Raw genomic sequence first — 41,815 nt, 5'->3', positions numbered from 1 at the left:
TTCCGTTCGATTGAAGAAATGGTTGAAGTAATTACAAGTATTGCGGATCAAACAAATTTACTAGCTTTAAATGCTGCAATTGAAGCTGCAAGAGCTGGTGAATCGGGTAAAGGTTTTGCAGTTGTAGCGGATGAAGTACGCAAACTTGCTGAAATGTCTCGCAATTCTGCAGAAGATATTCGTGAACATCTACAAAACTTTAGTAGTACTGCAGAAAGTGTAGTAAAAGAGATGAATGAAAGTTCACTTGAAGTGAAAGAAGGAAGCCTAGCGGTCAGCTCAATTGGCACAAATTTAAAAGCTATTTTACAATCCGTACGGCATGTGAATGAAGAAATTCAAGAAGATTCTGCTGTCGTAGAACAAATGTCTGCAAGTTCAGAGGAGATTCTTGCTTCTACTGAGCAGATGAATGACATCGTAGTAAACAATGCAAACCGTGCTACAAGAGTCGCAAGTGCATCAGATCAACAAGTCCAAATTGTTAATGAGTTAAGCAATATTAGCCAATATTTGGCTGACAATGCGGATAAAATGATGGCAGTTATTAAACAGTTTAAAGTGAAGTGAAAATGAGGAAAAGGGTCGCTATTGCGGCTCTTTTTTTATTGTTTAAATATGTGCTGTCAAAATCCATTGTATATTTAAAGGCTTCAAAGCGTAGATTAAAAGGAATGAAGATTTATATATTTATCATATTTTTATTATTAATAATCTATTTTGATAAAAAAATGTTAATTTATTCGGTAAAATACATTGTCCGAAAAATTAGATTTTTAAATAGTTAACAAAGGGGAATGATTTTAGTAAGAGTATGTTGGCGTTATTTTCATAAGAAAGAGAGGTGATTACAATGATGAAAAGAGTATGCATAATTGCATCGAGTCTATTTTTACTTTTCGCCATACTTATAGGCTTTAAACTAGCAGGGGCACAAACGGTACTTGCAGCTAAAGCAACTACGGTGATATCTGCCAATTTTTTAGAATACTTTAAAGTCAGAAATAGTGAAGCAACACAGACAAAATATAAGGATGGTATTATTTTACTAACACCGGATGAGAAAAATAAAGATGGAGCAATTACGTTGAATGATAAGATTGATTTTACAAAAGATTTTCAGCTAACAGGCGCTGTCAATATAGGTGGAAAATCCGAAAAAGGTGGCGGGGCGGATGGCATTGGATTTGCTTTTCATCAAGGAGGGTCACATGCAATAGGGCAAGGTGGTGCAAATCTAGGTATCGGCGGTTTGAAAAATGCGATCGGTTTCAAAATTGATACATTCAGAAATGGTACAAAAGCGAGTTCAAGCAGAATGCTGGGATGGGAAGCGGATCCAACAGATAAAAGTTTTAATAAAGCTATCTATGGAAATAGTCCGTTCGGAGCGTTTGTCACAACAGATCATCAAGGCTGGGCGGCAATGGTACGGGGTACAAATCAAAATATCGAATTTGCTACTATTAAAATAACTAGCTGCGAGACAATCGACTGTTTAAATCCCGGAATAATGACAAATCTAAGTGATCAAGTTGGCGGTGAATTTAAGGATTTCACGATTATGTATGACGCTAATACTAAAACGATGACCGTAAAATATGGCATGTACATATGGCAGCACTCTTTTGAGAATGAAGTGCGTGAGGATGCCCCTTATTACGCCTTCTCGATTACAGCCTCAACAAGTGAGCAACACAATCAGCATGAATTTAAAATTGAACGCTTCACTTATACAGCGGAACAGTAAAAGAGCCGAGAGTTGGCTCTTTTTTATTTATATGCATAAAGCTAAATCTCTTAGAAATGATAGAAATAAAAAAACGCATCCATTTCTAGATGCATTTTTTGTTATTATTTATTCAATTTTTTAATGAACACAACTTTTAAATAGTTGAATTCTGGGAAGTCGCGGTTTGTGCGGAAATCCTTTGGTAATGAAGACTGTTCAACGATTTTGTAGCGAGTGTCTAAATCTTTAAACGCTTTATCAATAAATGTTTTGAATTTTTTCATACTGAAGCTTGCATTGTTTGTTGAAGCGACAATAATACCATTCTTTTCTGTAATAGCAATTGCGTCCATTAGCAATTTCGGATAGTCTTTTGCAGTACTGAACGTCATTTTTTTTGAGCGTGCAAAGCTAGGCGGGTCAAGAACAACTAGATCAAATTTCATGGCATGACGAGCTGCATATTTGAAGTAATCAAAAACATCCATTACTTTAATATTTTGCGCTTCATAGTCGATTCCATTGACACTGAATTGTTCAATCGTTTTCGCTAAGCTACGTTTTGCAAGGTCAACACTCGTTGTTTCCTTCGCGCCACCAAGTGCAGCAGCTACTGAAAACGCGCCAGTGTAAGAGAATGTGTTCAGCATATTCACATCTTCTGAATAATATTCACGAATTGTACGACGCGCATCACGTTGGTCAAGGAAAATTCCAGTCATAGCACCATCATTCAAATTCACTGCAAAGTTCATACCATTTTCTTTCACGATAATTGGGAAATCGCCAGGCTCGCCCATGACAAAATCATCTTGCTCGATATATTGGCCTTTCGTATCAAAGCGTTTCTTTTCATAGATAGCTTTGAATTCAACCAATTCAGCAAGCGCATCATAAACGTATTTTTTGAAGCTATACATGCCTTCGCTATACCAGCTCACCATATAGTAACCGTTAAAATAATCAATTGAGAGACCGCCAATGCCATCACCTTCACCGTTAAATACACGGAATGCAGTTGTTTGGCTATCCTCGAAAAAGTCAGTGCGATGATCTAAAGCTGTTTTCAATTTAGTTTTGAAAAATGCATCATCAATTTGCTCATGCTCTTTCGTTGTAAGCACCCATCCAATTCCTTTATTTTGAATTCCATAATAGCCTGTTGCTACATAGCGATTTGCACGGTCCACAAGGCGGATTAATTCGCCCTCTTCACTCAGCATATCTGTATTTACTACGGCATCTTTTAAAATTAATGGATAGCCTCTCTTTAAATCCCCGAGAAAGCTTTGGTCCACTCTTAGTGTTATCATTTTCTTCATCATGTCATCCTTACTATTCGTTTTCCTCATTATCGCATTTTTCGCCATGAATTGCGAAGCTAACCAAAAATTTCATCAAAAAGCCATCGTATTGCCATAATAAATTCAATAATAAAATATCTATTTTTTGGTAAAATAATTATACAGCATAAATAGCCAGACTGTTATTTAAATGGAGGGAGGGATTTCAAATGAGCGAACCGACTAAAGGGGAGGTTTTCGCCTTTTGGAGACCGTGGTTAGAAAATCATATTAATAATTTAGGTGAACCGTGCTGCTGGGCTTGTGGCAAGCAGTGGGGTCAAAAATATAACATTACAAACAAGGCACCCATAACATTAGAGAAATTATGGACCGACGTTGAACCACTACAACTCTTTCCGATAAAGACGACAAGATTAGGCGGTCCGATAGACGTGGATAATTTATTTTTGTTATGTCAAGAATGTGTAGATTTATCACCGCACACGACATCCGTCCGCGGCTTCTTGCAATGGGTTGCAAATCAAGACAATCAAATGCGCCGTATTGCAGAAGTCAAACGAGAATTGAAAAATTTTAATTTAGAAGACGATCTCGATTGGGTTAGTAAAGCATCTCAAAATCCAGTATTCAAAAAATGGCTAGCTACTAATATCGCTTATTTACTAAATGAAGATGAAAACGGCAATAAAGTATCACCGTCGACATACTTCGCAGCAATTTATGAATTTAAACATAAGGACAACTAATAAACCACCAGCTTAGGAGGCTGGTGGTTTGTTAGTGTGCCAAACTAAAAAGTACATGCCAACTTAAAAAGTGAAATTCTATTTAATAAGATCATTTTAGGACGTGAAAATTCAGATAAATAACAAATGGAAGGAGTTACGCAACAATCAATGCATTTTGAGCAACAAACAAGCTCATTTCAGCAACAAATCCCTCCATTTCAGCAACAATCAAAATATTCCACCATTAAAATTCTGAAATTCATAGTAAAATAATAAAAATGAGTATCAAGGAGGCAATAAAAATGCATTATGATGTGATTGTTGTTGGAGCAGGTTCAATGGGGATGGCTGCGGGCTATTTCCTTGCAAAGAGTGGCAAGAAAACACTTCTATTAGACGCGTTCAATCCGCCACATGATCAAGGAAGTCACCATGGTGAGACACGCATTATTCGTTATGCATACGGTGAAGGAGCAGAATATGTACCATTTGCTTTACGCGCGCGCGATTTATGGCAAGATCTTGCGCAGCAAACGGGTAAGGAAATTTTTCTCCAAACAGGTGTTATGAATGTTGGGGATGAAAATATTCCTTTTATTAAAAATGTAATCGCGAGTGCAGAGAAATTTGATCTACCATTAGAAGTGATGACGGCAACTGAAGTAAACGAAAAATGGCCGGGTATGCAGTTACCAGCAAATTTTGTCGGTTGTTTCGAGCCCACTTCAGGCGTATTAAGAGTAGAAGCATGTGTAGAAGGATATAGAGAATTAGCAAGCAGTGCAGGAGCAATCATTCGTACAAATAGTCGCGTCACCAAAGTCGATGTACAGCCTCAAAAAGTTACAATTGAAACTGTAGACGGTGCAACATTTACTGCGAATGCAGCAATCATTTCTGCGGGTGCATGGGCGGGGGAGTTATTAACCCAACTCGATCTAGAACTTCCTCTGAATCCAATTCGTAAAACATTTGCTTGGTATGATGTAGATGAAAAATACTACAATCAACATGACTTCCCGGCCTTTGCATTTGAGCTAGAGGAAAGCATCTACTATGGCTTCCCAAGTATTGACGGAGCGGGATTAAAAGTTGGTCGTCATGATGGTGGGGATACTGTTAATCCCGATGAGAGCAATCTTCCATTCGGCGAAATCGCAGGAGATGCAGAAGATCTGACAGGTTTCTTAGATGAATTTATGCCACGTGAGCATGAGTTGAAATTCGGTAAAACATGTATGTATACAATGACGCCAGATGAGGATTTCATCATAGATGTCCATCCAAATCACAAGAACATCGCCATTGCAGCCGGTTTCTCAGGGCACGGCTTTAAATTTGCTAGCGCTGTTGGTGAAGTACTCTGTGACCTTATCACAAAAGGGTCTACAGATTTAGATATTGCGCCTTTTTCTATGAAGCGATTTAAATCAGTAGGAAACCGGTAGATGGTGAAGAAGAAATTGCTTTACTATTTCAATGTGGTACATACGATTTTACAGGGAGAACTTTGTTTTACTTAGATTTTGTTAGACAATTCTCAACGGAAGATAATGATGAAATGGAACAGCTATTGCGAATTTACTTTTAACCCAGCTGCCGAACTCCAACATCTGCAGTATGATGATTTCTACTTTGATTATGAGGGTGATGCAGAAGATTTTTACCAAAATATTGAATTTATTAAAGAATTTTAAATTCCGATGGCTATGACACCTATTAATCTAGATATTTATCAAGAAGAAACATAACTAGTTTTTTCACTATATACGTAAACTCCCTTAGCTTTTACAGCGAAGGGAGTTTTTTTGTATCCCAGCTTAAAATTAATGGGAAATTAATACATTTATATTTCTTTTTTATTAAAAATTTGATAATTCAAATTCGATTTGCATTATTTGTAATGAAGTGTAATGGCATTGTAAATGAAATGCTGTTGTTTCTCCGATGATTATTCAATAGAATTAATGGTGGAATTAATAAAAAACGTAACTAAACATTAAAAGATATCAAAAAAATATCATTAATAATAAAAAGAAAATCGGAGGAACATTATTAATATGAACAATAAAACAGTATTTAAAGCCATAACAGCAAGTGCATTAACGCTTGCACTTGGACTAGGAACACTATTAAATAATCAACCTCAAGAACAAATACAAACAAATGCAACGACCGTCGTACAGGACTCTGCGAAGAAAATTACAATGGTAGCAAGTTCAAAAGCAGTAAAAACTACAGGCAAATATAAGACAACAGATGCATTAAATATGAGAACGGGAGCATCTACAAGCCATAAGAAAATTATGACGCTGAAAAAGGGAGCTGTCGTAACAACAACATATAAAAAGAAAGTAAGCGGAACAACGTGGTACAAAGTTAAATACAATGGCAAAACAGGCTGGGTAACAGGCACATACTTAAAAACATATAAAAAATCATCAGCTACTGCTGTAAAGGCAACAAAAATTAGTGGTAAATACAAGACAACAGCAATATTAAATATGAGAACAGGAGCTTCTACAAGCAGTAAAAAAGTTACAACTTTGAAAAAAGGAGCTGTCGTAACAGCTACATATAAAAAGAAAGTAAGCGGAACAACATGGTACAAAGTTAAATACAGTGGTAAAACAGGTTGGGTATCTAGTTCTTACTTAAAAAAATATAAAAAAACAACAACCGTTTCTAATTCAAACTTAGCTAGTCGCAATAAAATTATCAGCGCTGGTAGTCAATATCTAGGCGTACCTTATGTATGGGGTGGCATGTCTCCGTCAGGTTTTGACTGCTCTGGTTTCACAGCCTATGCTTATAAAAAAGCGGGTTATGGAACACTGCCACATAATAGCCGTTCTCAACGTGCCGTTACTAAAGAGGTAAATAGCCCACAAGTAGGCGATTTAATCTTCTTTACTGCATCACCTGGAGGTAGCACGATTACACATGTTGGCTTATATGCAGGAAACAATAAAGTATTACACGCAGCGGGAACTAGCGTACAATACCAAAGTGTTGAAAAAGGAAGCTACTGGGAACCACGTATCGTTGGCTACGGAGCATTAAAATAGATTAGTTTTTAAAAATAACAAAAGGCTCTAGCTGTTGAAGTTTAACTACAGCTAGAGCCTTTTCTATATAGAGGAATATTAAGCCTGTGAAGCTTCAATGCGTGAAACGATCTCAGCAATAACGATTTGACTACCAAGCATTGGAGATTCTTTTGGAGCCTCGCCTGGTTTTGCTTCAGGGCGTTTGTGAGATGCTTTAAATGCATCACTTTCTCGCCATTCTTTGAAGCCATCAAGTGTTTCCCAGTACATATTAACGCTCATTTCATCGTATTCTTCAAACTCTTTGCATACCGCTACTTCCACTTTGATAAAGCCGTTAAATGATTGGAGTGCACCTGGACGTGTAAAGTTAGGAGCCATTTTTTCAGCAAAGCCTTTTTTTGTTTTAATACGGTTAGTTACTACGAACATAAACAATCTCTCCTTTTTTTAAAGCATGGGCATGCCAAAAACATATGCCTTTTAAGAAATCGTATACCATTTCTAAACCCCAATGCAAATAAGAGCCTATATTTTTTAAGAAAAAATTCCATTGAATTTAATATTGATCTACATCAAATCCAGAACTTTGATAGGATATGTTGAAAAACGCTGCTTGATTGAATATTCATATCCTAAGAAGGGGCTTTGAATAATGGAAATTGAGGTTTTATTCTATTCGCATAATAGTCACTATGCCAACGTTATTATTGGTAACGAATGGTATAATGTAGTATATAAGGGCTTATGATAGGCCAATACTTTACAAATTGAGGTGAATAAAATGCCGAGAGAGAGAAAGTTTTCAACTGATGAAATATTTAATACTACTCAGTTACTTTTAATGAAGTATGGATATGAAGGCTTTACATTTAGCTTATTGGCAAGGGCATTGGACGTTTCAAGGGCAGCAATTTATAAATATTATATGAATAAAGAAGAACTTATTTTGGATTATATGAATTCAACTATGCAGGAAGTGTATGATGATTTGCAGTCGATTGATCAACAAGCAACTTTTCAAGTGCAGTTGGATGAATTACTTACAAAAATCTATCAATATAAGGATTTACATCAAATTTTTGAGATGACATATTATATTCAGGAGAATGCTTCTGAAATAGTTATGCAAAAAAAGACATCACTGAAGCAAATTACAGTAAATATGTATGACGTATTGCAAAAGTTGATTGAACAAGGCAAGAAAGAGCGTTTTCTGAATAAAAAAATGCCAAGAGATTTAATACTCGTATTTATGCTTCGGAGTATTTCAACGCCAAATCGTCTAGGATTTGCCCAGGAAGAGTGGATTCGCTCAATTAAAGAACTAATCTGTTATGGAATCGCTGAGCAAAAGATAAGTGATACTAATATGACCTTTGATTTACGATAATGGCTAGGCTTAATTTTAACCTTCGAATATTATTTAGAGCATAAGATAACAATAAGAAAGGAAGATTTAAAGGGGAAATACCCTTGTTGAATTTATACATATATATATTAAAAGGTGTGTTGATTAGGGGAATATTAGGTTGTTATTTACTGCTAAAATAGTTTTTTTTATGTTCAATACTAACGTATATTATTACATGTTTTAGCTGATTGTAGCGGAGGGTGCTTGCCCGCGGAAAGCGAGCATCCCGTAGCGGAAATCAACCTACCACTTTAATAGTTATGATTAAAATTGGTTAATCAACACGCCTGATATATTAATAATTTTAAAGCAAGTAATCGAGTTTTAGCAGGCGCTTCATTGGAAATTTTGTCGATTTTAATGTATAATATTGTTTGAATGTTAAAAAAATTATCGAAACAAGGATAGGGATTTCAAAGATGTCAGTACGAAAAGATAAGGGGTTGATCGTATGTTGGACAAGCTGTTGAGGTTTTTAGGTATTAAAATAGATGAAGTCGATGACGATTTTGATGATACTGTAAAACGTTTTGATGATGCAGATTCTATTTTTAACCGTTCTGAAGATAAAGAGATTGGAAATAATGGAAAAGTTGTATAATAGAGATATTAAACATGTTGTAGTCAATAATTTATTAATTTGGATAAATCGTTTTTAGGCTGAATGGCTTAATTACGATTTTTTATTTTTCGGGAAATATGAACAAAATAGCATAGAAGACTATAAAACAATATACTTATTATAAGAATGCTATGTTAATATTTTACTTATTACATAAAATAAAGATTTATTTTAGAGAAATAGGTAGGGCATATGAAAAAATTTAATCTAAAATTACATCATTTGATCACTAGTGTAGCCGTTTTGGCATTCATATTAACGATTGCCAGTAGCTTATGGAGTAGTTATCGTACGAATACGCAATCCTTGCAGGAAAATACACTAGAGACAAATCGTGTATATGCGGAAAAATTAGCAATGACCGCAAATGATTATATAGAAGAGACATTACAAACACTTAGTATTAGTTCCGAAGAAGTTGCAACCTTTATAGATGATGAAGGAAAACTTTTACATGAAGCAGATCGGATGAAAAATCAGACAAATACTTTTAACTCTGTATTGATTGTGGATGCAAAGGGGAAGGTACTAGCAACGTCACCTCAATCACTAGATTTGAAAGGCAAAAAACTGACATCTGAAGCAATGAAAGAAGCAATTTTACAAAAGAAGCCAATGATCTCCAAGCCGTATGAGGGAATTACAAATCGTCTACTGATCTTCATCTCAGTGCCAGTTTTCGCGAAGGATGGTAGTTATTTAGGACTTGTAGGTGGGACCATTTATTTGAAAGAGAAAAATATATTAAACGAAGTACTCGGTGAGCATTTTTACAAGGACGGATCTTACGTTTATGTTATAGATGGCGATGGACGCATTATCTATCATCAGGATAAGTCATGTATTAATGACTTGGCGCCTGAAAATATGGTTGTACACGAAATAATTACAAAGCTGAGTAGCGGTGCAAGCCGCCTAACGAATTCAGAAGGTGATGATATGCTTGCAGGTTATTCATATATATCTATTGCTGATTGGGGTGTAGTAGCTCAGCGTCCAACTCGAATGGCTTTAATGCCTGCAAAGAATATGGTGAAGCAAATGCTTTACGTTTCACTACCATTACTAATTATTTCTTTAGCTATTATTCTATGGGCTTCGCTAAAAATTGCGAGACCACTTCAACAGCTAGCAGCGTTAACAGAAAGTAGTATGAAAACGAATGAGGAAAAGAATCTTGCACAAGTGCCAGGCTGGTATTATGAAGTCATCCAGCTGAAAAAGGCATTAATACAAAGCTTATCTTTCTTACATGGACAAGTAAGCTTCTTTATGGACCAATCTACAACCGATCCATTAACAGGCCTCACAAACCGTCGTACACTGGATGAACGTATGCAGAAGTGGACACAAGAGAAAACACCTTATGCTGTTATTTTGCTAGATATTGATCGTTTCAAATTAGTGAACGATTCATATGGTCATGGTGTTGGCGACGAAGTTTTAAAGTTTCTAGCATTGAAGATGAAAAATAATACTCGGGTAAATGATATATGCTGCCGCTATGGAGGAGAAGAATTCATCATCCTGCTCCCTGATACATCAGCAGTTGAGGCATATAATATAGCAGAGAAATTACGTTCAGATATAGAAAAAACAATTAGTCCAACAGGGAAAAACATCACCATTTCAGCCGGTATTGCAGAATATCCATTAATGGCAACTAAGCAAACTTCTATAATTGAAAAAGCGGACCAATACTTATATGAAGCAAAAGAACAAGGTAGAAATCGTGTAGTAATGACAGATGAAACTCCAGTCTTTTAATAATAGGATTTTTCCTTTATATTTTCAGTTGAAATTTCACTTTTCTATTTTTGTGATGTAAAATTACACTAATAGAAACGAACGAGGGTGATGAAAATGGATAGAGAACAAATCATTAGTATCTCTACTGATAAATTGAAGTTAGTACGAACAGAGAATGGTTATACACAGGATAAAATGGCCGAAGTACTTGGTATTTCGAAAAAAACGCTCGTGCAAATTGAAAAACAGCGAATGCAATGTGGTTGGACAACAGCGGTTGCGCTTTGTGCGTTGTTCCGAGAAAGTTCTATTTTGCAAAATGCAATGGGCGGCGATCCAATGGAAGTAGTGGAGCTAACAGCACATGATGTCATTGCACGTCCAAAAGAAAAAACAATGGGCGGTCACGTATGGTGGCGTACGGTACAAGAGGATAAGGGATATCGTCTACAGAAAAATATTTTGAGCAACCATTATCGCGTTTTAGATGACGAAGCATATCGTTGGTTTAGTACGATGGATAGGGAAGCAGCTACTGAGGAATTTGCACGCATTATATTAGAAAACTAATTAGTATACTTGATAGGAAAGATGAATAAGTATTAGGCATCCACTTAGAAAAGGCGGATGTTTTTTGCGTTTGGTGGTAGCTTGATGCTAATGAGTTTTGAAAGTGTCGTGGCCTAGCGCTATTAATTGCAAGCTCATTTTTGATATCTCGCAATAGTTCAACTTTAGCTTTAGAATATTATGTTGTGTCTGAAATAGCTGCTCAAACTGTTTTAGTGACGACAATTGTAAGCTGTATTACAGTGACGATTGTTATTTATGTATCGAAGATTTTATATGTTTAGCGAATGCGGAGAAATGTAAGGTAGAAATTTATTATAATATAGAGAAAAGCATCTTTTCTGCTTAGAGAGATGCTTTTTTTTGTGGATAACTATTTGATATAAGAAAAATACTATCCACACCATACACAGAGTTATACACTTATTTTGTTAGTATGTGGATAGAAAACAGTTTATTTACGTATTTTTGATAGAAAATTCAAAATAATTAGGTGAATTGTGGATAAGTGGTCAGAAAGTAAAAAAGCCTCGATTAGCATGAATAGCTAATCGAGGCTTCGTTATATTAACGGTATTGGATTTCTTTATTGACATTGATGTCGTTAATGTCGATACCCATTGCTTTGGCAACACCTGTACCATAAGCAGTATCTGCTTTGTAGCAGTGGATGATGTGACGTTCTTTAATGAAGAACTCAACACCATCCATGTTACGAGCAGTGTTTTCGAATAAACGTTGCTTCTCTTCTGGGCTCATGATGTTGAACAATTTACCTGGTTGTTCGAAGTAATTATCATCATCTTCGCGGAAGTCATAAATATCAACTGGACCATCAATTGCTAATGCAGGGTCTTTGTATGATGGTTGTTCTTGCCATTGACCGTAGCTGTTTGGTTCGTAGTGCATTGTGCTACCTAAATTGCCATCTGTACGCATAGCGCCGTCACGGTGGAAGTTGTGTACTGGACATTTTGGTGCGTTAACAGGAATTAATGTGTTGTTAACACCTAAGCGGTAACGTGCAGCGTCTGCATAAGAGAATAAACGAGCTTGTAACATACGGTCTGGTGAGAAGCTAATACCAGGTACAACGTTCGATGGTGCAAATGAAGCTTGTTCTACTTCTGCAAAGTAGTTAGCTGGGTTACGGTTTAACTCAAATTCACCAACTGGAATAAGCGGGAAATCAGATTTATACCAAACTTTGGTTAAGTCGAATGGATTGTAGCGTAGGCTCTCTGCTTGTTCATCCGTCATAACTTGGATAGACACTGACCATTTAGGGAATTCGCCTTTTTCGATTGCTTCGTAAAGATCACGTTGTGAAGATTCACGGTCGTTTGCTACTACATCGGCAGCCTGTTGGTCAGTAAAGTTTTTTATACCTTGCTTTGAAGTGAAGTGGAATTTCACATATACACGTTGGTTAGTAGCGTTAATCATTGAGTATGTGTGAGAACCGAATCCGTGCATATGACGGTAGTCAGTTGGAATACCCCGGTCACCCATAACATAAGTTACTTGGTGTAATGCTTCAGGTAAGTTTGTCCAGAAGTCCCAGTTGTTATTAGCTGAGCGCATGTTAGTACGTGGATCACGTTTAACAGCGTGGTTTAGATCAGGGAAATGCATTGCATCACGGAAGAAGAATACAGGTGTGTTGTTACCGACTAAATCCCAGTTACCTTCTTCAGTGTAGAACTTTAATGCGAAACCGCGAATATCACGTTCAGCATCAGCAGCACCACGTTCACCAGCTACAGTTGAGAAGCGTGCGAACATATCTGTTTTTTTACCTTTTTCAGAGAAAATTCTTGCTTTTGTATATTGAGTAATATCGTGAGTTACAGTGAAAGTACCAAATGCACCTGAACCTTTAGCATGCATACGACGTTCTGGAATAACTTCACGGTTAAAGTTAGCTAATTTTTCGAGCAACCATACATCCTGCAGTAAAAGGGGTCCACGTTTACCTGCAGACATTGAGTTTGTATTACTTACGACTGGCGCACCAGCAGCAGTTGTTAACTTTTTGTTGTTAGCATTTGTCATTGTATTGTGCCTCCTATTTGAAAATGGGTTTGAACTCTTCATAAATCAATATAACAGATTACTAGATGAATTGAAAGTAAATTATAATTATTCTTTTTAAGTAATTTATATCTTAAAGTAAACTTTATTGAAAGTGGTCTGTAAAAAGTGATTTTAGTAACTGTTGAAAAATCTTATTCCTTATACCAAATTCAAAAAAGTGAGTGCTAAACGCATTTAGATCATAAAATATAAAGACTATTGGGATATTGCTAATTATGTAAATATTTATTTAGAAGAGTATTTAAACTATTTGAGCATTTATTTACTGAGAGGATTTTATTGAATGGGAATTCCTGTTTTAGATTCTTCTCATTAAAGACGTTATTATGTGTATAATCGCAAATTATAGTTATTATTATTATCATCTTATAACAATATATGATACTAATTGAAAATATAGTTTTAGCAAAGTAGGCCGTACTCCAAAACATTTGCTTGTGTTAGAGATTCACCTTGCGAATAGGTAAATGAAGTATATATAGTTCTAATCAAAATGTTCAGGAAAAAGTCATCTATGAATAGGCAAGGAATTGTTTGTCGGTTTACAATAAAGTTAAACTTATACAAAATATTTTCAGATAATTGAAAATTTCAACATCATTATGATTGGAGACCTATTGGTTATCGAGGATTAAGTATTACTAAACAATTAAATGAATGAACGGAGTACACAAATAGGTTTTTCAAATCCAATATGAAAAGCTGGAATTTATTAAAAAAGCATCATTTTTATTAGAAAACGAAGAAAAAGAAGGGAAAAAAATTACAATAATGATAACAGGGGGTGAAATTGATGAGAGTTTTATTAATCGATGATGAAGAAATTGCTTTAGAAGTACTAGAGATTATGATTAGTAAAATAGAAGGAATAGAAATTGTTGGAAAATATACAAATCCGCTTCTTGCTTTGCAAGAACTACTTAAAGTACAAGTGGATGTTGTTTTTCTCGATATGGAGATGCCTGAGATACATGGAATTGAATTTGCTGAGAAAGTAATGGAAAGGTATAACGGTGTAGAGGTACTTTTTGTAACGGCACATCCCCAATTTGCATTAGAGGCATTTGAAGTGAATGCGACTGATTATTTATTAAAACCCGTAAGTATGACACGATTAACAAAGGCAGTTAATAAAGTTGAAGAAAGAATTGCTTTATATAAATCTAGAAATGGCCCTTTTGAGCAAACACAACAAGTTTTATATGCTCGCTTTATGAGTAACTTTACGCTACTAGATTATCAACAAAAAGAAGTGAAATGGCGTACAAGAAAAGTAAAGGAATTATTCATTTTCTTATGGCACAATAGAGAAAATCTGATTCATAAGGCGAATGTCGTTGAGGCATTATGGCCAGAAATGGAAGCTACAAAAGCTGTGACGTTATTACATACAACTGTTTACCAATTGAGAAAAGCTTTAAAAGATATTGGTGTGGAAAATTCTATTACATTAGTAAACGATCATTATAAATTGTCCGTCCCCCTCACAAGTGATGTTCTTGAACTAAAAGAAATAGTACAAACAAAGGACACGCATCCTTTAAAGGTAGAAAGAGCACTCGAACTTTATAGTGGAGATTATTTAGAAGGGGACGTTTACCCATGGTCGATTCAATACCAACAATGGGTAAAACAGGCCGTTCTTCTATTTCTCGAAAAGTTTATAACGATTTCAGAAAATAAGGTAGGTCAAAACGCATTAGTGGAAAAGTGTCTAGAAAAAATGCTGATTTTAGATATGTATAATGAAACGATTATGCATCAGCTGATGAAACATTATCAACAATCAAATAATACGCAAAAGATAAAAGCGCTTTACGGAACAATTACGAATAATCTCGTAGATGAATTAGGCGTTAAAATACCTAGAGAAATTGTAGATTTATATAATGAATGTTTTTCTCATTAAGAGGGGCTGTCTCACAAGTCATTTTTTGATTTAGAGGCAGCTGTTTTAATGTTACCGGTACCTAATATTGTGACCGTCAGATCGGCGCCTGTACGTTACCTTGTTTTAGCGAGTCTGATGTAGAAACAGTGATCAAATATGCTGATAAAGCATTATATAAAGTGAAAAATAGCGGTCGTAATAATTATGCCATTGTATGATAAATTGTTATTAAAAAAATAAATTGCGCATACTTACTGAGAAAAGGAGTATCTTCTGTAAAGTGGTTTTTTTCTTTTTGTATGAAATTGGGTATGTTTTTATAACCAACATCCACTAGAAAGTGCTTTATTTTAATTTAAACTTAAAGTTGGATTTTCGGCAGATATTGTTTTGGTGTTATATGTGAAAAAGGAAATACAAAATTGCTCATTTCATAACAATATCGACAAAAGCCACAAAATCACCACAAATTTCAAGTTTTTTACCTTGTTTGTTGGAAAACGTTTCTTCTATTATGGTAGGTAGGGAAGTCGAGTGTTGACAGGAGGAACTATGCCGATGTTGAATGAGGCAGTTGATTTTTTAAAGATGTACTATGTGGAAACGGAGCGACCTGAAGAGGAGCTAATGAGCCGTTTAGCAGAAGTAGAGCGCGGGATTGAAGAACACGGTTTTTATGAACATACAATAGATGAACTGCAATTTGGGGCGCAAGTAGGTTGGCGCAACAGTAATAAATGTATTGGTCGCTTATTTTGGCAAACGATGCAATTACTTGATCAGCGTGAACTAAGAGATGAGCAGGATATTTTCCATGCACTTTTAGAACATATTGAATTTGCGACAAATGGTGGTCGTATTCGTCCAACGATTACAGTTTTCTCTCAACGTGATGTACGAGTTTGGAATCATCAATTAATCCGATATGCTGGTTATGAAACGGCAGATGGTATTGTAGGTGATCCAGATTCAGTGGCGTTTACGCAGAAATGTGAGCAACTTGGCTGGCAAGGGCAAGGTGGTCGTTTTGATGTGCTACCACTTGTTATTCAAGTAGAGGATAGAGCTCCGCAAATATTCGATATTCCAGCTGAGTATATATTAGAAGTACCGATTCGCCATCCCGAATTTGAATGGTTTGATGAGCTTGGGTTGAAATGGTATGCCGTACCTATGATCTCGAGTATGAAACTTGAAATAGGTGGCATTACGTATGCAGCAGCTCCTTTTAACGGTTGGTATATGGGAACAGAAATTGGTGCGCGTAATTTAGCGGATGACTATCGTTATAATATGCTACCTATCATTGCAGAGAAAATGGGTTTAAATACATCATCAAATTCGTCTTTATGGAAAGATCGCGCATTAGTCGAATTGAATACAGCTGTTCTTTATTCGTATAAAGAAGATGAGGTGAGCATTGTCGACCATCATACTGCTGCACAACAATTTAAGCGCTTTGAGGCAAATGAACAAACTGCAGGGCGTGATGTAACAGGGAACTGGACATGGCTTATTCCCCCATTATCACCAGCTACAACGCATGTTTTTCATAAGCCATATAATAACGAACGTAAAACGCCGAACTATTTCTATCAAAAAGCTCCTTACTAATTTGGAGAATTTTCAAAAAGATATTGCAATTTAAATTGGATTAACGTAACATAATTTCCATAAACATTTTAATCACTACTAATTTGATAGGTTTTCTTATTAAGAGAGATGGAGGGACTGGCCCGGAGACATCTCAGCAACCGCTATTTGATAGCAAGGTGCTAATTCCAGCAAGTTGATAAAAAAACTTGGTAGATGAGGAAAGGCTTATATACAGAGTCGATTTCTTCATGTGCAGCATGGAAATCGGCTTTTTTTTATCATACTTTTAATTCATAAAGCATAGGATAAAAAAGTTGTCTAAAAAAATTTACCGCTAATTCATAGTAAACTAATTTGAATTAAAGGGATAAGTGGAATGGAGGAATATTGTATGAGCACTGTAACGCAAAAAGAGCTTTTAACTTCAATTTATGAAGAAATAGATCAGGATTTTGAAGAAATAGTTGGATGGAGAAGGTATTTGCATGAGCATCCAGAATTATCATTTGAAGAATATGAGACCGCAGAATTTATTGCTGATAAGCTTGAGGATTTTGGTTTAGAAGTGAAAAAGGGTATTGGTGGAAACGGCCTAATTGGCATTTTAAAAGGCGATCAACCCGGCCCAACAATTGCATTAAGAGCGGATTTTGATGCCTTACCAATTACCGATTTAAAGGAAGTCGCTTATAAATCTCAAAAAGATGGTGTCATGCATGCTTGTGGTCATGATGGACATACGACAGCATTACTAGCTACGGCAAAAACGCTAAGTAATTACCGTGAACATCTTCATGGTAGCATCGTTTTTATCTTCCAACATGCGGAGGAAAAACCACCTGGTGGCGCAAAGTTCATGATCGCTGAAGACGTATTGAAAGATGTAGATTATATATTTGGTGCACATTTAGATTCAAGTGTACCGGTTGGGCAAGTATCTGTTGGTGATGGTTTTAAAATGGCAGCAGTTGATAAATTTGCAATCAAAATTCAAGGGCTTGGTGGGCACGGTGCGAAACCACAACAATCAATAGATTCAATCGTCATTGGTAGTGAAATTGTTGGTGCGTTACAGAAAATTGTCAGTCGCCGATTAAATCCCTTTGATCCAGCTGTTGTGACAGTTGGTATCTTCCATGCAGGAAGTGCCTTTAATATAATTGCAGATTCGGCGATGATTGAAGGAACAGTGCGCACGATGACAGAGGACGTTCGTAACAAGGTGAAAGAAGAAATCTACTCAATCGTCAAAGGGACAACGGAATCAGCACATGCTACTTACGAAATCGATTATTTACACGGCTACCCAGCTCTATACAATCATCCAGTCGAAACAGCGCTTGTGAAGGAATTATTTGAAGCGGAATTTGGTGCAGAGTCCGTTATTGAAATTGAACCATCAATGGGTGCAGAGGATTTTGCATATTTTTTAAATGAAAAGCCAGGCACTTATTTTAAAGCAGGTTCACGCAATGATGATGAACGCACGCAATTCCCACATCATCATCCAAAATTCGATTTTGATGAAAGAGCTTTATTAACGATCGAAAAATCATTTGTGAAAATCGTTTCACATTATTTATTTAAATAGGGGGACTTTAACATGGCATTTGTATTTGACCATTTAGTACAATTTGTAGAAGAACCGAAAGATGTAGTAGAGCCGTTAAAACAACAAGGAATCCACGCTGTAGAAGGAGGAGTTCATGAAGGACGCGGTACTTACAATGCACTTAGTTACTTTGATCTAAGTTATATTGAATATCTCGGTACATACGACAGAACATTAGTAGCTAAAACAAAGCATTTACCTCATAGTCTCATTGAAACTGTTGTAAATGATAATTTCAACGAAGGTTTTGTACGCTTTGCAGTTCGAACAAAAGATATTAAAGGTGTTGCAAAAAAATTAAAAGAGCAAGGTTTATCAGTACGTGGCCCGGTTCCTTTATATAGAAAACGCCCCGATGGTAGTATTATTAGCTGGCAACTACTCTATGCAGGTGAAGAAAATGATTCGCTGCAGTTGCCATTCATTATTCAATGGGATGACAATGACGACGAACGAAGACAAGAGCAAGTTGAGAAAGGTGTTATTGGCAATCAGTCAGAAAAAATTGATTTTGCTGGTGTTACTTTTGCGGTAAATGATGCTGAACAAACAGCGAGAAAGTGGTCACAGTATTTAGGATTAGAATTGGCAGAAGCATATGTAGATAAGGAATTGAATGCAAATGTACAAGTGGTGTCTTTAAATGGCGGCGATTTATACTTCGCTAGCCCTAGAGGTAAAGGTGTTGTTGCTCAAGTATTAGAAGAACGAGGAGAACGCCCATTCCAAGTGAATTTCTCAGGTGCAAAAGAAACACATACATTTGAATTATTAAATGGTCGCTATCATTTTGAAAAATAACTAAATATTTTTGCTAAAGAATATGATAGTAAAGTTAGGTTGAACGAGCGTAAATCATCGGAAGTTAAGCGTAAAGTCGAGCCGAACGCGCGTAAACTAAACTACTATTCAAAAAATCCCCGAGCCAACTTAAGCTCGGGGATTTCTTTATCTTTCTGGTGAAACATAGCTGTCTTTTGCAGCATGCATAGCTGTTGCAATTAATAAGATAGCTGTGATGAGGAACAACAGGCTCGCGGTTGTCCAACTACCCGAAGCATCATGGATAAAGCCAAATAATACAGGTCCAATAGCTGCTAATAAATAACCAAATGATTGAGCAGTACCCGATAGTTCTGCCGCTTCATAAGCTGTACGCGTTCGGAGTGAAAAGAACATCATAGCTAAACCGAATGATGCACCACCTGCAAGACCGAGTAAAATCATCCATAATACTGTCAATGAAGTCCATCCAGCTAAAATACCACCGAAGCCGACTAAATAAAGAACGCCGTATACAGCAACAAATGGTCGTTGATCCTTTTTACGGCCTGCAATTATCGGGATGATAAACGTTGCTGGTAATTGTGAGAACTGCATGAAAGAGAACATCCATCCAGCTTTACTAGGACTCATTCCTTGTGATTGCAACATTTCTGGAATCCATGCGGCGGTTGTATAGAAAATAAGTGATTGTAAGCCCATAGATAGTGTAACCGTCCAAGTTAAAGGAGATTTCCATATTGAGAAATGCTCTTGCTTAGCAGGAGCGGCAGTTTTCACTTCTAATTTAGGTTTTCTTATTTGTGGTAGCCAAACAATAATGGCAATGATCGCTAAAATGAACCAAATACCAAGTGCACCTTGCCATCCAAAACCTTTGCCAGCAAGTGGATAACTAATACCAGCTGCTAAACTCGCTGATAAGTTCATGGAAACTGTGAAAATGCCTGTCAAAATCCCAACTTGTAATGGAAATTTCAATTTAATCAAACTTGGTAACAGAACATTCCCAAAGGCAATAGCCATCCCGATTAGAGCCGTACCTAATAAAAGTAAGAATGTCGTACCTAATGAACGAATGACAATCCCAACTGCGAGTAGTACTGTTGAGAATAATAATGTGCGCTCAATGCCAAACCGCCTTGAAATTTTCGGAGCAATTGGCGAAATAATTGCAAAGGCAAGTAGGGGAATAGTAGTGATAAACCCAGCCAATACATTGGAAATATGTAAGCCATCGCGAATATATGAGATGATAGGACCGACAGATGTTAAAGGTGAACGTAATGTAGAAGAAATGAAAATAATCCCAATTACAAGTAACCAAACATTGCGATTCCATTTGAGCTTGTTATTATTGTGATTAGCTGCCAATTGAAACGCCTCCTAATGTATATAAATGCAAGTGTGTTGATTAGAGGGGAATTAGGTTGTTATTTGCCGTTAAAATGTTTTTTATGTTCAATACTAACGTATGTTACTACATTTTTTAGTTGATTGTAGCGGAGGGTGCTTGCCCGCGGAAAGCGAGCATCCCGTAGCGGAAATCAACCTACCACTTTAATAGTAATGGTTAAAATTAGTAATCAACACGCCTAATAAAAATGAGAACTTTTAAAGCTATAATAACCTATATTTTACAAGGGTTAATTATATCAAAGAAAATAGATAAAGATAATAAGGAGAGAGCCCAAATAAAAAATAAAGCTACTAATACGGAGGAAATAATAATGAGAACAACAGAGCAAATGATGGATTTAATCATAAATGTAGCGACAGCTGATGAGCGAATTCGTGCAGTTTGCATGAATGGTTCAAGAACAAATCTAAATGTAAAGAATGATCCCTTCCAAGATTTTGACATTGTTTATATAGTAACGGATATTGAATCATTCACTAGCGAGCCACATTGGATAGATGTTTTTGGAGAGAGAATCATTATGCAAACACCTGAGGATATGGTGCTATTTCCACCGGAACTTGGTGGACGTTTTACTTATTTGATGCAGTTAACAGATGGAAATCGAATTGATTTAATGCTGATTCCGATTGAGGAACAAGAGGCCTACTACAAAGAAGATAGCTTAACAACTATCTTGTTAGATAAGGATCAGACACTTCCTCAACTACCGCCACCAACAGATATCGATTATTGGGTACAGCGCCCAATTGAAACGCATTTTAATGATTGCTGTAATGAATTTTGGTGGGTTTCTACATATATTGCGAAAGGTTTATGGCGTAAAGAAATGCTCTATGCACAAGAACATTTATATAATACGCGTCAAATGCTTATTCAAATGTTGTCTTGGCAAGTTGGGGTGCAAACGGACTTCTCCCGTAGTGTTGGCAAAAATGGCAAAGACCTAGAACGCCTATTACCTGAAGGAGTATGGGAACAGTTACTAGCAACATACGGGAATGCTAGCTATGAATCCACGTGGCAAGCCCTATTTACTATGTGTGACTTATTCCAAAGCACTGCTGCAGATGTCGCTGAAATGCTGTCATTTAATAGTAATGAGGAAGGCAATCGTGTTCTTGGTTATCTAAAGCACATCCAGTCATTGCCTAGGGATTCTAAAGTTATATTTTAATAGAATTATCAAATAATTCAGTTTGAATTGCACCGATAAATGTGAATACTTACATCTTGAATATGTATCTACCTTATATTATAATTGGGGACGTATTGAAATTATATATTGCAATGCCTCATCCTATCGATGAGGTAGAGGTCGCGTTATTAAAAAGTAAAATAGATTAGACGAAAAGCGTCAGTGATTCTATTTGAAAGGAAATATCGCCGAAACGTTTATAAGCTTCTTCTTATAAATGTTGGGGCTGTTGCCGAAAGGTACAGAACTGTCACGTCTTAGCGGCGTGTTGAGCTATCTTAATCAAGGTTGATGGGCATGTTATGATACCATCACATATTCATTATGATGGTATTTTTTTATGACATCAACTTAACCTTCTTGCAATGAAATGTGAAAAGAGGAGAGTCTTCATGAGTAGCAATAATAGTGGCCAAGGCGGTCAAACGCAAGGTCTTAATAGAGGATTAAAAAGTCGTCATGTGACGATGATTTCACTTGGTGGGACAATCGGTACTGGGTTGTTCTTAGCAAGTGGTGGAGCCATCCATCAGGCTGGTCCAGGGGGAGCGCTTCTAGCGTATTCTTTAATTGGTATTATGGTATTTTTCTTAATGACAAGTTTAGGTGAGATGGCGGCATTTATGCCTGTATCGGGTTCGTTTAGTACGTACGCCTCTAAATTTGTAGATCCAGCACTAGGCTTCGCACTTGGCTGGAACTACTGGTACAACTGGGCAATTACGATTGCGGCTGAAATTGCGGCTGTATCATTAATTATGAGATTTTGGTTCCCAGATACATCTTCATTAATATGGACAGCAGGATTTTTAGTGATTATCTTCACTTTGAACGTGCTATCGATTAAAAGCTTTGGTGAAAGTGAATATTGGTTCGCTCTTATTAAAGTTGTCACAATTGTAGTCTTTATCATCGTCAGCTTCTTGATGGTATTTGGTTTAATGGGTGGACAAGATCCAGTAGGTTTTAAAAACTTCTTTATTGAAGATGGTCCATTCCATGGCGGTTTCTTCGCAATGTTCGGTATTTTCCTAGCAGCGGGTTTCTCATTCCAAGGGACAGAACTATTAGGAATTACTGCTGGTGAAACAGATGATCCAGCTAAAAATATTCCGAAAGCCGTTCGTCAAGTTTTCTGGCGTATCTTGTTATTCTACATTTTAGCTATTTTAGCTATTGGTTTATTAATTCCATTCACTGATGCACGTTTAGCTAGCAGTGATATTACAGTAAGTCCGTTCACATTAGTATTTGAAAATGCAGGTATTGCGTTTGCGGCTTCTGTTATGAATGCGATTATTTTAACAGCGATTTTATCTTCAGGTAACTCAGGCTTATATGCATCTTCACGTATGCTTTGGGAGCTTGCAAAAGATGGTAAAGCACCTAAAATGTTTACTAAGTTAAACAAGCGTGGCATTCCTATGGCCGCACTAGTAGCAACTTGTTTAGTTGCTTGTGTATCATTCATCGCATCATTCTTCGGTGATGGTGTTGTATACATTTGGTTATTAAACGCTTCAGGTATGTGTGGATTTGTAGCTTGGTTAGGTATTGCAGTGAGTCATTACCGATTCCGTAAAGCCTATATTGTACAAGGTCGCGATTTAAAAGAATTACCTTATAAAGCAAAATGGTTCCCATTCGGTCCAATATTCGCGTTTGTACTTTGTGCAATTGTCGTTGTTGGTCAAAACTATACGGCATTTACAGGAGATCACATCGACTGGTACGGTATGCTTGTATCTTACATCGGATTACCAATTTTCCTAGTGATTTGGTTCGGTTATAAAATCGTTCATAAAACGAAAATCGTCAAGTTGGAAGATTGTGATTTTGATAGTCATCGTTAATCAAAAACATCTACGTAGCGGATTTGCTACGTAGATGTTTTTTTATTGTGGATCATTTACAGGTTTTTTAAATTTTATTAATTCGTATACACTTGCTATAAAGCTAATGAATCCTGCTACGGCAAGTAAGGTGGTTCTCCATGTTGACGTTCCATTAATGAGTTCGGGAATACAAATAAAACAAATCAAAAGTGAACTGATCGACCCAATGATGATTTTCGTTTTTCTACTCATGTCTAAACTTCGCTTTAGAAGATGTATTAGACTTTTGATGAATTTACACTTTAGTGTATTAAAAAAGATAGCAAGAGTTATTCTAAATTCTTGGGTTCAACGACATAAAGAGATGCAATATAACCGCAATCATTACAATATTCAGCTGATATCGGTGAAGACTTGCCTTTAGGTTTGTTTGCAGGAACCATCTGAAGAGTGACGGCCGCTGCGTGCATTACACCCTTTTTAATATCTTCGCCTTTACATTGAGGGCATTTATCCATTTCTAACAAGAATACTTCCTTATATTGGTTTATATATATAATAATGTTAACATTATTATATCATAAGTTGTAATTTTTAAAAAAATTAATATATATTACTACATAGAAGGAACTAGTTAAATTACACATAGTTCCTTCTATTTTGGCGCTTTCAAGACGCTTAATAGATTGAATAGTCTTTCATTAATTTGGAGGATTGAAATCCGAATTCACCGTGCTATAATAGGAACATTCTATTACAAAAATCTTAATAGCATTCACTCATATAATAGCGAGAATAAGGCTCGCAAGTTTCTACCAGTTTGCCGTAAACAAACTGACTATGAGAGGCAATGACATAGTAAAAAAATGTCTATTTACATAATTTTACTATATCCATCGAACTTTTAAGCTCGGGGACTTTGCTCCACTCATAGTATGAATGGATGCATGGTTTCTGGGCTTTTTTATTATATTTTTTTGTGATGTGTAAGCACATAGACGACTTGTTATAATATGAAAATCTAGAATCATGAGGAAAAGAAGGGGGCGCCTAAACTTGAAGGCACTGCAGGACAAAATCATACGCGATGGTAAAGTATTATCAGACACAGTATTAAAAGTTGATTCATTTTTGAATCACCAAATTGATCCGCAACTTATGAAAGAAATTGGTGAAGAGTTTGCAAATCGCTATAAAGATGCAGGTTTAACAAAAATCGTTACAATCGAATCTTCAGGCATCGCGCCATCTACTATGGCTGGTCTCATTTTAGGTATACCTGTTGTATTTGCTCGTAAACGTAAATCTTTAACTCTGTCAGGAAACCTATATTCTTCAAAGGTGCATTCATTTACAAAAAATGAAACAAATGAAATTTCTGTATCAAAAGATTTCTTGAAATCTGATGATGTTGTATTAATTATAGATGATTTCTTAGCGAATGGAGAAGCTGTAAAGGGCTTACTCGATATCGTTGAACAAGCAGGAGCCACTGCTAGCGGTGTTGGTATTGTCATTGAAAAAGGTTTCCAAGATGGTGGCAAGCAGCTTCGTGAAAAGGGCGTCCGTATCGATTCTTTAGCAATTATTTCATCTTTGAAAGATGGTAAAGTTGAATTCGCCAAAGAGGAATCGGGTCGATGAAAAACCTGAAATTAGTGACATTAGGTGTACAGCACTTATTGGCGATGTATGCGGGGGCAATTTTAGTTCCTTTAATCATCGGCAGTGCTTTAGGATTTGATTCAAAACAATTAACATATTTAGTTTCAATTGATATAATGATGTGCGGTATCGCGACGCTATTACAAGTGATTCGTGGTAAAGTCTTTGGTATAGGTTTACCAGTTGTTCTAGGTTGTACATTTACAGCGGTAGCACCAATTATTGCCATTGGTAAAGGGTATGGCTTATCAGCAATTTATGGCTCTGTTATCGCTTCAGGTATAATTGTTGTATTGATTGCAAGCTTTTTTGGAATGTTAGTTCATTTTTTCCCACCAGTTGTCACTGGTTCAGTAGTAACAATTATCGGAATCACATTAATCCCAGTTGCTATTAACAATATGGGCGGTGGACAAGGAGCAAAAGACTTCGGTTCAGCTTCTAATATCGCATTAGCGTTTGGTACATTGATCACTATTATTTTAATTTATCGTTTCACAAATGGGTTCGTTCGTGCAATTTCTATTTTACTAGGCTTAGCACTCGGAACAATTGCGGCGGTTTTCATGGGGACCGTTAACTTTTCTCCAGTAATAGAAGCTGACATGTTCCAAATCGTTCAACCATTCTATTTTGGTACACCAACATTCCATTGGGAGCCAATACTTACGATGACACTTGTTGCTTTAGTATCTTTAGTAGAGTCTACAGGCTCTTACTTTGCACTTAGTGATATTTGTAAGCAACCTGTTTCAGAAAAGGATCTAGCTCGTGGTTATCGTTCGGAAGGTTTAGCTTCTATTATCGGTGGTATTTTCAACGCATTCCCATATACAGCTTTTTCTCAAAATGTTGGGTTGCTTCAAATGACAGGCGTGCGTTCGCGTAATGTTATTTTCATCACAGGTGGTTTCCTAGTAACTTTAGGTTTCTTACCTAAAGTAGCAGCATTAACGACAATCATTCCAATACCTGTACTCGGTGGAGCTATGATTGCAATGTTCGGTATGGTAATCTCTCAAGGTATTAAAATGTTAAGTACAACAATCAATCAATCTGAAGGTAACTCTATGATTATCGCCTGTGCAATCGGCATGGGTCTTGGTGTTACAGTGGTTCCAGATATCTTCAAAATCTTACCTCCTGGCGTTCAGATTTTAACAAGTAATGGTATCGTTGCTGGTAGTATAACAGCTATCGTATTAAATATTGTCTTCAATATGATTCCATGGGGAAGAGAAAAAATAAAACAAGAAGAGCAAGAAGCTTAAATTTCAGTTTAACTAGTAAACTTGTTTATTCTATAATGTTGCGCGTTATATCAAATGGTACATCACTAATACTTAGTGGTGTGCTTTTTTTATTCTAGATGGTGAAGGCAAAGCAGTTGCGATTGTCAAAACCATATCTCTGGAAGTTGTCCTTTTTGATGAAGTCACCGAAGAATTTGCGTATTTGGAAGGCGAAGGAGATCGCTCGTTAATGTATTGGCGTGATGTTCATCAAACCTTCTTCAAGAAAGAATTAGAAAATATTGATCAAGAGTTCCATTATAAACTACCAATTGTTTGTGAAAGATTCCAGCTAGTTTATAAGAGAGAAGATACGTAATTTAGAGAATAATTTAGGATGATTTTAGTGTGTTAGTAAGTGAAGTCATATGTAGTAGATAGATCATGTCAGAGTATATCTGCTTTTTCTAGCTTCCTTTTTTATTCCCAATTCTTCATCTGTTCTTCCTCGGCAATGACCTGCAGATCATAGGCGTTAATATTGAGAATAGTATATTCATGCTTGTCTGCATACAGCTCAGCAATTTTTTTTATATATTTTGGGGAGCCGTCATTTTCTTCATCATAGACAATGAGCATTCCGTCTGAATTTTTCACAAGGAATTTATTTTTTTCGATAAATTGCCATGGGGCTTCGTATGGACGCTTTGTTAAACTCGTCACAAAATCTGCTTTCGCCTCAATCATATCGTATTTTTCCTGTTTTTGTTCATTCCAATTTTTTTGTTGGTCTAAAAATGGCGTGATAATCGCATATTTTAGCTCAGGATACTCAGTCTGTAACTCATGTACAACTTCAGCTGCCCAAGTCTCTACACCAAGCTGTCCACTTAAAATAACCCATTCCAATCCATCATTAATTAAAGATGTCATCTGATCTTGTAAGGCTTTCTTAATAATCGGCACACCGGGATGATTTTCATTAAATATGCCGAGCTCATGTGCTTTGTAGCCGGTGATGACTAAGCGTTTTAGCATAGGCTACCTCCTTTGTAGATTAAACAGTTCCTATACTATTTTACACGCTTGGGAAAGGATTAGAAAAGCATAAGCAAGTATATAAGAAGAACCTATTTGATAGTACTAACTCAAATAGGTTCTATTAATTCCTCATAAGTTCAATTTAACGAGTTCTACGTATCGATCTTTTAATGTAACTCAACAGTGTTTGTTAATACATTATTTCCAGATCCTAAGCGTAGTCTGAGGTTTGCTGACGTATTCGTGACAGATGGATTTAAACGTAGGTAAATAGTTTTCATAGCGCGCCCGTTCTCATTCGCTGTCAATGTTCCTACATCACTGTAACCATAATTCGTCGGCCAAGTACCATCAGGCGATTGGACTTGTGAAATACTCTGCCCACCCTCAATATATACTTGAATTTGTCCATTTGTCACTTGAGAATGGGGTGTTAATCCATTTAGGACAACCTGGATAGGGAAGGAATATCCGTTTTTTGGAAGTGATTTTGGAGCAAGTACAACATATGGATCTGTTAGGGCTGAAAGAGCAACTGATTGTGTTACAACATTATTTCCAGAACCTAAGCGTAAGCGAATAGTTGCTTCTTGAGCTGTAATTGTAGGATTTAAACGCATCATAATAGTTTTTCGAATTTGCCCATTGCTGTCTGCTGTTAATGTTCCCACATTGCCGTAACCATAGCTTGTTGGCCACGTTCCATCAGAAGCTTGAACTTGTGAAATACTTTGCCCGCCTGATAGATATACTTGAATTTGTGCATTCGTTACTTGAGAATATGGCGTTAATTGATTGAGTACTATTTCTACAGGAAATGGTATGCCTTCTAATGGAAGAGTGCTTGGTGTGTTTACACTATATTGATCACTAGGTATAGGCGGCGTATTGGTGCTCGCTCCATAAGAACCTTGTTTAAAAGTTGATGGATCATACCATTTATAATTCGTTGCAGGAGCCCGCCATGGTTCTGCTTGTGTTTCTGTTGATAACTCAGTAGTTTCTAATGGTAGAATCGGTGAAGCTTGATCTAATGTAATTGCAGAAGTTGTAAAATCAGTATAAGTTTCTTTTTGTGCTAACCATTTCACTACTTTCACTAGTAACTTACCGTTATCTTTTTCTGTAAATCCTGAATAAGTGCGTTTAGCACCACCATTTTCTTCATTTAGATATTTTGGTGTGTTATCTTCAACAGGTGATGAATCTCCGATGAAGGCAGATTTTCCAAGCTCTTTTTTACCAATAGCAACAAATGGGCCTTCATTTATGCCCCCGCCAAAGTAGACTCCTTGATCGACAGCACTGTTCCATTTATTCGCTGCAGATGTTAAACCATTTGGCAAATAGACAATACCTTTAGCCAATGATGGTTTAGTAATGGCTAATGTTGATCCAGCATGGATGGATATCGCATTAATCCCAGTAGTAATACCGAAAGATTCTGCTGCAGGTACGATCATATTGGCTTCAGTATTATCGACAGCATTGAAACGGAATCGAACGCCAAATTCATCACTTAACCAATCAGAGCTCTCTACGCCAGTCATTGCTGCAATTTCACTTTGCGACATCCCTTTTGTAGGATTATTAAATGCTCCTCGGCGCCAGCCATTCATTACTTCATTTGAATCCCAACGATTTAAATTTCGATCTGCATTGTAGTGATCGGCGATAAAAAATACACCTCCACCTTGCTTAGCAAATGTAGCAATTGCCTCTTGTTCAGATTGCTTAAAAGGAATTTGAGCTTCTGGTATTACAAATACATCGTATCCTTGTAAGTCTTGTAATGTTAAGGGGTTTGCACTACGATGTTCTTTAACATAATAATCTTCAGCAACTAATGCATTAGCAAAATCTGAAAATGCGCCATTAATGACCCAATCTGCTTGGCCAGCTGTTTGACCATGACTATTATCAAACAAAACTTTTTTTCCGTTCGGTGTTGTTGGTACTAAAATAGGTGCTGGATCAGATGAGTTTTCTGCAAAACTGATGTCCACATTGGCCATAAATGCAAATAATGCTAGAAAAGTAACAATACTTCGTAACAGAAATTTTTTCATTTCCTTTACCTCCAAATAGTCAATTTACTTAGACGATTCTTTTTCGTATTGAGCTAGAAATCATATCAATGATCGTTACCATTACAATAATGCCTAACAAAATGATGCCAACTCGACTCCAATCACGTGATTGAATGGCGAATATTAAGGGTGTTCCAATCCCGCCTGCACCAATAATACCTAATACACTGGCAGAGCGAAGGTTGATCTCAAAACGATACAATGTATACGAGATAAAACCTGGGATTACTTGTGGTACAACAGCAAACCATAACATTTGGATTGGATTTGCTCCAGTGGCTTTCAAAGCTTCAGTTGGTCCAAGGTCAATATTTTCAATTTCTTCTGCAAATAATTTTCCTAGCATCCCAATAGAATGTAGCCCTAACGCAAGAACACCCGCAAATGATCCAGGACCGACTACTTTGATGAATATTAATGCCATGACCAGTTCTGGAAACGTTCGGATAAAGCTCAGCATGAATTTTCCGGATTGAGTTAGTAGTACACTTTTTGAAATATTATTTGCTGCCCAAAATGCGAACGGAATGCAAAAGAACGCAGAGACGAAAGTTCCTAAAATGGCAATCGCTAATGTATCAAGTAACCCGCGTAGTAAGTCTTCACCATCAGGTAAATAAACATAATCCCAATCTGGAGCAAAAAGACCGTTAATAATAGATTTTGTAATTTGCCCTGCTGTCTCTTTAAAGCCTTCCAAGGGGACTCCAGATAATGCCCATACATATACTAAGAACAACAATATATAAATAGACCAAAGTTTCCATCTTGAACGTTTTGGTTTCATTGGATACGCTGTATTTTTCATAGTAATTTCTCCCGTAGCTTCGTACTTACAAAATCGATTGCTACAACAACAAGTAGTGTACAAATGATAATTGTACTTACTTTGTCGTATTCTAAAAATCCAAGCGTTTTATCATAATATTCACCGATACCACCTGCACCTACTAACCCTAAAATAGCTGCAGCCCTCACATTGATCTCAAGAGCATAAAGTACGAAGGAGATATAGTAGGGCGTTACTTGTGGCACTACCGAATAGCCTATCCACTGTATCTTATTTGCACCAACAGCTGTCATTGCTTCTAGTGGTCCCGGGTCTATACCTTCAGTAGCTTCATATGTAAGCTTTGCAATTATGCCCATTGAAAAAATGCCTAAAGCAAAAATGCCAGGTAATGGACCTAATCCTAGAATTGCTACAAAAATTGCTGCGAGTAAAAGCTCTGGAATCGTCCGTACGAGATTTAGGATGAAGCGTACTGGGTAATAGAGCCATTTATTTGTAAATACATTACTTGCTGAAAGTAGAGCAAACGGTATGGCGAGTATAGCCCCAATGGTGGTCCCTAATAGGGCCATCCTAAGTGTATCAAGCATGGGGGGGATTACATTATCAAAATAGGCCCAATTTGGTGGAAACATTTGTACTAGTAAATCAAACATATTCGAGAAACCATGAATGAAATCGAGAAGAGAAGTTTCCGTCTGCCTTATACTCCAAGCAAATAACAATATGATGAATAAGGTAGTCCAAATATGTTTCCTCTTCTTCATATTTATACGTGAAAATTCTTTATGCGGTGGGTGTGTTAATGATTTTCTCACTTTTTTTCACCTCATAAGGTTGGCCATATATTTCTTTAAAACGTTCATCTGTTGCCTGCTCTACAGGACCATCGAATACCACACGTCCATCTTGTAAACCCACAATTCGTGTAGCATATTGTCTGGCTAATTCGATTGAATGTAAATTGACTACTAAAGTGATGCCGAGCTCTACATTAATTGTTTTTAAATCCTCTAACACTTGTACAGTCGTTAATGGATCTAGAGAAGCGACTGGCTCATCAGCTAAAATAATTTTTGCCTCTTGAGCTAATGCACGTGCAATAGAGACACGTTGTTGTTGGCCACCTGATAATTGGTCGGATCTTGTATATGCCTTATCAATAATATTGACACGTTCGAGTGCACGCATTGCTAATTCTTTATCTTCTGGTGGAAATAGACCTAATATGGTACGTATCGTAGAATGGTAACCGACACGTCCTGCAAGTACATTACGAATAACAGTAGAGCGTTTCACTAAGTTAAAGCTTTGAAAAATCATACCGATGTCTCGACGAATTGTAAGGAGTTGTCTACCTTTTGCTCTCGTTATTGAAGTATTATCAATAATAATCTCACCTGTACTAATCTCGTGTAGACGATTTATTGAACGAAGAAAAGTAGACTTTCCAGCGCCAGATAAGCCAACAATAACGACAAACTCACCTTTTTCAATTGTTAAATTAATATTATCAAGACCGATAACGCCATTCGGGTAAATTTTAGATACTTGTTTAAATTCAATCACGTAATTTCCACAACCTCCTTTACTACAAACTAGTCTGATGATGAATAAAGGGTGCACTATATGGAGTTTCTCCACTAATACAGCCCCATCTTAAATTATTCTGTTTTCACTTTTTCTGCGTAATCACGAACGATATCAAATTTCGAATCATCGGACTTCACGTAACCTTCATGTGTATAAATTTCTTTTATAATCTTATGACCTTCAGGATCTTTAGCGATATTGATAAACGCTTCAGTAATTTTATCTTTCCATTTTTTATCTATATCTGAACGAACAGCAATCGTATCGTTTGGAATCATCTCAGTAAATTCAATTACTTTTGTATCATCAAACACTGTAGGGTAATCTTTTAACACTGTATTACGCGCATCTTGAAATACAACAGCAGCATCTACATCACCATTAAGAACAGAAATAATAGCTTGATCATGCCCTTTAACAGTAATACCTTTAACATCTTTTAATGGATCAATATCATTGGCTAACAATGTAGCAGCAGGCCAAACATAACCCGCAGAAGATGTAACATCTTGATATGCAATTTTTTTACCTTTTAAATCTTTTACGCTATTAATCTTTGAGTCTGCTTTTACGACAAACATAGATTTATAGCCATCTACAAGTTGATCTGTTGGTTGGCCTGTTTTATCCTCAACACCGTATCGTTGAGATTGCAAAATGACTTCTGCTGAGCCTTTTTCCTTTGCTAGTACGTAAGCACTTGGAGGCAAAAATCCGATATCTACCTTCTTAGAGTCCATGGCTTCAATAATAGTGTTATAGTTTGTCGAAACACTTACTTCCACCGGAATACCAAGCTCATCACTAAGAAGTTTTTCTAAAGGTTTTGCTTTTGCTTCAAGTGTATCTGCTGTCTGAGAAGGAACGAATTGCACTGTTAGTTTCTCCGGTACATAGTCTACCCCTTTAGCACCATCTTCTACACACCCAACAAGAAGCCCTGTAGACAACGCCAACACAGCTGTTAATACGCCCAATTTCTTAAACATAATATGAATACCTCCTCCAATATTTTATAAAAAATATTACAAGTGAAATATAACATTCTAATATTAACTATATGTAAATATGATGTAAATATTACCAATCTATACAAATGAAGTTTACAAGTTTTGCTAATATGAAAGAAGAATATAAATATTTTTGGGGAGGTTCTTTATGAAAAAAACAAAGATTCACCTATTGGCAACGAGTGATATTCATGGTTATGTATATCCAACTCTATATCGAGAAAAAAAAGAAGAACCAATAGGGCTAGCAAAAGTTGCTACTATCATTCAGCAAAGAAGAAGAGATGGGCAGGTTATATTGATTGATAATGGGGATTTAATTCAAGGTAGTCCATTAACGTATTATCATGCTAAATTTAAATCGGAAGTGGATAATCCGATCATTCAAGTCGCAAATTATTTACACTATGACGCAGCTATATTTGGAAACCACGAATTTAATTTTGGATTAAATACTTTATCAAATGTTGTCGGACAGTCTCGCTTTCCATGGTTGGGTGCGAATATTGTTAGTAAAAAAAGTAGTCTTCCTTATTTTGGGAAACCTTATATTATTAAAGAAATAGAAGGTATACGTCTAGCGATTCTAGGGGTTACAACACACTTCGTACCACTATGGGAGGAAGCAGCCAATATTGAAGGTTTGCAATTTGAAGATGCTTTCCAAGCAACTGAATATTGGTGCAACCAAATAATTCAAGAAGAAAAAGTGGATGTACTAATTGTTGCTTATCATGGAGGATTTGAGCGGGATTTACAAACTGCTGAATATACAGAGCAAAATACTGGAGAAAATCAAGGTTTTGCTATATGTGAAAGTATATCTAACATTGATGTTCTGATCACAGGCCATCAACATCGTTTGTTAGATGGTGAACTAAATGGTGTCGCTATTGTACAACCAGGTACACAAGGACAGGCAATTGGAGAAGTCATTTTCTCCATTACACACGATTCAGAAGGAAAGGTGGTAAATATTGAACATGAAGCTAATCTTATTACAATTGATGAATGTGTCCAGGCAGACCCGACCACACTCGAAGCTATTGCCGCAATTCAAGAGGAGACTGAGCAATGGCTAGACCAAAGAATTGGCAAAATCAAAGGGAATATGCAAATTACTAATACTTTTCAAGCCCGTATGGAAGATCATCCATATGTAGAATTTATTAATAAACTTCAAATGAAAGTATCGGGAGCGGTGATTTCGAGTACAGCATTATTTAATAATGATGCGCAAGGTTTTAGCCACTCTGTCACAATGCGAGACATTGTTTCAAATTATATTTATCCGAATACATTAAAGGTACTTCAATTGACTGGTCAAGATATAAAAGATGCATTAGAGCAATGCGCTACCTATTTTAGTGAAAAAAACGGAGAAATAATAGTGAATCTAGCATTTGCTGAACCAAAAGCTCAACATTATAACTATGACATGTGGGAAGGTATCGAATATGAGCTGAAAATTTCTAATCCTATTGGAGAACGTGTAACAAAACTAGTATACGAAGGGCTACCAATTAAGCTTGAAGGTCAATATCCAGTCGTGATGAATAGCTACCGTGCGAGTGGGGCAGGTAATTTTGATATGTTCAAAGGGAAGCCTATTCTAAAAGAAATTCAAACCGATATGACGGAGCTCATTGCAAATGAATTATTAATAATGAAGGAAATTACAGCAACATGTAATCATAATTGGAGAGTATTGTTGTAGCTGATTGATATTCTAGTACTTTCTTAATAGTCGGCAAACTTGAGAAAATAGTGATGGTATATATCACATGTGTGGATTAATCAAAATTATACAGTCAGACATCAGCTTTTGTGACTCAGGCCACAGCTTGGATGACTCGAGGCTCATCTTTTATGACTCGGGCCACAGCTTGGATGACTCGAGGCTCATCTTTTGTGACTCAGCTCAGCTTGGATGACTCGTGGTTCAGCTTTTGTGACTCAGGCCACAGCTTGGATGACTCGAGGCTCATCTTTTATGACTCGGGCCACAGCTTGGATGACTCGAGGCTCATCTTTTGTGACTCAGCTCAGCTTGGATGACTCGTGGTGCAGCTTTTGTGACTCAGGCCACAGCTTGGATGACTCGAGGCTCATCTTTTATGACTCGGGCCACAGCTTGGATGACTCGAGGCTCATCTTTTGTGACTCAGCTCAGCTTGGATGACTCGTGGTGCAGCTTTTGTGACTCAGGCCACAGCTTGGATGACTCGAGGCTCATCTTTTATGACTCGGGCCACAGCTTGGATGACTCGAGGCTCATCTTTTGTGACTCAGCTCAGCTTGGATGACTCGTGGTGCAGCTTTTGTGACTCAGGCCACAGCTTGGATGACTCGCGGCTCATCTTTTATGACTCAGGCCACAGCTTGGATGACTCGCGGCTCATCTTTTATGACTCAGGCCACAGCTTGGATGACTCGCGGCTCATCTTTAATGACTCAGCTCAGCTTCGATGACTCGCGGTGCAGCTTTAATGACTCACCAGATACATATATTATTACGCACCAAAAGGAAAAACAATAAAATAGAAATGATGATTCATTTTTATTGTGCAGTACAAAAGTGGCATCTCTCAGTAGGAGTATCGGCTTGTGAAACACCACTTTTGTTTTTTAAAATTATACAAAATAAACTATTAAAGTTATTTAAATATAACTATTATAAAAAAAGGGAATAGTTTTCTTTAATATGATAATAAGAGAGAGGGATTAGATGATGCATGATTAATATACATTCCAATATTATTTAAAATAGAAGATAATTTGTCACTTAAAAATCAAAGCCTAATGAACAGTTTTTTGAATAAAGGTGTATTTGAGGAATTCGTGTTTGATGAAAATACTCATCTAGATGTAAAAACTTTAATACCTGAAATCACGAATCGCCTTGATCTAAATAGTGCAGAAGAAGGGTTTTTAGAAACTATTATTGCTAATGCTTCTGAAATCCAGCAACCAACACCAAATAATAGTGGTATTCAGCCTCTTATGTCCGTGACTCACGGATCAATATGGGTTAAGCTGACAATGTCAAATGATGATGTGAAACTGTATTTATTTACTGCTGCAGGCGTTGGGCCAACTGCTATGTATGATGCATTAGTAGGGTTGGTTAGCATTATAGGCCCAGCTTGAACTGTCTTCACAGCTGTAATCGTATTCTATATAAGTAAGCAGAAAAAGAATATGAAGCGTTTTTCATTTGTTGATATTCTTTTGTTCCTTATAAGTGGATTAATTACTCTTTACTTTCCAATCGGCCCATCAAGTATTATTGTAGACATTATAGTGCTGCATCTATTTTTGTACTGGAGATATACAAAAGACCTTTCTTAAAAAGAATATAATTAATTCTGAATACCCGGTAGGTCTTGTTGGTAAACCGGGGTTTTATTTTTAAAAAAGAATATAAGACATACAACAAGATTAAAATCTTCGTGAAAATGATAATTCAAAAGAGCGGGATATTCAGAGCAGCCAGCGCGTGAATTGAACAACCAATCTAAGAATGTACAGATCTGCATTGAATGGACAACAACGTGAAAATTAGTAGATCTTTTTTTATACATTTTGTTTTGCTACTATACCATTTTTAATTTCACCATTTATTTCTTCGATACCGAAAAATTTTTATTAACAATATCTTAAATTCCTTTTAACTTCGCGATGTTTTGGGTTGATGATTGTGATAATCCTTCCACAAACCAAGCGCTCTTAATACATAGATAATGATAAGTAGGGAAGAAGATAGTAATCTATTCGTCCAGAAAGATTTCTTCAAGTGATGGTTCTTCTACTTCTACACGAAAGATATCTATATTACACTGATTAAATGCTCGAATCATATCAGCAATCTTTTTCTCATTATCAACGTTGATAGTTACGTAAGGATCTTTCATTTCCAAATCTGTCCCAACTGACTCCAGCCACTGCTGTAATTTTACTTGTTCAGATTTTGGTACCGGAGAATGCTTGATCTTCACCGTGATCGTGGACCTATAAAAGTTTCTAAGTTCATCCATTGTGCCGATTTTGACAATCTGACCTTCTTGCATAATCGCAATTCTTGTGCATATTTTCTCTACTTCATCAAGGTTATGAGATGTCATGAAAATGGTCTTGCCACTTTTGTGTAGCTGAATGAGCAGCTTATGGATGTGGATCACGGATTCAGCATCCACACCTGAAGTTGGTTCGTCTAGAAAAATTAGTTCAGGCTCATGGACGATGGCTTGTGCAATACCAAGCTTCTTTTTCATACCAAATGAAAATTTCTCGGTTTTTTTATGAGCATGAGATTCTAGACCAACTAGTTGAAGTACCTCCATGCATCGCGCTTTTGCTACTGGCTTTCCTGAAAGAGCAGATAGGAATTTTAAATGTTCCATCGCGGTTAAAGATCCATAGAAAGTGGAGTAATCAGGCATAACTCCGATTCTTTTCTTAACTTGATCATTTGGGCTTTTTACACCTAAAAGTGTGTATGCACCAGAGCTTGGTTGAATAATATCTGTTAACATATTGATGAAAGTTGATTTACCGGCTCCGTTACGACCTAGAAAACCAAAGATTTCTCCTTGTTCCACGATAAGATCAATTCCTTTTACGATTGGTACCTCCCCATACGATTTCTTTAGCTGCTTTGTTTCGATGGCGTTCATCAGTATTCCCTCCTTTTGAAAATTATATTGGCGATAACGAGCATGATACCGGCTAATAAAATAATCAACCAATAAGTATAGTCATTTTCAAATAAATAATAATAGGGGATAATAAATTTCATCCAACTCACCCATACATTAGACGTAGAAGAAACCCATAATCCGAAAATAGGAAAGGCTAGTCCAATTACAATTCCAAGAAACATGGTAATTCCAGGTTTAGAGATGAGAACGGAAAGCAAGATTGTTAAGGCAATATAATAGGTTAATAAACTCATTGTCTGAGAGAAAATAACAATATCAATCTTTTGTGCAAATATACTTGTAATCAAGAAGGATATCGTCAGACAGATAAGCCAAAACAGCCAAATACCAAAAAACTTTCCAAATATAATGGAAGTTCTTGAAGTTCTTGTTACTAAAAATCGTATCGTACGTTCGTGTGTCTCTCTATTTATGCTATCGTGTGACAGGCCCATTACAAATAATTGCCCAAATAGAAGGAGAAGGGCCAAAAGACCAAAAGTGTGGATATGTTCACCTTCCCTTGCTGTAAGTTCCATCATAGACATAAATAAATTTGAAAACTTAGCTGAATAATAGGCAGTAACTATAAAAATTACAATTATCATAATGGATTTAATTCCTTTGAATAAGCTAATAAATTCTCTTTTACCGATAACATACATACTAGGTTTCTTCCTTTCTGCTTACCAATCTAACACTATTATAGGTTTTCTTTCTTAAATTACTTAAAACTCCACCTTAATTTTCCCTTAATTCTTAAATTTTTGAAAACTTAATGGTATGATAATTTATAAATCAAAAGAATGGTAGCGACTAAACAAACCAAAATCAAAACAATTGAAAAAAGTACCGATGAAAAACAATTTTTTTCATCGGTACTTTTATTTTAGTGATTTTTTAGACAGCCTCTTTTTGTTAAACTAGTCCTTCTAAAATTATCTAGTCCATTATTTTATGGAATTTGCAATATCCACTAATACATCTTCTGTGACTACGTTTGAAATTTGCTTATCTACCGATAATATATATTGCCAACCACCCTTTTCAAATACTAATAAATTCGCACCTGATAGCCAGCTACTAAAAACCGCGTCTTGACCATCCTTCAATTTCAAAAGTCGGTCAATATGTTCTTTTCTAAGCTCCAATCGATGCTCCACAGGTTTTATACGAATTGTATAATGATTATTTCCTGAATCCTTATTTATATATTCAATTTCAAATCCATCATTTTCATTGCCCTCTAAATCATTAAATCGCCCTAAAGCATGGGTGAAAGGAACAGGCGGTAATTGTGATGGTAATGCAATGTCGCGTTTAAAATGCTCGGTACTTTCTTGTAAAGCTGTATTCATTTCTTTATAACCTATATCATAATAACCTTGTTCAAATTGGTCATTACTTGCTCGAACGTCGTTTGAAATTACAAGAAGAAATAAGAATATTGATAGGGGAACAAAAAGCCTTTTCATAAGAAATTCACCTCTGTTTTAATGTCTGCAAATAGTAAATTTCTATTCAAAAAGAATGTTTTTTATTTCAAAAATAGTATTCTAGATTATTCTGTTGGCCCCACAAACTTTACCGATGAGTATCTTCTTCATGTTTAATATTGTTCACAAAATATATGTGTTATTTTTTTGAAAATATAGGATAATTACATATATCTATTTTGAATAATAAAATATAGATTTTTTACTAAGTCAGATCAATTGTAAGAAGAGACAATCAACCAAAAACATGTGCATAAGGAGGATGCAATTTTAAATCGAATGCCACCAATTTTTTAGTGAATCATGAAGGAGAGATTGTCCAACATTTTGGGTCAAAAGATAAGTTTATAGTTTTAAAGAGGAAAGTCAAAAATTTTTATAAAATAAAAGATTTACTTCTATGTACTATTTAGATGGCATCAAAATTATTAAATAGTCTGGAAGAGATCACAGCGCTTGCATGTTGAAAATTGGCTATAAACATTTTCAATCAACTTGGAGGTGTTTTTTGCATGGTTAGATTAGCGAGAAAGAGACCTGATAGTGATGACATGAATATACAAATAAGAGGGGTTGGATAATATGAATACATTAGAGAATCAAGTAACAGACGAACTTGTGGTGAAAGCCATTGAAAACAATTTAGCTATTATACGATTTGACTTGAATCGAAAAGTGGCATATGTAAATAGTCTTTTCGCACAAACTTTAGGTTTTAGTGTGGAAGAAATGTATGGGAAGGATCATACGGAATTTTGTTTTCCATCTTTCGTAAATAGTCCGTCATATGAACGATTTTGGATAAATTTACTATCAGGGAAGAGCTTTCAAGACAAAATTGAGCGGATGGATGCTACGGGAAATCGTGTATGGTTAGAAGCAACTTATATGCCCATCTTTGCTGAAGATAGCAATAAAGTAGTAGGAGTATCGAAAATAGCTACTAATATAACAGAGCGCCAAAACCTGATTGTAGAAGTAGCTGACGATTTAAAGAGCATGTCTAAGCAGTTACATAATCGTTCAGAAGCCGGAATAACGAGAAGTCAAGAATTGCGTGAGACAATCACTCGTATTGCAAGAGAGTCAGAGGAAAACACAGGTAATTTAGTAAGTTTGCAAAGTCAGGCTGATTCTATTAAAGGCATCGTGAAAACCATTCGAGAAATTGCCTCCCAAACAAATTTATTAGCATTAAATGCGGCGATTGAAGCTGCTAGAGCAGGAGAGCATGGCCGCGGCTTTGATGTTGTTGCAAAGGAAGTGAGAAAACTGTCTGTGAAGGTAGAGCAATCCATTTCCGAGGTGAAGGACAATATTGAAGGTATTGCTTTGGAAATTGAAAAAGTGACAGGAAGTATAAATCGTGTATCTCAAAGTGTGGAGGAAACACATGAGCAGATTAATGTAGCAATACAAGACTTTGTAGAAATATCAACATCAGCCGAAGCACTGGATGACAAGGCCCAGAATTTCACAGAAATTATTTGATAGGATTTTAATGAAAAAATAAACTGAACCCCAAATAGTGGACACTAAATAAAAAGTGCACTATTGGGCTTTTTTCTTTTTATAGAAAAATTTGTTTACCTTTAGCGATTTGATATGTAAGTTTTAGAAGTGTAAAGAATGAATGAAATAATATGGTCCATAAGGGCGTCCATTTAAAGGGCTTAGTTAGACTTAATGGGCGTCTCTTTTTTATAGTGTTATATTTTCATATAGAGGGAGCGAATGGATTTATAAAGTATTAGTGTCAAATTAAAAACAACGACAAAAAAAGCACTGGCGATTAAACCAGTGCATTTCCTATATAAACGTTGGTATTATGCAATTTAAGAAGCCGCGTATTCCGTAATTTTTTTATATTGAAAGTTTTAAACCACCACTCCTCAAAAAAAGTGAATTTGCGAAAATGTAGAGAAATCAAGTTTTCTACGCCTATTTTATGTCTGTAAAGTCTATAGATTCTATGGATTCTCTATATTTTCCCCCAAAATTCCCCCATCAAATCTTTTTCTACTTTTAAAAATTAAGATTACGAAATTGCCTTGTATAAGAAAACGATAAGGTTTTTTAATGTTATTAAAGTATTTATTAGGAAAAATATAAAATAACAACAACTAAATAAGAGGGTGGAATAATGGAAGAGGAAAGTTTTTTGATAGAAGATGAAATTGCTTGTGAAAAGCCTATAGAGTTTAATCATACAGAAATAATTCTTAATGGATAGGAAAATAAGGTAGATAAGCTGGGCCGCGCAACAACACAGAATCGTCTTAGATTAGTTTTTCACCTACTTCTGCTTCTCTTTTCGTAATAATTGTTGCTTTTAAATATGATAACCCACTTTATTCATAGAAAACAATAAAAAAGCGAGAAATCCTTATTAGACTAAGGAACTCTCGCTTTTTTATTTTCACCTTTTAAGTGAAAAGAACCCTCATTTTTGATATGTTTTAATCACCAAAAAAAACAAAAAATGCGAGGTTCTATATGAAGAGTGTACAAGAAAAAGCGTAAGTTACAATAAAAGAGTCATTAATTTTGATGGTGGTCATCTTTCATCAGATTCGGGACTTCTTTTATAC

37 protein-coding genes and 3 riboswitches are annotated in these 41,815 nt (G+C 36.2%); of the genes, 23 read left to right on the top strand and 14 right to left on the bottom strand.

Going from position 1 to position 41,815, the window contains the following annotated elements:
• On the top strand, positions 1-570 hold a 570-nt coding region (locus JFL43_RS13535), incomplete at its 5' end, for a methyl-accepting chemotaxis protein (RefSeq protein WP_234447777.1).
• A gap of 283 nt (positions 571-853) precedes the next feature.
• A complete protein-coding gene (locus JFL43_RS13530; RefSeq protein ID WP_200749446.1) occupies positions 854-1,750 on the top strand; it encodes a lectin-like domain-containing protein in 897 nt (298 codons plus the stop codon).
• A gap of 104 nt (positions 1,751-1,854) precedes the next feature.
• Here JFL43_RS13530 and JFL43_RS13525 read toward each other — a convergent pair whose 3' ends face one another.
• Entirely contained in the window at positions 1,855-3,054 is a 1,200-nt protein-coding gene (locus JFL43_RS13525; protein WP_200749448.1) for a class I SAM-dependent rRNA methyltransferase, read from the bottom strand.
• 191 nt (positions 3,055-3,245) lie between these two features.
• Between JFL43_RS13525 and JFL43_RS13520 the strand changes: the two genes are divergently transcribed.
• The 4 genes from JFL43_RS13520 to JFL43_RS13505 all read left to right on the top strand — a co-directional run bounded on the left by JFL43_RS13520 (position 3,246) and on the right by JFL43_RS13505 (position 6,835).
• A complete protein-coding gene (locus JFL43_RS13520) occupies positions 3,246-3,785 on the top strand; it encodes a hypothetical protein (RefSeq protein ID WP_100795087.1) in 540 nt (179 codons plus the stop codon).
• A 284-nt stretch (positions 3,786-4,069) separates the two neighbouring features.
• A complete protein-coding gene (solA, locus tag JFL43_RS13515) occupies positions 4,070-5,215 on the top strand; it encodes an N-methyl-L-tryptophan oxidase (protein WP_200749445.1) in 1,146 nt (381 codons plus the stop codon).
• A gap of 105 nt (positions 5,216-5,320) precedes the next feature.
• Entirely contained in the window at positions 5,321-5,464 is a 144-nt protein-coding gene (locus tag JFL43_RS13510; protein ID WP_200749444.1) for a hypothetical protein, read from the top strand.
• 363 nt (positions 5,465-5,827) lie between these two features.
• On the top strand, positions 5,828-6,835 hold the full coding sequence (locus JFL43_RS13505; protein ID WP_200749443.1) for a C40 family peptidase: 1,008 nt from the start codon (positions 5,828-5,830) through the stop codon (positions 6,833-6,835).
• 78 nt (positions 6,836-6,913) lie between these two features.
• Here JFL43_RS13505 and JFL43_RS13500 read toward each other — a convergent pair whose 3' ends face one another.
• Positions 6,914-7,249, bottom strand: a complete 336-nt coding sequence (locus JFL43_RS13500; RefSeq protein ID WP_200749442.1) for a heme oxygenase — start codon at positions 7,247-7,249, stop codon at positions 6,914-6,916.
• Between the two features lie 352 nt (positions 7,250-7,601).
• Between JFL43_RS13500 and JFL43_RS13495 the strand changes: the two genes are divergently transcribed.
• The 4 genes from JFL43_RS13495 to JFL43_RS13480 all read left to right on the top strand — a co-directional run bounded on the left by JFL43_RS13495 (position 7,602) and on the right by JFL43_RS13480 (position 11,172).
• The gene (locus tag JFL43_RS13495) at positions 7,602-8,210 is read left to right on the top strand and encodes a TetR/AcrR family transcriptional regulator (RefSeq protein WP_200749441.1); all 609 of its coding nucleotides are present in this window, start codon (positions 7,602-7,604) and stop codon (positions 8,208-8,210) included.
• 472 nt (positions 8,211-8,682) lie between these two features.
• On the top strand, positions 8,683-8,832 hold the full coding sequence (locus JFL43_RS13490; RefSeq protein WP_200749440.1) for a hypothetical protein: 150 nt from the start codon (positions 8,683-8,685) through the stop codon (positions 8,830-8,832).
• Positions 8,833-9,045: 213 nt separating this feature from the next.
• The gene (locus JFL43_RS13485) at positions 9,046-10,620 is read left to right on the top strand and encodes a sensor domain-containing diguanylate cyclase (protein WP_200749439.1); all 1,575 of its coding nucleotides are present in this window, start codon (positions 9,046-9,048) and stop codon (positions 10,618-10,620) included.
• Positions 10,621-10,716: 96 nt separating this feature from the next.
• Complete coding sequence (locus JFL43_RS13480) at positions 10,717-11,172, top strand: helix-turn-helix transcriptional regulator (protein ID WP_200749438.1); 456 nt, start codon at positions 10,717-10,719, stop codon at positions 11,170-11,172.
• A 567-nt stretch (positions 11,173-11,739) separates the two neighbouring features.
• Here JFL43_RS13480 and JFL43_RS13475 read toward each other — a convergent pair.
• Positions 11,740-13,227, bottom strand: a complete 1,488-nt coding sequence (locus tag JFL43_RS13475) for a catalase (RefSeq protein ID WP_100795079.1) — start codon at positions 13,225-13,227, stop codon at positions 11,740-11,742.
• A gap of 835 nt (positions 13,228-14,062) precedes the next feature.
• Between JFL43_RS13475 and JFL43_RS13470 the strand changes: the two genes are divergently transcribed.
• From JFL43_RS13470 to JFL43_RS13450, 5 genes are all read left to right on the top strand, one after another.
• Positions 14,063-15,178 carry a response regulator gene (locus JFL43_RS13470; protein ID WP_200749437.1) on the top strand — a complete coding sequence of 372 codons (1,116 nt, stop codon included), beginning with the start codon at positions 14,063-14,065 and terminating at the stop codon, positions 15,176-15,178.
• 80 nt (positions 15,179-15,258) lie between these two features.
• Positions 15,259-15,378, top strand: a complete 120-nt coding sequence (locus tag JFL43_RS23525; protein WP_157813076.1) for a diguanylate cyclase domain-containing protein — start codon at positions 15,259-15,261, stop codon at positions 15,376-15,378.
• A gap of 340 nt (positions 15,379-15,718) precedes the next feature.
• Positions 15,719-16,774: a nitric oxide synthase oxygenase gene (locus tag JFL43_RS13460; protein WP_200749447.1), complete on the top strand. Its 1,056-nt coding sequence runs from the start codon at positions 15,719-15,721 to the stop codon at positions 16,772-16,774.
• A gap of 93 nt (positions 16,775-16,867) precedes the next feature.
• A riboswitch (SAM riboswitch) is annotated at positions 16,868-16,976 on the top strand.
• A gap of 171 nt (positions 16,977-17,147) precedes the next feature.
• Positions 17,148-18,347: a M20 metallopeptidase family protein gene (locus tag JFL43_RS13455; RefSeq protein ID WP_200749436.1), complete on the top strand. Its 1,200-nt coding sequence runs from the start codon at positions 17,148-17,150 to the stop codon at positions 18,345-18,347.
• 12 nt (positions 18,348-18,359) lie between these two features.
• Positions 18,360-19,169, top strand: a complete 810-nt coding sequence (locus tag JFL43_RS13450; protein ID WP_200749435.1) for a VOC family protein — start codon at positions 18,360-18,362, stop codon at positions 19,167-19,169.
• Between the two features lie 147 nt (positions 19,170-19,316).
• On the opposite strand, the gene JFL43_RS13445 is transcribed toward JFL43_RS13450, so the two are convergent.
• Positions 19,317-20,525 (bottom strand): CynX/NimT family MFS transporter, encoded by a 1,209-nt coding sequence (locus tag JFL43_RS13445; RefSeq protein WP_200749434.1) that lies wholly within the window; start codon positions 20,523-20,525, stop codon positions 19,317-19,319.
• 356 nt (positions 20,526-20,881) lie between these two features.
• Between JFL43_RS13445 and JFL43_RS13440 the strand changes: the two genes are divergently transcribed.
• Together JFL43_RS13440 and JFL43_RS13435 are read left to right on the top strand one after the other, a co-directional pair.
• Positions 20,882-21,748: an aminoglycoside 6-adenylyltransferase gene (locus JFL43_RS13440; protein WP_200749433.1), complete on the top strand. Its 867-nt coding sequence runs from the start codon at positions 20,882-20,884 to the stop codon at positions 21,746-21,748.
• 127 nt (positions 21,749-21,875) lie between these two features.
• Positions 21,876-22,053: riboswitch (Lysine riboswitch) on the top strand.
• Positions 22,054-22,161: 108 nt separating this feature from the next.
• Positions 22,162-23,622 carry an amino acid permease gene (locus tag JFL43_RS13435; protein ID WP_100795072.1) on the top strand — a complete coding sequence of 487 codons (1,461 nt, stop codon included), beginning with the start codon at positions 22,162-22,164 and terminating at the stop codon, positions 23,620-23,622.
• A 311-nt stretch (positions 23,623-23,933) separates the two neighbouring features.
• Here the strand turns inward: JFL43_RS13435 and JFL43_RS13430 are convergent, their stop codons facing one another.
• Positions 23,934-24,131: an acetyltransferase gene (locus tag JFL43_RS13430; RefSeq protein ID WP_100795071.1), complete on the bottom strand. Its 198-nt coding sequence runs from the start codon at positions 24,129-24,131 to the stop codon at positions 23,934-23,936.
• A 232-nt stretch (positions 24,132-24,363) separates the two neighbouring features.
• Positions 24,364-24,465, top strand: a riboswitch (purine riboswitch).
• 195 nt (positions 24,466-24,660) lie between these two features.
• Between JFL43_RS13430 and JFL43_RS13425 the strand changes: the two genes are divergently transcribed.
• From JFL43_RS13425 to JFL43_RS13415, 3 genes are all read left to right on the top strand, one after another.
• Entirely contained in the window at positions 24,661-25,248 is a 588-nt protein-coding gene (locus tag JFL43_RS13425; RefSeq protein ID WP_200749432.1) for a xanthine phosphoribosyltransferase, read from the top strand.
• Complete coding sequence (locus JFL43_RS13420; RefSeq protein ID WP_200749431.1) at positions 25,245-26,540, top strand: nucleobase:cation symporter-2 family protein; 1,296 nt, start codon at positions 25,245-25,247, stop codon at positions 26,538-26,540. The genes JFL43_RS13425 and JFL43_RS13420 overlap by 4 nt, the downstream gene beginning before the upstream one ends.
• A 91-nt stretch (positions 26,541-26,631) precedes the next feature.
• On the top strand, positions 26,632-26,880 hold the full coding sequence (locus tag JFL43_RS13415; protein WP_100795068.1) for an ASCH domain-containing protein: 249 nt from the start codon (positions 26,632-26,634) through the stop codon (positions 26,878-26,880).
• 101 nt (positions 26,881-26,981) lie between these two features.
• Here JFL43_RS13415 and JFL43_RS13410 read toward each other — a convergent pair whose 3' ends face one another.
• The 6 genes from JFL43_RS13410 to JFL43_RS13385 all read right to left on the bottom strand — a co-directional run bounded on the left by JFL43_RS13410 (position 26,982) and on the right by JFL43_RS13385 (position 33,007).
• On the bottom strand, positions 26,982-27,539 hold the full coding sequence (locus tag JFL43_RS13410) for an SLOG family protein (protein ID WP_100795067.1): 558 nt from the start codon (positions 27,537-27,539) through the stop codon (positions 26,982-26,984).
• Positions 27,540-27,709: 170 nt separating this feature from the next.
• Entirely contained in the window at positions 27,710-29,611 is a 1,902-nt protein-coding gene (locus JFL43_RS13405; RefSeq protein ID WP_234447776.1) for a DNA-binding protein, read from the bottom strand.
• A gap of 28 nt (positions 29,612-29,639) precedes the next feature.
• Positions 29,640-30,440, bottom strand: coding sequence for a phosphonate ABC transporter, permease protein PhnE (phnE, locus tag JFL43_RS13400; protein WP_200749430.1), 801 nt, complete (start codon positions 30,438-30,440; stop codon positions 29,640-29,642).
• Entirely contained in the window at positions 30,437-31,192 is a 756-nt protein-coding gene (gene phnE / locus JFL43_RS13395) for a phosphonate ABC transporter, permease protein PhnE (RefSeq protein WP_100798048.1), read from the bottom strand. The genes phnE (JFL43_RS13400) and phnE (JFL43_RS13395) overlap by 4 nt, the downstream gene beginning before the upstream one ends.
• A 19-nt stretch (positions 31,193-31,211) precedes the next feature.
• Positions 31,212-31,994: a phosphonate ABC transporter ATP-binding protein gene (phnC, locus tag JFL43_RS13390; RefSeq protein ID WP_200749429.1), complete on the bottom strand. Its 783-nt coding sequence runs from the start codon at positions 31,992-31,994 to the stop codon at positions 31,212-31,214.
• A gap of 95 nt (positions 31,995-32,089) precedes the next feature.
• Positions 32,090-33,007 carry a phosphate/phosphite/phosphonate ABC transporter substrate-binding protein gene (locus JFL43_RS13385; RefSeq protein WP_200749428.1) on the bottom strand — a complete coding sequence of 306 codons (918 nt, stop codon included), beginning with the start codon at positions 33,005-33,007 and terminating at the stop codon, positions 32,090-32,092.
• Between the two features lie 169 nt (positions 33,008-33,176).
• On the opposite strand from JFL43_RS13385, the gene JFL43_RS13380 reads away from it, so the two are divergent.
• Together JFL43_RS13380 and JFL43_RS13375 are read left to right on the top strand one after the other, a co-directional pair.
• Complete coding sequence (locus tag JFL43_RS13380) at positions 33,177-34,745, top strand: bifunctional metallophosphatase/5'-nucleotidase (protein ID WP_200749427.1); 1,569 nt, start codon at positions 33,177-33,179, stop codon at positions 34,743-34,745.
• 1,097 nt (positions 34,746-35,842) lie between these two features.
• Complete coding sequence (locus tag JFL43_RS13375; RefSeq protein WP_200749426.1) at positions 35,843-36,178, top strand: hypothetical protein; 336 nt, start codon at positions 35,843-35,845, stop codon at positions 36,176-36,178.
• Between the two features lie 620 nt (positions 36,179-36,798).
• Here the strand turns inward: JFL43_RS13375 and JFL43_RS13370 are convergent.
• The 3 genes from JFL43_RS13370 to JFL43_RS13360 form a co-directional block, all read right to left on the bottom strand.
• Complete coding sequence (locus tag JFL43_RS13370) at positions 36,799-37,704, bottom strand: ABC transporter ATP-binding protein (RefSeq protein ID WP_200749425.1); 906 nt, start codon at positions 37,702-37,704, stop codon at positions 36,799-36,801.
• Entirely contained in the window at positions 37,704-38,393 is a 690-nt protein-coding gene (locus JFL43_RS13365) for an ABC transporter permease (protein WP_200749424.1), read from the bottom strand. The genes JFL43_RS13370 and JFL43_RS13365 overlap by 1 nt, the downstream gene beginning before the upstream one ends.
• A gap of 285 nt (positions 38,394-38,678) precedes the next feature.
• Positions 38,679-39,203: a hypothetical protein gene (locus tag JFL43_RS13360; RefSeq protein WP_200749423.1), complete on the bottom strand. Its 525-nt coding sequence runs from the start codon at positions 39,201-39,203 to the stop codon at positions 38,679-38,681.
• A 603-nt stretch (positions 39,204-39,806) separates the two neighbouring features.
• Between JFL43_RS13360 and JFL43_RS23210 the strand changes: the two genes are divergently transcribed.
• The gene (locus tag JFL43_RS23210; protein WP_200749422.1) at positions 39,807-40,715 is read left to right on the top strand and encodes a methyl-accepting chemotaxis protein; all 909 of its coding nucleotides are present in this window, start codon (positions 39,807-39,809) and stop codon (positions 40,713-40,715) included.
• Positions 40,716-41,815: the final 1,100 nt, after the last annotated feature.

The sequence above is a fragment of the Viridibacillus soli genome (genome assembly GCF_016612995.1).
Taxonomy (GTDB): Bacteria; Bacillota; Bacilli; order Bacillales_A; family Planococcaceae; genus Viridibacillus; species Viridibacillus soli.
Note: the sequence above shows the minus strand (reverse complement) of the source record. Positions and strands in the feature narration are given on the sequence as shown.

What these genes read in the sequence shown, in the direction of transcription:
- phnE (WP_200749430.1), bottom strand. Translation starts at nt 30,440, where the DNA reads ATGAAAAATACAGCGTATCCAATGAAACCAAAACGTTCAAGATGGAAA.
- JFL43_RS13380 (WP_200749427.1), top strand. Translation starts at nt 33,177, where the DNA reads ATGAAAAAAACAAAGATTCACCTATTGGCAACGAGTGATATTCATGGT.
- JFL43_RS13450 (WP_200749435.1), top strand. Translation starts at nt 18,360, where the DNA reads ATGGCATTTGTATTTGACCATTTAGTACAATTTGTAGAAGAACCGAAA.
- JFL43_RS13520 (WP_100795087.1), top strand. Translation starts at nt 3,246, where the DNA reads ATGAGCGAACCGACTAAAGGGGAGGTTTTCGCCTTTTGGAGACCGTGG.
- JFL43_RS13505 (WP_200749443.1), top strand. Translation starts at nt 5,828, where the DNA reads ATGAACAATAAAACAGTATTTAAAGCCATAACAGCAAGTGCATTAACG.
- solA (WP_200749445.1), top strand. Translation starts at nt 4,070, where the DNA reads ATGCATTATGATGTGATTGTTGTTGGAGCAGGTTCAATGGGGATGGCT.
- JFL43_RS13460 (WP_200749447.1), top strand. Translation starts at nt 15,719, where the DNA reads ATGTTGAATGAGGCAGTTGATTTTTTAAAGATGTACTATGTGGAAACG.
- JFL43_RS13490 (WP_200749440.1), top strand. Translation starts at nt 8,683, where the DNA reads ATGTTGGACAAGCTGTTGAGGTTTTTAGGTATTAAAATAGATGAAGTC.
- JFL43_RS13475 (WP_100795079.1), bottom strand. Translation starts at nt 13,227, where the DNA reads ATGACAAATGCTAACAACAAAAAGTTAACAACTGCTGCTGGTGCGCCA.
- JFL43_RS13370 (WP_200749425.1), bottom strand. Translation starts at nt 37,704, where the DNA reads ATGAACGCCATCGAAACAAAGCAGCTAAAGAAATCGTATGGGGAGGTA.
- JFL43_RS13440 (WP_200749433.1), top strand. Translation starts at nt 20,882, where the DNA reads ATGAGAACAACAGAGCAAATGATGGATTTAATCATAAATGTAGCGACA.
- JFL43_RS13420 (WP_200749431.1), top strand. Translation starts at nt 25,245, where the DNA reads ATGAAAAACCTGAAATTAGTGACATTAGGTGTACAGCACTTATTGGCG.
- JFL43_RS13530 (WP_200749446.1), top strand. Translation starts at nt 854, where the DNA reads ATGATGAAAAGAGTATGCATAATTGCATCGAGTCTATTTTTACTTTTC.
- JFL43_RS13470 (WP_200749437.1), top strand. Translation starts at nt 14,063, where the DNA reads ATGAGAGTTTTATTAATCGATGATGAAGAAATTGCTTTAGAAGTACTA.
- JFL43_RS13410 (WP_100795067.1), bottom strand. Translation starts at nt 27,539, where the DNA reads ATGCTAAAACGCTTAGTCATCACCGGCTACAAAGCACATGAGCTCGGC.
- JFL43_RS13455 (WP_200749436.1), top strand. Translation starts at nt 17,148, where the DNA reads ATGAGCACTGTAACGCAAAAAGAGCTTTTAACTTCAATTTATGAAGAA.
- JFL43_RS13480 (WP_200749438.1), top strand. Translation starts at nt 10,717, where the DNA reads ATGGATAGAGAACAAATCATTAGTATCTCTACTGATAAATTGAAGTTA.
- JFL43_RS13435 (WP_100795072.1), top strand. Translation starts at nt 22,162, where the DNA reads ATGAGTAGCAATAATAGTGGCCAAGGCGGTCAAACGCAAGGTCTTAAT.
- JFL43_RS13510 (WP_200749444.1), top strand. Translation starts at nt 5,321, where the DNA reads ATGATGAAATGGAACAGCTATTGCGAATTTACTTTTAACCCAGCTGCC.
- JFL43_RS13385 (WP_200749428.1), bottom strand. Translation starts at nt 33,007, where the DNA reads ATGTTTAAGAAATTGGGCGTATTAACAGCTGTGTTGGCGTTGTCTACA.
- JFL43_RS23210 (WP_200749422.1), top strand. Translation starts at nt 39,807, where the DNA reads ATGAATACATTAGAGAATCAAGTAACAGACGAACTTGTGGTGAAAGCC.
- JFL43_RS13485 (WP_200749439.1), top strand. Translation starts at nt 9,046, where the DNA reads ATGAAAAAATTTAATCTAAAATTACATCATTTGATCACTAGTGTAGCC.
- JFL43_RS13495 (WP_200749441.1), top strand. Translation starts at nt 7,602, where the DNA reads ATGCCGAGAGAGAGAAAGTTTTCAACTGATGAAATATTTAATACTACT.
- JFL43_RS13360 (WP_200749423.1), bottom strand. Translation starts at nt 39,203, where the DNA reads ATGAAAAGGCTTTTTGTTCCCCTATCAATATTCTTATTTCTTCTTGTA.
- JFL43_RS13500 (WP_200749442.1), bottom strand. Translation starts at nt 7,249, where the DNA reads ATGTTCGTAGTAACTAACCGTATTAAAACAAAAAAAGGCTTTGCTGAA.
- JFL43_RS13365 (WP_200749424.1), bottom strand. Translation starts at nt 38,393, where the DNA reads ATGTATGTTATCGGTAAAAGAGAATTTATTAGCTTATTCAAAGGAATT.
- phnE (WP_100798048.1), bottom strand. Translation starts at nt 31,192, where the DNA reads ATGAAGAAGAGGAAACATATTTGGACTACCTTATTCATCATATTGTTA.
- JFL43_RS13525 (WP_200749448.1), bottom strand. Translation starts at nt 3,054, where the DNA reads ATGAAGAAAATGATAACACTAAGAGTGGACCAAAGCTTTCTCGGGGAT.
- JFL43_RS13405 (WP_234447776.1), bottom strand. Translation starts at nt 29,611, where the DNA reads ATGAAAAAATTTCTGTTACGAAGTATTGTTACTTTTCTAGCATTATTT.